46 protein-coding genes and 2 tRNA genes (1 of these 48 running past the window's edge) are annotated in these 57,671 nt (G+C 72.4%); 28 read left to right on the top strand and 20 right to left on the bottom strand.

Features of this window, described 5'->3' with window-relative positions; translation table 11 throughout:
• Positions 1-369: 369 nt before the first annotated feature.
• Positions 370-693: a hypothetical protein gene (locus ABZY20_RS16220; protein ID WP_356442062.1), complete on the bottom strand. Its 324-nt coding sequence runs from the start codon at positions 691-693 to the stop codon at positions 370-372.
• 367 nt (positions 694-1,060) lie between these two features.
• Between ABZY20_RS16220 and ABZY20_RS16215 the strand changes: the two genes are divergently transcribed.
• From ABZY20_RS16215 to ABZY20_RS16200, 4 genes are all read left to right on the top strand, one after another.
• Complete coding sequence (locus ABZY20_RS16215) at positions 1,061-1,936, top strand: bifunctional DNA primase/polymerase (protein WP_356442060.1); 876 nt, start codon at positions 1,061-1,063, stop codon at positions 1,934-1,936.
• A gap of 224 nt (positions 1,937-2,160) precedes the next feature.
• Positions 2,161-2,625, top strand: a complete 465-nt coding sequence (locus ABZY20_RS16210) for a hypothetical protein (RefSeq protein WP_356442058.1) — start codon at positions 2,161-2,163, stop codon at positions 2,623-2,625.
• A 9-nt stretch (positions 2,626-2,634) separates the two neighbouring features.
• The gene (locus ABZY20_RS16205; RefSeq protein WP_356442056.1) at positions 2,635-3,159 is read left to right on the top strand and encodes a DinB family protein; all 525 of its coding nucleotides are present in this window, start codon (positions 2,635-2,637) and stop codon (positions 3,157-3,159) included.
• Between the two features lie 58 nt (positions 3,160-3,217).
• Positions 3,218-3,790 carry a GNAT family N-acetyltransferase gene (locus tag ABZY20_RS16200; protein WP_356442054.1) on the top strand — a complete coding sequence of 191 codons (573 nt, stop codon included), beginning with the start codon at positions 3,218-3,220 and terminating at the stop codon, positions 3,788-3,790.
• A 181-nt stretch (positions 3,791-3,971) separates the two neighbouring features.
• On the opposite strand, the gene ABZY20_RS16195 is transcribed toward ABZY20_RS16200, so the two are convergent.
• Positions 3,972-8,471 carry a hypothetical protein gene (locus ABZY20_RS16195; RefSeq protein ID WP_356442052.1) on the bottom strand — a complete coding sequence of 1,500 codons (4,500 nt, stop codon included), beginning with the start codon at positions 8,469-8,471 and terminating at the stop codon, positions 3,972-3,974.
• A 429-nt stretch (positions 8,472-8,900) separates the two neighbouring features.
• On the opposite strand from ABZY20_RS16195, the gene ABZY20_RS16190 reads away from it, so the two are divergent.
• Positions 8,901-9,110, top strand: a complete 210-nt coding sequence (locus tag ABZY20_RS16190) for a ferredoxin (RefSeq protein WP_356442050.1) — start codon at positions 8,901-8,903, stop codon at positions 9,108-9,110.
• Positions 9,111-9,123: 13 nt separating this feature from the next.
• Entirely contained in the window at positions 9,124-9,885 is a 762-nt protein-coding gene (locus tag ABZY20_RS16185) for a PIG-L deacetylase family protein (protein ID WP_356442048.1), read from the top strand.
• A gap of 15 nt (positions 9,886-9,900) precedes the next feature.
• On the opposite strand, the gene ABZY20_RS16180 is transcribed toward ABZY20_RS16185, so the two are convergent.
• From ABZY20_RS16180 to ABZY20_RS16170, 3 genes are all read right to left on the bottom strand, one after another.
• Positions 9,901-10,659, bottom strand: a complete 759-nt coding sequence (locus ABZY20_RS16180; RefSeq protein ID WP_356442047.1) for a glycosyltransferase — start codon at positions 10,657-10,659, stop codon at positions 9,901-9,903.
• A 120-nt stretch (positions 10,660-10,779) separates the two neighbouring features.
• A tRNA-Ser gene (locus ABZY20_RS16175) sits at positions 10,780-10,866 on the bottom strand.
• Positions 10,867-10,929: 63 nt separating this feature from the next.
• Positions 10,930-12,366, bottom strand: a complete 1,437-nt coding sequence (locus tag ABZY20_RS16170) for a trypsin-like peptidase domain-containing protein (protein WP_356442045.1) — start codon at positions 12,364-12,366, stop codon at positions 10,930-10,932.
• 306 nt (positions 12,367-12,672) lie between these two features.
• Between ABZY20_RS16170 and ABZY20_RS16165 the strand changes: the two genes are divergently transcribed.
• From ABZY20_RS16165 to ABZY20_RS16155, 3 genes are all read left to right on the top strand, one after another.
• On the top strand, positions 12,673-13,500 hold the full coding sequence (locus ABZY20_RS16165) for a glycerophosphodiester phosphodiesterase (protein WP_356442043.1): 828 nt from the start codon (positions 12,673-12,675) through the stop codon (positions 13,498-13,500).
• Positions 13,501-13,753: 253 nt separating this feature from the next.
• Entirely contained in the window at positions 13,754-14,305 is a 552-nt protein-coding gene (locus ABZY20_RS16160) for an ATP-binding protein (protein WP_356442041.1), read from the top strand.
• A 110-nt stretch (positions 14,306-14,415) separates the two neighbouring features.
• Positions 14,416-15,405 (top strand): DUF5926 family protein, encoded by a 990-nt coding sequence (locus ABZY20_RS16155; protein WP_356442039.1) that lies wholly within the window; start codon positions 14,416-14,418, stop codon positions 15,403-15,405.
• Between the two features lie 255 nt (positions 15,406-15,660).
• Here the strand turns inward: ABZY20_RS16155 and ABZY20_RS16150 are convergent, their stop codons facing one another.
• Both ABZY20_RS16150 and ABZY20_RS16145 read right to left on the bottom strand, forming a co-directional pair.
• Entirely contained in the window at positions 15,661-16,197 is a 537-nt protein-coding gene (locus tag ABZY20_RS16150; RefSeq protein WP_356442037.1) for a hypothetical protein, read from the bottom strand.
• A gap of 202 nt (positions 16,198-16,399) precedes the next feature.
• Positions 16,400-17,065 carry a bifunctional DNA primase/polymerase gene (locus ABZY20_RS16145; protein ID WP_356442035.1) on the bottom strand — a complete coding sequence of 222 codons (666 nt, stop codon included), beginning with the start codon at positions 17,063-17,065 and terminating at the stop codon, positions 16,400-16,402.
• Between the two features lie 500 nt (positions 17,066-17,565).
• Between ABZY20_RS16145 and ABZY20_RS16140 the strand changes: the two genes are divergently transcribed.
• From ABZY20_RS16140 to ABZY20_RS16130, 3 genes are all read left to right on the top strand, one after another.
• The gene (locus ABZY20_RS16140) at positions 17,566-19,077 is read left to right on the top strand and encodes a PP2C family protein-serine/threonine phosphatase (RefSeq protein ID WP_356442033.1); all 1,512 of its coding nucleotides are present in this window, start codon (positions 17,566-17,568) and stop codon (positions 19,075-19,077) included.
• Between the two features lie 85 nt (positions 19,078-19,162).
• The gene (locus ABZY20_RS16135; RefSeq protein ID WP_356442031.1) at positions 19,163-20,626 is read left to right on the top strand and encodes an aminopeptidase P family protein; all 1,464 of its coding nucleotides are present in this window, start codon (positions 19,163-19,165) and stop codon (positions 20,624-20,626) included.
• Between the two features lie 474 nt (positions 20,627-21,100).
• A complete protein-coding gene (locus tag ABZY20_RS16130) occupies positions 21,101-24,097 on the top strand; it encodes a glycine--tRNA ligase (RefSeq protein ID WP_356442030.1) in 2,997 nt (998 codons plus the stop codon).
• A gap of 117 nt (positions 24,098-24,214) precedes the next feature.
• Here ABZY20_RS16130 and ABZY20_RS16125 read toward each other — a convergent pair whose 3' ends face one another.
• Positions 24,215-24,673: an ATP-binding protein gene (locus ABZY20_RS16125; protein WP_356442028.1), complete on the bottom strand. Its 459-nt coding sequence runs from the start codon at positions 24,671-24,673 to the stop codon at positions 24,215-24,217.
• A gap of 299 nt (positions 24,674-24,972) precedes the next feature.
• Between ABZY20_RS16125 and ABZY20_RS16120 the strand changes: the two genes are divergently transcribed.
• From ABZY20_RS16120 to ABZY20_RS16080, 9 genes are all read left to right on the top strand, one after another.
• Positions 24,973-25,788, top strand: coding sequence for a hypothetical protein (locus tag ABZY20_RS16120; protein WP_356442026.1), 816 nt, complete (start codon positions 24,973-24,975; stop codon positions 25,786-25,788).
• 128 nt (positions 25,789-25,916) lie between these two features.
• A complete protein-coding gene (locus ABZY20_RS16115) occupies positions 25,917-26,651 on the top strand; it encodes a YcnI family protein (RefSeq protein ID WP_356442025.1) in 735 nt (244 codons plus the stop codon).
• A 92-nt stretch (positions 26,652-26,743) separates the two neighbouring features.
• On the top strand, positions 26,744-27,397 hold the full coding sequence (locus ABZY20_RS16110; protein WP_356442024.1) for an SCO family protein: 654 nt from the start codon (positions 26,744-26,746) through the stop codon (positions 27,395-27,397).
• Entirely contained in the window at positions 27,394-27,876 is a 483-nt protein-coding gene (locus ABZY20_RS16105) for a copper chaperone PCu(A)C (RefSeq protein ID WP_356442022.1), read from the top strand. Before ABZY20_RS16110 ends, ABZY20_RS16105 begins: the two co-directional genes overlap by 4 nt.
• Before the next feature lie 13 nt (positions 27,877-27,889).
• The gene (locus ABZY20_RS16100) at positions 27,890-29,929 is read left to right on the top strand and encodes a copper resistance protein CopC (protein WP_356442020.1); all 2,040 of its coding nucleotides are present in this window, start codon (positions 27,890-27,892) and stop codon (positions 29,927-29,929) included.
• Positions 29,930-29,935: 6 nt separating this feature from the next.
• Entirely contained in the window at positions 29,936-31,225 is a 1,290-nt protein-coding gene (efeB, locus tag ABZY20_RS16095) for an iron uptake transporter deferrochelatase/peroxidase subunit (RefSeq protein ID WP_356442018.1), read from the top strand.
• Between the two features lie 62 nt (positions 31,226-31,287).
• Positions 31,288-32,220: a prephenate dehydratase gene (pheA, locus tag ABZY20_RS16090; RefSeq protein WP_356442016.1), complete on the top strand. Its 933-nt coding sequence runs from the start codon at positions 31,288-31,290 to the stop codon at positions 32,218-32,220.
• Positions 32,221-32,741: 521 nt separating this feature from the next.
• Entirely contained in the window at positions 32,742-34,019 is a 1,278-nt protein-coding gene (gene serS / locus ABZY20_RS16085) for a serine--tRNA ligase (protein WP_356442015.1), read from the top strand.
• On the top strand, positions 34,016-34,834 hold the full coding sequence (locus tag ABZY20_RS16080; RefSeq protein WP_356442014.1) for an HAD family hydrolase: 819 nt from the start codon (positions 34,016-34,018) through the stop codon (positions 34,832-34,834). Before serS ends, ABZY20_RS16080 begins: the two co-directional genes overlap by 4 nt.
• 191 nt (positions 34,835-35,025) lie before the next feature.
• Here ABZY20_RS16080 and ABZY20_RS16075 read toward each other — a convergent pair.
• The 6 genes from ABZY20_RS16075 to ABZY20_RS16050 form a co-directional block, all read right to left on the bottom strand.
• Positions 35,026-35,115: transfer RNA gene (locus tag ABZY20_RS16075), tRNA-Ser, on the bottom strand.
• Between the two features lie 292 nt (positions 35,116-35,407).
• The gene (locus tag ABZY20_RS16070; protein ID WP_356442013.1) at positions 35,408-35,671 is read right to left on the bottom strand and encodes a hypothetical protein; all 264 of its coding nucleotides are present in this window, start codon (positions 35,669-35,671) and stop codon (positions 35,408-35,410) included.
• 101 nt (positions 35,672-35,772) lie between these two features.
• The gene (locus ABZY20_RS16065; protein ID WP_356442012.1) at positions 35,773-36,492 is read right to left on the bottom strand and encodes an ABC transporter permease; all 720 of its coding nucleotides are present in this window, start codon (positions 36,490-36,492) and stop codon (positions 35,773-35,775) included.
• A gap of 9 nt (positions 36,493-36,501) precedes the next feature.
• Positions 36,502-37,413, bottom strand: a complete 912-nt coding sequence (locus tag ABZY20_RS16060; RefSeq protein WP_356442011.1) for an ABC transporter ATP-binding protein — start codon at positions 37,411-37,413, stop codon at positions 36,502-36,504.
• Positions 37,410-38,327: an ABC transporter permease gene (locus ABZY20_RS16055; protein ID WP_356442009.1), complete on the bottom strand. Its 918-nt coding sequence runs from the start codon at positions 38,325-38,327 to the stop codon at positions 37,410-37,412. The genes ABZY20_RS16060 and ABZY20_RS16055 overlap by 4 nt, the downstream gene beginning before the upstream one ends.
• A complete protein-coding gene (locus tag ABZY20_RS16050) occupies positions 38,317-39,285 on the bottom strand; it encodes an ABC transporter ATP-binding protein (RefSeq protein ID WP_356442260.1) in 969 nt (322 codons plus the stop codon). Before ABZY20_RS16050 ends, ABZY20_RS16055 begins: the two co-directional genes overlap by 11 nt.
• Before the next feature lie 168 nt (positions 39,286-39,453).
• On the opposite strand from ABZY20_RS16050, the gene ABZY20_RS16045 reads away from it, so the two are divergent.
• From ABZY20_RS16045 to ABZY20_RS16030, 4 genes are all read left to right on the top strand, one after another.
• Positions 39,454-41,214: an SDR family oxidoreductase gene (locus tag ABZY20_RS16045; RefSeq protein WP_356442007.1), complete on the top strand. Its 1,761-nt coding sequence runs from the start codon at positions 39,454-39,456 to the stop codon at positions 41,212-41,214.
• 143 nt (positions 41,215-41,357) lie between these two features.
• Positions 41,358-41,906 carry an RNA 2'-phosphotransferase gene (locus ABZY20_RS16040; RefSeq protein WP_356442005.1) on the top strand — a complete coding sequence of 183 codons (549 nt, stop codon included), beginning with the start codon at positions 41,358-41,360 and terminating at the stop codon, positions 41,904-41,906.
• Positions 41,907-41,998: 92 nt separating this feature from the next.
• Positions 41,999-42,901, top strand: a complete 903-nt coding sequence (locus ABZY20_RS16035) for an LLM class flavin-dependent oxidoreductase (RefSeq protein WP_356442004.1) — start codon at positions 41,999-42,001, stop codon at positions 42,899-42,901.
• A 102-nt stretch (positions 42,902-43,003) separates the two neighbouring features.
• A complete protein-coding gene (locus tag ABZY20_RS16030; RefSeq protein WP_356442003.1) occupies positions 43,004-43,891 on the top strand; it encodes a Cof-type HAD-IIB family hydrolase in 888 nt (295 codons plus the stop codon).
• Positions 43,892-43,998: 107 nt separating this feature from the next.
• On the opposite strand, the gene ABZY20_RS16025 is transcribed toward ABZY20_RS16030, so the two are convergent.
• The 5 genes from ABZY20_RS16025 to hisC form a co-directional block, all read right to left on the bottom strand.
• A complete protein-coding gene (locus ABZY20_RS16025; protein WP_356442001.1) occupies positions 43,999-45,075 on the bottom strand; it encodes a M23 family metallopeptidase in 1,077 nt (358 codons plus the stop codon).
• 102 nt (positions 45,076-45,177) lie between these two features.
• Complete coding sequence (gene cydD, locus ABZY20_RS16020; RefSeq protein ID WP_356442000.1) at positions 45,178-48,666, bottom strand: thiol reductant ABC exporter subunit CydD; 3,489 nt, start codon at positions 48,664-48,666, stop codon at positions 45,178-45,180.
• A 12-nt stretch (positions 48,667-48,678) separates the two neighbouring features.
• Positions 48,679-49,683 (bottom strand): cytochrome d ubiquinol oxidase subunit II, encoded by a 1,005-nt coding sequence (gene cydB, locus ABZY20_RS16015; protein WP_356441999.1) that lies wholly within the window; start codon positions 49,681-49,683, stop codon positions 48,679-48,681.
• Between the two features lie 20 nt (positions 49,684-49,703).
• Positions 49,704-51,209, bottom strand: a complete 1,506-nt coding sequence (locus tag ABZY20_RS16010; protein WP_356441998.1) for a cytochrome ubiquinol oxidase subunit I — start codon at positions 51,207-51,209, stop codon at positions 49,704-49,706.
• A 256-nt stretch (positions 51,210-51,465) separates the two neighbouring features.
• The gene (gene hisC, locus ABZY20_RS16005; protein WP_356441996.1) at positions 51,466-52,545 is read right to left on the bottom strand and encodes a histidinol-phosphate transaminase; all 1,080 of its coding nucleotides are present in this window, start codon (positions 52,543-52,545) and stop codon (positions 51,466-51,468) included.
• A 431-nt stretch (positions 52,546-52,976) separates the two neighbouring features.
• Between hisC and ABZY20_RS16000 the strand changes: the two genes are divergently transcribed.
• From ABZY20_RS16000 to ABZY20_RS15990, 3 genes are all read left to right on the top strand, one after another.
• Positions 52,977-54,089, top strand: coding sequence for a LacI family DNA-binding transcriptional regulator (locus ABZY20_RS16000; protein ID WP_356441994.1), 1,113 nt, complete (start codon positions 52,977-52,979; stop codon positions 54,087-54,089).
• Between the two features lie 278 nt (positions 54,090-54,367).
• On the top strand, positions 54,368-55,459 hold the full coding sequence (locus tag ABZY20_RS15995) for a metallophosphoesterase (RefSeq protein ID WP_356441992.1): 1,092 nt from the start codon (positions 54,368-54,370) through the stop codon (positions 55,457-55,459).
• Between the two features lie 183 nt (positions 55,460-55,642).
• Positions 55,643-56,512 (top strand): hypothetical protein, encoded by an 870-nt coding sequence (locus ABZY20_RS15990; protein ID WP_356441990.1) that lies wholly within the window; start codon positions 55,643-55,645, stop codon positions 56,510-56,512.
• Positions 56,513-56,715: 203 nt separating this feature from the next.
• Here the strand turns inward: ABZY20_RS15990 and ABZY20_RS15985 are convergent, their stop codons facing one another.
• Positions 56,716-57,671 carry the 3' portion of a hypothetical protein gene (locus ABZY20_RS15985; RefSeq protein ID WP_356441988.1) on the bottom strand. The gene runs 148 nt beyond the window's last position, so only the last 956 of its 1,104 coding nucleotides appear in the window; its start codon lies beyond the right edge, outside the window; it ends in the stop codon at positions 56,716-56,718.

Here is a 57,671-nt window from a genome sequence, read left to right as displayed (position 1 = left end):
AGGTGCCGAAGCGGCGTCCCCCTCAGGTTGTAGGGGTGGGGCCCGCTGCACCTCCTGTAGGTGGAGCGGAGGGGCCGGGAGCGTGCGGGTTCACCCCTGCGGGACGCCTCATCCGCCGGCGGCGAGAACGAGCCCGGACGCCGGCACGCCCGCGCCCTCCCTTGATCTGCCGGACGGCGACCCCGCCTTTTCCCCGTGCAGGTACGCCTCCCTCTCCCCCCAACTGCCCGCCGTGCGTACAAGGGCCGCGGACGCGGTCGAGCGCCTGTGCGGCGGTACCGGAGAAGCACCGCCGCCCAGACGCTCGTCACCCCACGAAGCACACCCCCACGGACGGCGGGCCGGTGCCGGTGCACCGGCCCGCACGGCTCACCACAGCGGGGAGAAGCTGATCGCGGTGTTGTCGTTGCCCTGGTTGAGGGCCGTGAACGCCGAGCCGTTGACCTGGGCGGTGTTGCTCTGGTTCGAGGCGCCCGCGCCGACGGCCTGCTGCTGGGTGGTCGCGGCGTTGCCGAAGTTGTCCCCGCCGACCCCGCTGCCGAGGACGCCCTGCTCCGCCTCCGTGACGGCGGCGATGGATCCGTTGTCCGCGAAGGCGCCGTTGTCCGCCGTCGCGACACCGGTGAAGAGGGCGGCTGCGAGCGGAAGGGCGGAGACGGCGGCGATGACGCGGGCGGTACGGATGCTTGCCATGTTGTTGTCCCTCCAGGACTTCGGAACCTTGGACGCACCGGCTCGCGGCCGTCGAGTGCGCGAAGTGCTGCTGTCACCAGGGAAGTCGGCCGGCGGCCCTGGCTTCGTGCTCGACGTCGCGAGTCCAGAGTTGCCCACGCGATCCCGGTGAACCACCTCGGAAGCCACTCTTCGCACGCAAGCGTGAGGACACGTCGATAAACCCCTTCGCGCCCTTCCGTCCCGGAACGGGACGGAAGGGTCCGCCCACATCCAGGCACCACAAGGGACGAAGCGTTCCGGCACTTTTCGGGCACGGCACCACGCCCCCGGCGCGTCGCGACCGCTCCCTCTTTCCTTTTTCGAACGCACGTACGAAAATAGAGTCATGGCCACCACCGACCGGCAGGCCACGACGCTGGCCCTCGCACACGCCCTGTCAGCCGCCGAACGCGGACTGGCCGTCATCCCCCTGTCCCGCACCAAGCTCCCGGCGCTGCGCTCCCCGCACCGCGACGACCCCGACCCCGCCCCCTGCCACGGCGAGTGCGGCCGCCTCGGACACGGCGTCCACGACGCCTCCAGCGACCCCGCCCGCATCCGCGAACTGTTCGCCGCCGCCCCCTGGGCGACCGGCTACGGCATCGCCTGCGGCCTGCCCCCGCACCACCTCATCGGCGTCGACCTGGACGTGAAGACCGGCACCGACTCCTCGGCCGCCCTGCGCGAGCTGGCCCTGCGGCACCTGTTCACGATCCCGCCGACGGTGGTGATCCTGACCCCGTCCGGCGGGCGCCACCTGTGGCTGACCGGCCCGCCCGACCAGGTCGTGCCCAACTCCGCGGGCCGCCTGGCCCCCGGCATCGACATCCGGGGCGCCGGCGGCTACCTCGTCGGCCCCGGCTCCCGCACGGACCGGGGCGTGTACACCGCCGCCCCGGGCACGGCCCACCTGCCGCCCGCGCCGTGCCCGCGCTCCCTGCTGCGCCTGCTGATCCCGCCGCCCCGGCCCCACCACCCCGGCCACCCCACGGCCCCGGCGGGCGGCGGACACGGCCAGGGCCTGGTCCAGTTCGTCCTGTCCGCGCACGAGGGCCAGCGCAACACCCGTCTGTTCTGGGCGGCCTGCCGGGCCTACGAGGAGGGCGTCGGACCCGCGCTCGTGGACGCCCTGGTCGACGCGGCCCTGAACACCGGCCTGTCCGAGCGGGAGGCGCGGGCGACCGTCGCGTCGGCGGCCCGGATGACCGGGCACCGGCCGTGAGCGCGGCGCGTGCGGCCCCGCGGCCGCCGGGCCGCGCGCGTGCCTCCGACCGCGCCACCGGCGCCCGCGCCACGGGCGACCGTGCCACGGGCGACCGCGCCACGGGCGCCCGTGCCACGGGCGACCGCGCCGCCGCAGACCGCGCCACCGCGGGCCGGACGCCGTCCCCGCCGCCGTGCCGTGCCGTGAGCAGGGCCCCCTCCCCGGACCAGCGAAAGACCCCCATGCACCAGCACGCCAAAGCGCCGGCCATGGCGCTGGCCCGTCTCGTCCTGGCCTCCGGACGCCCGGTGGACCTCGCCGATCTGCGGCTGTCGTCGACGTACGGCCACATGCGGGAGGGCTATCCCTGCAAGCCGGTGAACGACCTGCGGATCCGCGCTCTGGTGCGCGCGGCCGAGCGGGCCCATCCCGGCGCGCCGGTCCATCTGGTCCCGCCGCCGCGCGAGTACCCCGACCAGTACGCGGGCGGCCTCGGCCCCGTCGAGGTGCTGCCCGCCGTGGCCTGCCTCGGCACGTTCCAGTCCGCGGCCCTCGACCCGGCCCGCGACCCGGTCGCCTACCGCTCGCGCCTGGTCGTCGTCTGGTTCCAGTCCTCGCCCCGCCTGCCCTCGGGCTGCGACGCGGAGCCGGCGCTGCGGGACCTCGACTGGTCGGGACTGGCCCGGGACGGGCGGGCGCTTGCGTAGGGTCGTCCGATGAGCGTCTCCCGTACGGAACTGCCGCGCTGGCAGTTCGAGTTGACCTGGTCCCTGTTCGAGTACCACCTGGAGCGGCTGGAGCCGGAGGACTTCCTCTGGGAGCCCGCGGAGCTCTGCTGGACCATGCGCCGGGCGGCCGACGGCACCTGGGTCCCGGGCTGGGCGGACACCGAACCCGACCCGGTGCCGGTCCCGACCATCGCCTGGGTGAGCTGGCACATCGGCTGGTGGTGGAGCGTCGCCCTGGACCACGCGCGGGGCCGCACGCCCCGCGACCGCACGGACGTGGTGTGGCCCGGTGAGGGCGCCCCGGCCGTGGACTGGCTGCGCGGCCTGCGCACGCAGTGGCTGGCTGTCCTGGACGGCCTCACGGACGAGGACCTGGACGCCACGGCCCCGTTCCCCTGGCCGGACGACCCCCGGTACACGGTCGCCCACATGGTGAGCTGGGTGAACACCGAGCTGACGAAGAACGCGTCCGAGATCGGCCAACTGCGCCTGCTGCGGGCGGCTTCGGCCTGACCGCGCCCGCGTCGCCGCTCCCCGGGCACCGCCGGACGCCGCGTGGCATCGTGGGGGCATGAGCATCGAGGTGCGTCCGGCCACGGACTTCGCGGACGTGCGTGCCGTGCTCGGCCCGAAGTCGCCGGATGCGAACGTCTGCTGGTGCCTGAGCCACCGCATCCCGTCGAAGCTCAACCGGGACCTGCGCGGCCCGGCGCGCGGCGAGTACGTCGCCGGGCTGTGCCGCGCCGACCCTCCCCCGGGCGTGCTCGCCTACGACGGCGACGAACCCGTCGGCTGGGCCGCCGTCGCCCCGCGCGCGGACACCTCCTTCGCCCGCAACCGCACGATCCCGCACGTCGACGACCTGCCGGTCTGGTCGCTGTGGTGCGTCCGGGTGCGCCCGGGCCACCGGAAGCGGGGGATCTCGCACGCCCTCATCGCCGGTGCCGTCGCCTTCGCCCGGGACCACGGCGCTCCGGCGATCGAGGCGTACCCCCTGGACAACGGGGACGCGCGAGTCGACCTGACCATGGCCTACGCCGGGCTGCGGAAGAACTTCGAGCGGGCCGGCTTCACCTGCGCCTCGGCGACCGCCTCGGTCCTGGCCGGTCATCCCCGCGTTCTCATGCGGCTGGACCTGCGCTGAACGGGGCCGGCTGGACCTGCGACCTGCGCCTAAAAAAGGCCCGACCGCTGGCGACGGGGGATGCACCAGCGGTCGAGCTATGGCCAAGGGTAACAAGCGCTTGCCCGCCGTGAGCCGACTGACCGTCACGAAGCCGCTGTTGTGACTCGTATCACTGGCGCCCGCCCGCGGACGGGTCCGTTCACGTGCCGCACGGCGGGTCGTACGACAGGCGCGGCAGGTACTCGCGCCAGGTGTCCGGCGTCAGCACGCCCCGGGTCTGCGCGCAGACCCGGCGCACGGCCCGGTCGACGTCCAGGTCCCAGATCCGGATGGTGTCGGCGCCACTGGACACCCCAAGCATGTGGCTGCTGGGGCTGAAGGCGAGGAAGTTGCCGGTCTTGGCGCCCGGGCTCATCGACGGGCCGATCGCGGTGGCGCGCGCGGGGTCGGAGACGTTCCACAGCCGGACCGTGCTGTCGTTGCCGCCGCTCGCCAGGGTGCGGCCGTCCCGGCTGAACGTCAGCGAGACGACCGCCTCGGTGTGCCCGGTCAGCCGCGCCCGCTCGGACGCCTCGGCGGGATCGGCGATGTCCCACAGGCGGACGGAGGTGTCGTCGCCGGCGCTGGCCAGCGTGCGGCCGTCGGAGCGGAAGGCGAGGGAGTTGACCGCCCCGAGATGGCCCCGCAGCGGCTCGCCGATCAGGGTGACCCGCCCGGGGGCGGTGACGTTCCACAGCCGGATCGTGCCGTCCGCGCTGCCGCTGGCGAGCGTGCGGCCGTCGGGGCTGAAGACCAGGTGGTTGACGTATCCCTTGTGCCCGGTGAGGGGCGTGCCGAGGCGGCGCGGGCCGGACGGGTCGGCGATGTCCCACAGTTGGACGGTGCGGTCGTCGTGGGCGGTGGCCAGGACGCGGCCGTCCGGGCTGAACGCCAGCGGGTCGGCGTAGCGGATGCCCAGCGGCACGGGCGATCCGTGCGGGACGGGGCGGCGCGGGTCGGTGAGCTTCCACAGCTGCACGGCCCGGTCGCCGGTCACCACCGCGAGGGTGTTGCCGTCCGGGGAGAACTCCAGGGACCGCACGTCGGCCTCGCCCGGCCGGAACGGCTCGCCGACCCGCACGGGCCGCGTGGGCGTGCGGACGTCCCACAGCCGGATCCTGCCGTCCCGCCCGGCCGTCGCGAGCAGGCGCCCGTCGCGGCGGAACGCTCCGGTCCGGCCGGTCATGTCCGAGGTCGGCATCGCCCACAGGCGGACCTTGTTGTCGCCGGTCCCGGTGGCGAGGGTGCGCCCGTCCGGGCTGAAGCCGAGCGCGTACATCTCGCCGCTGCTGCCCGCGAGGGGCGCGCCGACCTGCGACGGGTAGGCCGGGTCGCCGACCTTCCACAGGCTCGCGGTGCTGTCCGCGCTGGCGGCGGCGAGCATGGCCCCGTCGGGGCTGAACGCCACGGACCAGATCGGGCCGGTGTGGCCGGTGAGCGGCGCCCCGATCTGCGCCGGGCGGCGGGGATCGGCCATGTTCCACAGCCGCACGGCGTTGTCCTCGCCGCCGCTGGCGAGCGTCCTGCCGTCGGGGCTGAAGGCCACCGAGTGCACGACGGCCCCGTGCCCGGTCAGCGGCCGGCCGACCGGCTCGGGACGCCCGGGCTCGCTCACGTCCCACAGCCGGACCGTGCCGTCGTCGCCGCCCGCCGCCAGGGTCCGGCCGTCCGGGCTGAACGCCACCGAGCGCGCGGCCGCCGTGTGCCCGGTCAGGGGATCGCCGAGGGCCCGCGGCCGGCGCGGATCGGCCACGTCCCACAGCCGGACGGTCCGGTCGTCGCCCACGGAGGCCAGCGTGCGGCCGTCGGGGCTGAAGGCGATCAGGTAGATCGTGCCCCCGTGGCCGGTCAGGGGCTTGGCCAACGGCTGCGGGCGGTCCGGCCGCGTCACGTCCCAGAGCCGGATCGTGCCGTCGTCGGAGGCACTGGCCAGGGTCCGCCCGCCGGGGCTGAAGACCGCGCTGCTCACCCAGCTGGTGTGGCCGGTGAGCGGCTCGCCCAGGGGCTCGGGCCGCTTCGGGTCGGCGACGTTCCACAGCCGTACGGTCCGGTCGTAGCTGGCGGTGGCCAGGGTCCTGCCGTCCGGGCTGAACGTCGTGAGGTACACCGCGCCCGTGTGGCCGGTGAGGGGAGTGGCCAGCGGGGCGTTCACGACGGAGATGAGCCGGCTGTCGGCGCCCTCGTCGTCCGGCCGGAGCCGGTGGGCGACCAGGTCGAGCTGCGCGGACAGCGACGGGTCGGTGTCCTGGACGCGGTCGGCCTGGGCCAGCACCTGCTCGAACACGGCGTCGTCCCGCTGCTTCCAGGCGATGACCGCCGCGCCGACGGCCAGCACCGCCAGCACCACCAGGGCCGCCACCGCGCTGCGGCTGAGCCAGATGAAGCGGCGGCGCAGCCGGACCGAGGCGGCCAGGAACTCCACCGCGGTCCGCGTCAGGAACGTGTTCCCGGCCGACTTCGCCCAGGTGTGCGCCTGTTCCAGCCGGGAGCCCCGGTAGAGCAGGGACGTGTCGCGGTCCGACTCCTCCCAGGCGCGGCCGTCCTCCTCCAGGCGCTGGCGCAGCAGGTTGCCCTGCCGATCCCCGTCGATCCAGTCGCGCAGCCGCGGCCAGGCGTGCAGCAGCGCCTCGTGGGTGATCTCGACCGTCTCCGCGTCGAGCGTCACCAGCCGGGCGCGGACCAGGGCCTCCAGGGACTCCTCGGTCTTGCCGGGGTCGGCCGACTCCTGCGCCAGCTGGCGCCGGGTCCCCCTGCGGCGCGTGGCCTGGGTGTCCTCGCCGAGCCGGACGAGACGGAGCAGGAGCAGCCGGGCCGCCGTGCGGGCCGCCGGGTCCAGGCCGGACCAGGCCCGTTCGGCGGTCGCCGCGACCGCGCCCTGGATCCCGCCGGCCGCGCGGTATCCGGCCAGCGTCAGCCGGCCCGCCTTCCTGCGCTGCCAGGTGGCGAGCAGGGCGTGCGACAGCAGCGGCAGCACGCCCGCGCCGTGCGCCCCGCGCGGCCGGTCGGCACTGACCTCCCGGACGATCAGCTCGGCCAGCCCCGGCTCCAGCTCCAGCCCGACGGCCTTGGCCGGACCGGTCACCGCCTCGCGCAGCTCCGCGGTGGTGAGCGGCCCGAGCACCATGTGCCGGTGCTGGAGCGCGTCGGCCAGTTCCGGGTAGCGCAGGCACTGGTCGTAGAAGTCGGCCCGTATGCCGAGGACCACGACGGCCGCGGGCGGCTCGCCGGGGGCGGCCGGTGAACAGGCGGCGTGCAGGGCCTGGACGAAGGTGCGGCGGTCCGCCTCGTCCGGGCAGAGGGTGAAGGTCTCCTCGAACTGGTCGACGATGACGACCGGCCGGGCACCGGAGGGAGCGGTCCGCCGGACCCAGGCGTCGACCGCGGCGCGGACGGCGTCGGGGAAGGGGAGGGCGGGCAGGGCGGGGGCGGTTGCGGTGAGGGCGGTTGACGTGGGGGCCGCTGTGGTGGGGGCCGCTGTGGTGGGGGCGAGGGCTGTCGCGGGGGTCGGTTCGGGGGCCGTCGCGGGGCCCTCCGGGAGGGAGCTGGGGGGAGTGCGTGTGGGGGGTTCCCCTGCGGGGGATTCAGACGCCTCGGATGCCTCGGACGCCTCGGATGCCGTCGAAGCGGGGGCGAGGAGGGGTGCCAGCTCGGGGATGCTCCGCCCGAGTTCCGCCAGCGGGTCACTGCCCGGGACGAGTTGCACGACCTCCCGCGCCGGACCACCGCCCCCGCCACCGCGGTCTCCGGCCTGCTCTTCTGCGGCACGGCTCCGGCCACCCTGGCCGGGACCGCCGGGACCGCCGGGACCGCCGGGACCAGAGTGACCGGGGTCGCCGTGACCGGGACCGTCGCGACCGGGGCCGGAATGACCGGAGCCGGAATGACCGGGGCCGGGATAACCGGGACCGCCGTAACCGGGACGGCCATGACCGGGCCCCGGATGACCAGGACGGTCAGAACCGTCGGCGGCACGGCCCCGGCCACCCGCGTCGCCGGAGTCCCCGGTTCCCTGGTCACCGCCGCCGGACCGGTGCCCGCCCAGCGCCCCGGCCCGCAGCGCGGGGACCAGCCCGGCGTTCAGCAGGGAGGACTTCCCCGCGCCCGACGCGCCAACGAGCATGACCAGACCGCCCGTGTCCGCCACCGCCTCGAGCTGGGCGACCAGCGAGTCCGTGCTGCGCTCCCGGCCGAAGAACCACCGGGCGTCCTCCCGGCGGTAGGAGGCCAGTCCCCGGTACGGGCACACCCCGCCGGGCGCGCCCTCGGCGCCGGGCCGTTCCTCCGCGGCGGGCGTGGCGGACCCGGCGGAACGCTCGCCGACCGGGTCGGCCACCGCGGCCTCCCACAGCCGCTGCCACTGCCCGAGGTCGTACAGCCCCGGTGACACCGGCGAGGGCCGCGCGCGGCGCGCCTCCGGGATGAGTACGTGGAGCACCGCCGCGAGCGCGGTGAACTGGGCGGGCACGTTGCGGGCCCGCCGCCAGTCGCTGATGCGCTGGGCGGACACCCGTACGGGCCGCCCGCGTTCGTCGACGCGCTGCAGCCGCACGACCGATTCGGACACGCGTTTGAGTGGAGGGTTGCCGGCTTCCTTGTACAGCAGTGCGAGGCGTTCCGCGAAGGCGGTGCGTGGCCCCGAGTCGGAACTCAAGGTCTCCACTCCTCACTTGTGACACCTGGGCGTCCGGACCGGAAAACTCACTCTATACATCTGACCTGCGGTAATGCCCTCGGCGCAGCCCCGGAACCTCCTCGTCCACGGCCGGAAATGGCAGGATCCAGACCCAGCAACGCACCCATCCGGTCAGCTTTCATCCGCGTCGGACGACCACAGTTCCACCGTCCGGCACCGGTCCCCACGAGGGGAGGGACCGGTGCCGGACGACGTGGTGATCCCTTCCGGCGGCCCGTGCGCTCCGACCCTGCGGACCCGCCTTCACCGGTGGTTGTCAGCCGTTTCCGGGTGACCCGCCCGACACCGCTCCCCGAGCACTCGACCGTCGCCCACGGCCGGTTCAGCCGGTGGCGCGCTGGGCAGTGAACCCCTGATGCCCACGGCTCACGACGCCCACCGGAGGGGAAGAGGGACATGAAGGTCTCGGTCGACCGCGATCTCTGCTACGGCTCCGCCGAGTGCGTGCACCGGGTCCCGGCGGTCTTCGAGTTCGTCGACGGGTTCGGCCTCGTCCGCCCGGGACGGGAGCAGGCGGGCGACGACCCGGAGGTCCTGGAGGCGGCGGAGAAGTGCCCGAGCCAGGCGATCCGCCTCACCGGGACGCCGTCGCACGGCCGGCCGTAGCGGGGCCGGACGGATGAGCGTCCCCAGCCTGCTCGCGGTCTTCGCCCATCCCGACGACGAGTCCCTCATGGCGGGCGGTGTCCTCGCGCGGCACGCGGCGGCGGGCGCCCGCACGGCGGTCGTCACGGCGACCTGGGCGCCGGACAGCCCGCGCGCGGCGGAACTGGCCGAGGCGCTCCGCCTCCTCGGCGCCGGCGCACCGCGGCTGCTCGGCCACGCCGACTCCCGCGTCCCGCACTCGGCACCGGGCCGGGCGCGCCTGTGTGACGTGCCGCTCGACGAGACGGTGGGCGAACTGGTCGCGCACCTGCGGGAGTTCCGCCCGGAGATCGTGGTCACCCATGACGCGTACGGCGGCCTCACCGGGCACGAGGACCACGTCCGCACCCACCGCGCGACCCTGCTCGCGGTGCACGCGGCCGGGCTCGAACGACTCCACCCGGACGCCGGCTCCCCTTGGCAGCCGAGCGCCCTGTACCTGGCCACGCATCCGCACACGGCGGTCCGCGCGTGGGGCGGGCACCTGGCCCTCACCGGCAAGGCGCTGCGCACGGTCCCCGACGAGCGGATCACCGCCACGGTCGACGTCACGCCCTGGCTGGACCGGAAGACCGCCGCGATCCTGGCCCACCGCACGGAGGTGGCACGGGGAGCGGCCCCGGGCCTGATCGCCGCGCTCCCGGCCGCCGAACGGCGGCGCCTGCTCGGCACGGAGTGGTACACCCGCCTCGACCCGCTGACCACGCGCCCACCACAGACGGCACTCCTGCCGTAACCCGGCCGCCCACGCTCAGCTCCCCTCGGCCACACCCCACCGCAGCCCGGCCAGCGCACGCGCCCTGGCCTCCACCACGGCCATCCGGGCCTCCCGCTCCCGCCGCTCCCGATGAGCGGCCTGCCCGGTGACCTGCCCCTCCCACTTCCGGTAGAGCAGCCCCACGTCCGACGAGAACCACCCGCGGCTCACGGCGTTCAGGGCGAGCAGCAGCCCGGTGTCCTCGGACGCGGGCAGCGCCATCCACCCGCCGAGGGCGAGCAGTAACTCACGCCGCACGCACAGCGAGGCGGGATGCACCGGGAGCAGGTAGCCGTCGGCCTTCCAGCGATCGAGCACGGCCCCCCGCTCGATCACCCCTTCCTCGGGATCCCCCGGAAACCCGGCGGTCGACCCGTCGGGCATCAGATCCAGCACCCGGGACGTCACCCACCCGAGGCCGGGGTCCCTTTCCAGCACGGCCAGGTCCCGGGCCAGCACCCCCGGCGCGAGCTGGTCGTCCGCGTCGAGGCACTTCACGTACGCCCCCTCGGCGTGGGCGAGCGCCAGGGTCCGGACGACCCCGGGCCCTCCGCCCCGCCCCTGCCGGAACGTCACCCGGGGATCGTCGGGCACATACGGCCGGACGTCCCCGCCCTCCCCGTCCTCGCGTATCACCCAGTGCCACTCCCACCCCTGGGGTAACCACTGCGCCCCCAGGGACGCGTAGGCGTCCTTCAGGAAGGGGGCATGGGGACCGTGGACGGCCGTGACGACGACGATGCGCCGCTTCACGACGGGGACTCACCACCTCTCCGGACACGGCCTGCCCGGCTCACCGGGACCGGACACGGCAACGACCCCCGACCGATGTCCGGTCAGGGGCCGTTCTCACTGCTCACACCGCTCGTCAAGCGGAGGCGGTGGGATTTGAACCCACGGTGACATCGCTGCCACGACGGTTTTCAAGACCGTTCCCTTCGGCCGCTCGGGCACGCCTCCCCGCGCCGGCCGTGATCGGCGGCGCGGGGACAAGGGTAACGGGTCGGTGCGCGCCGGTGGGGGTCAGTTGTCGCCGACGCGGGAGCCGAGCGTGACGTCGACCGTCCGCTGCTTGCCGTCCCGCTCGTAGGTGATCGTGACCTTGTCGCCGGGCTTGTGGGTCCAGATCTCGCCGATCAGCGTGGGACCGGAGTCGATCACGCGGTCGTCGAGCTTGGTGATGACGTCGCCGGGCTTGAGGCCGGCCTTGGCGGCGGGGCCGCCCGGCTCGACCGGTGCCGCGCCACCCGCGCCCTGGTCGGTGATCTGCGCGCCGTCGGAGCTGTCGTCCAGGGAGACGGACGCGCCGATCTTGGCGTACACCGGCTTGCCGGTCTTGATCAGCTCCTGGGCGACGTACTCGGCCTGGTTGATCGGGATGGCGAAGCCCAGGCCGATCGAGCCGGACTGGCCCGTGCCGAAGCCGCCGTTGCCGGTGGACTGGATCGCGGAGTTGATGCCGATGACGTTGCCCTGCCCGTCCAGCAGCGGACCGCCGGAGTTGCCCGGGTTGATCGAGGCGTCGGTCTGCAGCGCGGACATGTACGACGCCTGGCTGCCGCTGCCGTCGCTGGAGGCGACCGGGCGGTTCTTGGCGCTGATGATGCCCGTCGTCACCGTGTCGGACAGGCCGAAGGGCGCGCCGATCGCGATGGTCGCGTCGCCGACGGCCACCTTGTCCGAGTCGCCCAGGGTGAGGGGCTTCAGGTCCGCCGGGGCGTCCTTGAGCTTGATGACCGCCACGTCGTAGCCCTGGGCGTTTCCGATCACCTCGGCGTCGTACTTCTTGCCGTTGGGGAACGTCGCCGTGAGCTTGCCGCCGTCGACCGCGTCCGCCACCACGTGGTTGTTGGTCACGATGTGGCCCTGCTTGTCGAAGACGAAGCCCGTGCCCGTGCCGCCCTCGCCGCTGCTGCCCTCGGCCTGGATGGTGACCGTGCTCGGCAGCGCCTTGGCGGCCACGCCGGCGACCGTGCCCGGGTCGCGCTTGACGTCGCCGCCGCTGGTGGAGGCGGAGACCGTCGTCGAGCCGGTGTTCTCGTCGTTGTTCTTGGCCAGCGTGTAGCCGAGGCCGCCGCCCAGACCGCCCGCGACCAGCGCGGCCACCAGGATCGCGGCGGCCACCCCACCGCGCCCGCGACCGGACTTCGGCGCCGGCTGCTGGTACGAGGAGCCCCAGCCGCCCGCGCCGGAACCGGAACCGCCGTCGCCGTAGGGGGCGGTGGGCGGCGGGGGCGGGGGCCAGGAGGGGTCCGGGGCGGAGGAGGAGACGCCGCCCTGCTGACCGGCGTCGCCGGGGGTGCCCTGCCCGTGGGGGGTCTGCCCCTGGGCGCGGGGGTCCTGCCCTTGCGCGTCCTGTCCGTACGGCCCCTGGGGCGCCGGAGCAGCGGGAGCGTCCACCGGCACGGGGGGTGCGGACGGGGCCTGGGGTACCGCGGTGCCCTCGTTCTCGGTGCTCACAGCTTCACTCCTCGATCCACGGCTGTCTTTCCTGGGTCGCACTCGGTCACGCCGGTCACGCTGGTCGACCTCTCGCGCCGGCCGACAGGACCGGCGCGATACGGCTGTGCTTGTCCCTTTGTATGCCGTCAAGCTTTTCCCACGGGCCGTCAGAGCACCATAAGCGGTGGCTGTGGGTCCGGGGCCATTCTTTATATAGGTCATTACCAGAGAAAAGGGCGCAATTCCTACGCCCCCGTCCGGAGCCGCGCGACCGCCGGTCCGTCCCACCGGACGCGTACCCGCACTCGGTGGCACCATGACGCGGTGACCCACGCACGGCAGCATGTGATTCAAGTCGTCGCCCACCGAGGAGCCTCCGAGGAGGCCCCGGAGCACACCCTGGCCGCGTACACCAAGGCGATCGAGGACGGCGCGGACGCCCTCGAGTGCGATGTGCGCCTGACCGCCGACGGCCACCTGGTGTGCGTGCACGACCGCCGCGTCAACCGTACGTCCAACGGCCGCGGCGCGGTCTCCGCCCTGGAGCTGGCCGATCTCGCCGCCCTGGACTTCGGCTCCTGGAAGACGGGCGAGGCCTACCGCAAGCGCGACGAGGACCCCGACTGGGAGCACCGCCCGGAGGACCGCGAGGCGACCTCGGTGCTGACCCTGGAGAAGCTGCTCGAGCTCGTCTCCGACGCCGGACGCCGGGTGGAGCTGGCCGTCGAGACCAAGCACCCCACCCGCTGGGCCGGGCAGGTCGAGGAACGGCTGCTGGCCCTGCTGAAGCGGTTCGGGCTCGACGCCCCGGCCGCCCCCGAGGAGTCACAGGTCCGGGTCATGAGCTTCTCGGCCCGTTCGCTGCACCGCGTGCGTGCCGCCTCGCCGACCCTGCCGACGGTCTACCTCACGCAGTTCGTCTCACCGCGGCTGCGGGACGGGCGGCTGCCCCTGGGCGTGCGGATCGCGGGCCCTTCCGTCCGCATCGTGCGCAACCACCCCGCGTACATCACGCGCCTGAAGGACGCGGGCCACCAGGTGCACGTGTGGACCGTGAACGAGCCGAAGGACGTGGAGCTCTGCGTCGCCCTGGGGGTCGACGCCATCATCACCAACCGCCCGCGCGCGGTGCTGGACCAGCTGGGCCGATGACCGGGATGCCCACCATGATCAACCACACAAGTCACACCAGACCCACGCACACCTCTTGACCCCGCACCGCCCCGGACGGGATCCTCACGTCTCGGCCACACCGTAGAAATTCAGCCACACGATCACAGAGGTGCTCCGGGCGTGCGGTCCGTGTCCGGTCGTGGTGACGCGCCACCGGACCGGGATTGGCCGGTTTCCGGTACAGGCCAATGGGGCATCCACACCGTGGCGTGGGGCGAAGGAGGTCTCGGGGGTGGCGTTGGTGGTGGCACAGGAAGTGCCCACGTCGTCGAGCATGGCCGTACCCCATGGCCCTGCGGGCGTGGGGGAGGCGCGGCACCGTATGCGCACGCAGCTGCGCACGGGCGGGGTGGCGGAATCGGTCATCGACGACGCCGTACTGATCCTTTCCGAACTGCTGAGCAACGCGTGCAAGCACGGCAGACCACTGGACGGAGCCCTCTCCGGTGACGGTGCCGTCCGGGCCGCCTGGCGCGTGGACCCGGCCGGACGGCTCATCGTCGAGGTCACGGACGGCGGCGGCCCGACCCGCCCCGCCCCCGCGACCCCGTCCGTCACGGCGCACGGCGGCCGCGGGCTGAACATCATCACCGCGCTCGCCGACGACTGGGGCGTGCGGGACGACATCTGCGGCGAGGTCACGGTGTGGGTCGTCGTCCACGACGACGTGCACGACCCGGACGCGGGCCACCGCCGCGACGACTTCGCCACGCGCGTCACCGCACCGGCCGTGTCGCAGATACCCGGGCTCGACTTCGCGGACGCCTTCGACGACATGGACTGAGCGCCGTACGCCGCGCTGGTACGGGCGTTGTCCACAGGACCCCGTCGCCCGGGGCCCGAACGGCTAGGCTCGCGACCGTACGAGCCGAGCCGTAACCGGGAGACCCACCGATGGCCAAGAAGCGACCCCAGACGAAGGCCAAGCGCCCGCAGACCACCGGCGGGGCCAGCGCCGCAGGCGCCAAGGGAGAGGTTCCGGTCGTCGGCGCCCGCGAGCCCTGCCCCTGCGGCAGCGGCCGCCGCTACAAGGCCTGTCACGGCCGGGCCGCCGCCCACGCTGTCACCGAGCTGGTGCACCGCCCCTTCGAGGGCCTGCCCGGCGAGTGCGACTGGGTGGCCCTGCGCGAGCTGGTCCCCGCGGCCACGGTCGCGCTGCCCCTCAAGGACGGCCTCCCCGAAGGCGTCCCCGCGGTCACGCTGGCCACGGTGCTCCCGATGGCCTGGCCCGCCCTGCGCCGCGACGACGGCTCGGTCCTGCTCGGCCTGCAGAACGACACCTCCTCCGGCGACATCAGCCGCGACCTGGCCGACACCCTGCTGCGCGCCCTCGAAGCAGCGCCCGGCTCGCCCGTCCAGGGCCGCCGCGCCCCGGCCGACGGCCCGCGACTGCAGGATCTGCTCGACCCGAAGGGCGCCTTCGAGCCAGAAGTGCACAGCGGTTTCGAGTTCTGGGTCCCGGACCCGGAGAACGCCACGCCGGAGGTGACCGCCTCCCTGGAGCGGGCCAACGCCGCGGCCATCCCGACCGTCAAGCTCCAGGGCGTGGACGCCGCGTACTGGTGCGAGACGCCGGAGAAGAACCACCTGCGCTGGGTCATGCCCCACCCGGAGGAGCAGCTTCTGGACGCTCTCGCGCGGCTGCACGCGGCGGGCCGTTCGAGCCTCGGCGAGGGCACGCGCCTGGTCGGTTCCTTCCGCGCCCACGGGCTCACGGTGCCGGTCTGGGACCTGCCGAGCGGGATGTCGGCGCAGGACGTGGAGAAGCCGGCGGCGGAGTTCGCCGAGCGCCTCGCGACCGCGCTGGCCACAGACGCGCCGCTCACGGTCGACGAGCGCCGGGCGCGCGGCGGCCTCACCAACCGGCAGGTCACGCTGAGCTGACGCGCGCCCCGGGACCCGGCCGGACGGCGCCCCGCCCGGCCGGTCCCCCGCGCCCTGAGACGTCACAACTCCCGTTGCAGACAAGCCAGTCGGTGACTGAAAGGGCGAGTTCGAATTTGCGAACCGCCGATCTCTTGTTACCGTTCCTGTAGCCCGGTTGCTGGTGCATCCCCCGTCGCCAGCAACCGGGTCTTCTCATGCGCCGGCCACCGGGACATCTCCCGGGCACGACCGTTGACGGAACGCGGCTTCGGTTCAACTTCCCTTTGATGCACGGGAGTTGCTCCCCGAGCGCAACAGCAGCGGTCCCTGACCGGCCCGCCGGGCGAACTCCGCCACCGCCGAGTACGCCGCCGGTCCGCCCCGCGCGGGCTCCCGGGGCGTCTCGCAGATCCCCGGCTCGTCCTGCGCGCTAACCGCACACGTCATCCGGACAGTCCGCTCGTGCGGTCCCATCGAGGTGAGCACGGCGTCCAGCGCCTCGCCGGTCGCGTTGCGGAAGTAGGTGCGCGCCCAGGTCTGCGCACCCTGTGTCACGACGCAGGTCTGCGCCTCGATGCCGTCGGGGGAGGAGAGTTCCGGACCGCAGCGCACGGCGGTCGACAGGCCCTCGCCGAGCACCGTGAGGCCGGGCAGGGGCGAGGGCGGCTTCCCGTCGTCGGCGGGCGCGGAGGGAGGCGGGCCGGCGGACCCCGGCGAGCCGTCCGGCGCCGGCATCCCGTCCCGCCCCGGACGGTCCGCGCGTTGCGGCGGGCCCCCTCGCTCCGCGCCGGCGACCGAGGTTCCGCTCATCGCGTCCACGACACCTCCGGGTCCCGCGGACCCGGCGGCCGTCACCGCCCAGGGCAGCGCGACCGCGCAGGCCGTCACCACACCCGCGAGGACGAGAAGTCGGGCCTTTCGGGGGTCCCGGGAGCGCCCCCGGGCATGTCGCGGCATGGCCCCGGAACATAACGCGCCGCGGTGGGCGGGGCGCTCGGCGCGCCCGACGGCCCTAGAACTCGGGCGCGCTCACACCCGTACGAGTGAGGACGTCGACCACCGCGTCCACCACGGCCTCGACATCCGGCACCCACGGAGAGGCGGAGCCGGGCAGCGGCGCACGCTCCCAGCGGATCTCGCCCCGGCCCGTCTCGGACGGCGGCAGGGCGAGGTAGCCGCCCTCGCCGTGGAACCGGAGGGAGCCGGGCACGAAGTCCTTGGCGTAGAGCAGCTCACCGAGCTGCTCCATCGAGTACGGCTTCACGAGGATCGCCCACCGCGCGGGGGAGGCGACGACCGGGCCGAGCCGCATGCCGAGACGGTCGAGCGCCTCCAGGGCGCGGGCGGCCGGCTGCGCGGGCAGCGAGACCGCGCAGGGCGCCTTGCCGCCGGTGGCCAGGACGATCGGGGCCGTGGGCCGATTGCCCCACCACCAGCGGATCATGCGGTCGTCGGTCGTGGCCGCGAGGAGGCCTGGGTCGAAGGGGTGCGCACCGGGCACCGTGCACTCGGGGTCGGGGCACGAGCACCGGCTCAGCCCCTGCGGGTCCGCCGCCACGCCCGGGAGTACGGGCCACTGCCATTGAGTCGCGTAGGTCAGGGCCGCGCCGATCAGCTCAGGCCTCCCGTCACTGCGCCGGGACAGGAGCCTGCGTCGCCTTCCGAGGATCTCGCGCATGAGCGCTCGTTCCTTTCCGTTGCACGCCTGGCAACACCGTGGTCCACATCACAACATGTGTCGATCACTTCACTGTGCGTACCTGTTGGCGCATCACACCCCTGCCCCAGGCAAGGGGAACCCCTATGGGTCGAGCATGGGCTGCCTCCGCGGCCGTCCCGTTCGTACTGCGTATCAAAATCACGGGCTGGCGTAGGGGTGGCGAAGTGTGGCGTTTGCCGTCGCGCGTATTTCTCTCCGCCTCCGCCGCGGGAGGATGGGGCACGGTCGTCGGTGGATAGGACGCCCGGTTCCGTCACCAGGTTCCGGGTGCTTCCCAACCACCCCTGGCCTTCACCGAGTACGTACCCATCACGACCGTTGTGACGCTCCGTCGAGCAAGCCCAGTCGACCGCAATAAGCCCTCCCCTGCGGCAGTTTTCAGCCAACTTGGCTTTTCCGCAAGAGGAAGGAGAACAGTTCCTTCGAACCTCACGGACACCAGGAATACCGACAGGACAATGCTGGACATCTCCTCACGAGTGCGTGTACATGTGGAGACACTGCTGGCGGCGCAGAATGACATGGGGGTTTGCGATGCTTTTGGGCAGTACGCGCCGGTCGGAAGGCCGGACGCCATGAACGCTCCGCACCCTCCGAAAGTGGCTGGAATCGATTCAACGGTTCCCGCACCCGCACACACTGTCGCGCCAGTCGCGGGTACCTCACCGGCCACCCCCGCAAACCCTCCCGCCCCACCCGGCGCGGTGCTGCAGGACCGTCTCGCCGGCTGGGTCTCCGACCTCACCACCCTCCACGAGCTGACCGAACGCCTGGCCCGCACGGCCGGGCTCGACGAGGCGCTCCAGGAGATGCTGCGGGCCGGTGCCGCCCTCGTGGGCGCCCAGCGCGGCCTCGTCGTCCTGGAACCGGGCGACGGCCTCGGCCCGGACACCACCATCGGACTGGGCCTGGCCCGCGCCGACCTCGGCCACATCGAGACGGTGCCGCGCAGCGCCCTGTCCCACGGCCGCATCCTCGACGGACTGCCCGGCGCCGAGGACGGCATCGCCGAGCCCGACCTGTTCGCCGGGGACGCGCTCGACCCCCGCCACCGCGAGGTCGCCGCCCGCCTGCGCTACGCCGCCAGCTACGCCCTGCCCCTGTCCACCGAGTCCGCCGGCCGCCTCGGCGCCGCCGTGTGGCTCTACGACGAGCCCGCCGAGCCGACCGAGCGCCGGCGCCACCTCGCCGGTCTGTACACGCGCTACGCCGCCGAGCACCTCGGTCGGCTCCTGGAACTGGAGCGCACGCGCACGGCCATGGCGACCATGTCGGACGAACTGCTGCCCGCGCGGCTGCCCCGGGTGGCCGGCGTCCAGCTCGCCGCCCGGCACCGCACCGGACCGCACGGCGGCGGCGACTGGTACGACGCGCTGCCGCTGCCCGACGCCGCCCTCGGTCTCGCCGTCGGCTCCGTCACCGGGTCGGGGCCCAGCGCGGTCGCCGCGATGGGCCGGCTCCGGGCGTCGCTGCGGGCGTACGCCGTCATGGAGGGGGAGGACCCGGTCGCCGTCCTGTCCGACCTGGAGCTGCTGATGCGGCTGACCGAGCCGGCCCGCTCGGCCACCGCCCTGTTCGGCTACTGCGAACCGTCCGCCCGCAAGATCACGCTGGCCGGTGCCGGGCACAGCCCGCCGCTGCTCATCGGCCAGCGCCGCACGGAGTACCTGGAGACGTCCGTCTCCGCCCCGCTGGGCATGCTCGCCTGCTGGGAGGCGCCGAGCGTGGAGATCCTGGCCGAACCGGGAGAGACGGTTCTGCTGTACACCGACGGACTGCTGCACCGCACCGGCGAGGCCACCGACCGGGCCTTCGCCCGGCTGCACGCCGCGGCGGCCGGAGTGCCCCGGGCGCTGCGCGGCGACCCGGGCGCGATCGCCGACCACGTCCTGCGCAACGTGCTGCCGGACGGGCTGGACGCGGCCGGCGGCACCGAGGACGTGGTGCTGCTCGCGGCGCGCTTCGAATAACGCTCCCTCGCTCCTCGTCATCGGCCCGGACCCCCTCCCCGCGCCGCCGTACAGTGGACGGTGGTCCAGTGCCGTAACGAGGAGGATGACCGTGGCGGAGGATCTCTCGGAGACCCCGGAGACTGCCGAAGAAGAGCCGATCAAGCAGCGGAAGAACGGACTGTACCCCGGCGTGTCCGACGAGCTGGCCGAGAACATGAAGAGCGGCTGGGCCGACACCGAGCTGCGCGATCTCGCTCCCGTCCCCCAGGCCGCCGAGACGGCCGCGCGGCGCTCCGCGCTGTCGGCGCGCTTCCCGGGCGAGCGTCTGGTGATCCCCGCGGGCAACCTGAAGACCCGCTCCAACGACACCGAGTACCCCTTCCGCGCCTCCGTCGAGTACGCCTACCTCACCGGCAACCAGACCGAGGACGGCGTCCTGGTCATGGAGCCGAAGGACGGCGGCCACCAGGCGACGATCTACCTCCTGCCGCGGTCCGACCGGGAGAACGGCGAGTTCTGGCTGGACGGCCAGGGCGAGCTGTGGGTCGGCCGCCGGCACTCCCTCACCGAGGCGGAGAAGCTGTACGGCATCCTCGCGTCCGACGTGCGCGAGCTGCCCGCCGCGCTGCGCGAGGCCACCGGCCCGGTCCGGGTCGTGCGCGGGTACGACGCCGGCATCGAGGCCGCGCTGACCGACAAGGTCACCGCCGAGCGCGACGAGGAGCTGCGGGTCTTCCTCTCCGAGGCGCGGCTGGTCAAGGACGCGTTCGAGGTCGGCGAGCTGCAGAAGGCCGTCGACTCGACCGTGCGCGGCTTCGAGGACGTGGTGAAGGTCCTCGACAAGGCGCAGGCCACCTCCGAGCGGTACATCGAGGGCACGTTCTTCCTGCGCGCACGCGTGGAGGGCAACGACGTCGGCTACGGCACGATCGCCGCGGCCGGACCGCACGCCTGCACGCTGCACTGGGTGCGCAACGACGGGCCGGTGCGCTCCGGCGACCTGCTGCTGCTCGACGCGGGCGTGGAGACGCACACGTACTACACGGCCGACGTGACACGCACGCTGCCGGTCAACGGACGCTTCAGCGAGATCCAGAAGAAGATCTACGACGCCGTGTACGAGGCCCAGGAGGCCGGGATCGCGGCGGTGAAGCCGGGCGCGAAGTACCGCGACTTCCACGACGCGGCGCAGCGGGTGCTGGCCGAGCGGCTCGTGGAGTGGGGGCTCGTCGAGGGCCCGGTGGAGCGGGTGCTGGAGCTGGGGCTGCAGCGGCGCTGGACGCTGCACGGCACCGGGCACATGCTCGGCATGGACGTCCACGACTGCGCGGCGGCGCGGGTCGAGACGTACGTCGACGGCGTGCTCGAGCCGGGGATGTGCCTGACCGTGGAGCCCGGTCTGTACTTCCAGGCCGACGATCTGACGGTGCCGGAGGAGTACCGGGGCATCGGGGTGCGGATCGAGGACGACATTTTGGTGACCGAGGACGGGAACCGGAACCTGAGCGCGGCGCTGCCGCGGCGGTCCGACGAGGTCGAGGCCTGGATGGCCGCCCTCACGGGCTGAGCGGGGTCCGCGGGTGCGCGGGGGCCGGCCGTACGGCCTCCCGCGCGCCCGGACGCGCGAGGGCGTCCGGGAACAGGGCGCCGGTGAGCAGCGGCCCGCTGCCCTGGTGGACATCACCGTGAGCAGGGCGTCCAGGCGCGCCTCGGGCTCGCCGAAGCCCCGGGACCGGGACGCGGTGAGGGCGGTCAGGGCACCGGCGGGCGGGCGGGAATCCGTCCTTGGCCTCCCCTCGCGCACCGGCCGCCCCGGTCCGTGCGAGTGCCTCGTCCTCGGGCCCGGTCCAGCGGTGGTTGTCCCTCATGGGACCGCGATCGCAGGGGAGTTGGCGCCAGGCGTGTGAGGCCGGGGTGGGAGAGCCCTGTGAATCGTCCGGGGCCTTCCGTCCGTTGGTCAAAAAACACCAGGTCAGCGCCAGTTGACGTATGAGATCATGGCCGACCTTGCCGGGCCGAACCGAGGACGGGCGCGATCACCATGAAGAACGTTCAGACGGCGCTGACCATGCAGGACGCCATCCTCACCCTCCAGAAGTACTGGAGTGACAACGGCTGCATGATCACGCAGCCGCTGAACACCGAGGTCGGAGCCGGTACGGCCAACCCGGCCACCGCGCTGCGGGTGCTGGGGCCGGAGCCGTGGAGCGTCGCCTACGTCGAGCCGAGCGTGCGGCCGGACGACTCGCGCTACGGCGAGAACCCCAACCGGCTCCAGACCCACACCCAGTTCCAGGTGATCCTCAAGCCCGACCCGGGCAACCCGCAGGAGCTCTACCTGGGCAGCCTCCGCGCGCTCGGCGTCGACCTGAACGCGCACGACGTGCGGTTCGTCGAGGACAACTGGGCCTCGCCCGCGCTCGGTGCCTGGGGGCTGGGCTGGGAGGTCTGGCTGGACGGCATGGAGATCACCCAGTTCACCTACTTCCAGCAGGTCGGCGGTGTCGCCCTGGACCCGGTGTCGGTGGAGATCACCTACGGCCTCGAACGCATCCTGATGAACCTTCAGGGAGTGGCCCACTTCAAGGACATCGTCTACGCCCCGGGGATCACCTACGGGGAGGTGTTCGGGCAGAACGAGTACGAGATGAGCCGCTACTACCTCGACGACGCCGACCTCGACACCAACCAGGGGCTGTTCGAGGCGTACGCGGCCGAGGCCCGGCGCCTGCTCGACCTGGAGCTGCCCGTACCGGCGTACCTGTACGTGCTCAAGTGCAGCCACACCTTCAACGTGCTGGACGCGCGCGGGGCGATCAGCACCACCGAGCGGGCCAAGGCGTTCGCGCTGATGCGAGGGCTGACGCACGAGTCGGCCAAGCTGTGGGAGCGCCGGCGGGCCGCGCTGGAGCATCCGCTCGGGGTGGCGCCCGCACCGGCCCCGGCCGAACGGGCCCCGCTGCCCAAGGTGCCCGGCGTCGAGACGCTGCTGTTCGAGATCGGTGTGGAGGAACTCCCGTACGCGGACGTCCCCGCGACGACCGAGGCGGTACGCGCGTCGGTCACCGCCAAGCTGGCCGAGACGCGGCTCGGGCACGGCGCGATCACCGTGATGGCCACGCCGCGCCGGATCGTGATCACGGTCGACGGTGTGCAGCCGCGCGAGCGTGACACCGTGCGGACCGTACGCGGACCCAAGGCAGCCGCCGCCTACAAGGACGGCGCTCCCACGCCCGCCCTGCTGGGCTTCGCGCGCAGCCAGGGCGCCGAACCGGGCGACGTGCGCATCGTCGAGGTCAAGGGGACCGAGTACGTGGCGGTGACCCGTCACGAGGCGGGGCGCCCGGCCGTGGAGGTCCTCAGCGACCTGCTGGCCGAGGTGGTCGCCGGGCTGCGCGCCGGGCGCAACATGCGCTGGAGCGACCCCGGGCTGTCCTTCTCGCGTCCGGTGCGCTGGCTGCTCGCGCTGCTGGGCCGCACTCCCCTGCCCGTGGTAGTCTCCTCCCTCTCCGCGGGCGACACCACGCGCGTGCAGCGGCAGGCCCCGTATCCGGAGGTCCGGGTGACCTCCGCCGAGGGCTACCCGCACTTCCTGCACATGCACGGCATCCTGCTCGACCGGGACGCCCGGCGCGGGGCGGTGGTGCGCGGGGCCCTGGAGGCCGCGGCCGAGGTCGGCGGACGGATCGACATCGAGGCGCAGGCCGGGCTGATCGACGAGATCACCGACATCCTGGAGTTCCCCTACGCCGTGCGCGGGTCGTTCGACGAGCGGTATCTGGAGCTGCCCGCGAGCGTCCTGACCACCGTGATGCGCAAGCACCAGCGCTATCTGCCCGTGCTGGACGGCGAGCGCCTCATGCCGCACTTCGTCACCTTCGCCAACGCCCTGTGCGACGACGACGTGGTGCGGGCGGGCAACGAGGCGGTGCTGCGGGCGCGGTACGAGGACGCCGCGTTCTTCTGGCGGGCGGATCTGAAGGTGGCGCCGGAGGAGTTCCGGCGCCGGCTGGACAAGCTGACCTTCGAGGACCGGCTCGGGACGGTCGCCGACCGTGCCGGGCGCATCGCCTTCCTCGCTCTGGACCTGGCCGGACGGGCCGGGCTCCCTCAGGAGGCGGTGGAGGTCGTCCGGCGGGCGGGTGCGCTGGCGAAGTTCGACCTGGCGTCGCAGATGGTGATCGAGTTCTCGGGGCTGGCCGGGGTGATGGCCGAGGAGTACGCCCGCCGGGCCGGGGAGTCCGAGGAGATCGCCCGGGCGCTGGCCGAGATGGAGCTGCCCCGTTCCGCCGGTGGCGCCCTGCCGACCGGGGACGCGGGTGCCGTGCTGTCCCTCGCCGACCGGTTCGACCTGGTGACCGGCATGTTCCTGATCGGCGCCGCGCCGACCGGGAGCTCCGATCCGTACGGGGTGCGCCGGGCGGCGATCGGGCTGCTCAACGTGTTGCGCAGCGTGCCCGCGGTCGCCGATGTCCGGGTGAGTGACGGGCTGCGCGCGGCGGCCGTACGGTACGCCGCGCAGGGCGTCCAGGTGCCCGCCCAGCGGGTCGCCGAGGCTCTGGAGCTGATCACCCGGCGCTACGAGCAGCAGCTGACGGACGCCGGGCACGAGCACCGGCTCGTGCAGGCCGTGCTGGGCTGGGCCGACCGCCCCGCCCAGGGCGATCGCACGCTGGCCGCGCTGGAGCGGCACGTCGGCAGCGAGGCGTTCGAGGCGCTCGCCGCGGCGCTGCAGCGCGTGGTGCGGATCCTGCCCGAGGAGGGGCCGGCGGCCGGTGCGGATCCGTCCCTGCTGACGGCACCCGCGGAGCTGCGTCTCGCCGAGGTCGCGGAGGCCGTACGGCAGGCGCTGCAGGGCCGGGAACACGACCTGGACGCGCTGGTCGAGGTCTCCGGCCCGCTGGTCGAGGCGATCGGCGTCTTCTTCGACGAGGTGCTGGTGATGGACCCGGATCCGGCGATCCGGGCGGCACGGCTGGCACTCCTCGCGGAGGTGGCGGCGCCGGCGCGGGCCACGCTGGACTGGAACGCGCTGTAGGCGGGGGGCGGCAGTCCCGGAGGGGCGCTCAAAGACGGCGTTGGGTGGTGTTTCACGTGAAACACCACCGATCCACGTGTTTCACGTGAAACACCCCACCGGTCCGCGGAGGTGGGGTCAGACCGCCATGAGCGGTGCGTCCTCGCGCCACTTGAGGACCTTGTCGAAACTCACCACGGCCCCGCCGCGCCCCGGCTTGTTGCCGATGTGGACGTGGTCCGCAAGCTCCTCGATGAGGCACAGCCCTCGGCCGTTCTCGGCGTCGGAGTGGGCGGGCCGGATCTGCGGGCGCGCCGGGGCGGGCGCGGGGAACCCCGGGCCCGCGTCGGCCACCTCGATCCGGCACTTCTCACCGTCGAGGTAGGCGGTGACCCGGTACGCCTCCGAGCCCGGGCCGCGCCCCAGCTCGCCGCCGTGCTCCACGGCGTTCGCGCAGGCCTCGCTGAGCGCGACGGACAGGTCGTAGGAGATGTCGGGATCCACGCCCGCGGTCTCCATCGTGCCGATCAGCAGGCGGCGGGCGAGCGGCACGCTCGCAGCTTCGCGCCGCAGATGGAGTGACCACCAGATGCTCATGCTCCAGCCTCCTGGCTGCGGCTCGACATACCGTTACGTATTGCCCTGAGTCCCCGTGTGTAAGCGTGAAGTTGACGTGACGCCGCCCATACGGCGGATGCGCACTGGTCCTGATCGGTGTATGTGCGGGTGCGAACCGGTACCGATGAGGCAGAACGCCGGTCCTCTCAACTCCTCGTGAGAACGAGCCGGCGGTGCATTCGGGTGCGGGCGGGGCCAGAGAGGGACGTTCCGGTCGTAGGGCATCTTGCGGACCTGCCGCACGAGACCCACGGGGCCAGTGCGATGATTGGCCCGCCATGACTGCCCCCCACACGCCCACGACGCGCTCCGGACTCACGCTCCGGATCCTGCGGGCCGCGGTGTTCGCCGCGGTCTGCGTCGTGCTGGCCGGGGCAGGTCACGCACTCGCCTCCTGCGAGAGCATCCCGCTCTGGACGCTGGGCGCCGGGTTCCTCGGTGTGGCCGCGGTGGCCGCTCCGCTCACCGGGCGCGCACGCTCCCTGCCGGGGATCACGGCACTGCTCGCGCTCGGCCAGACGGTGCTGCACACCCTGTTCGGCCTGGGCCAGCACGGCACGGCCGCCGCCACGTCCTCGACATCGGCGGGCCTGAGCGACGCCGCCCTGGTCCAGCAGGCCGCGCGGCTGGTGTGCGGTACGACGGCGGCGGCGATCAGCCCGGCGCAGGCCCACAAGATCCTCACCGACGCCCGGCTCCAGCCGGTCCCGGACGCGCACGTGACGCATCTGGAGGCCGCTTCGGGCTCCTCGGCCTCCCTGTGGCCGTCCCTGCCGATGATGCTCGGCCACGTCCTCGCGGCCCTCGCCGCGGGCTGGCTGCTGCGCCGCGGCGACCTCGCGGTGCTGCGGCTCGCCGAACTGTCGGCCCAGGGCGCCGAAGGAGCGCTCGTGCGCTCCCTGCGGGCCGCCCTGGCGCTGGTGCGCGCTCTGCGTGCCGGGCTCCCGGGAGCGCCGGACGCGTGCCCCCGCCCCGTGCGGGCCGTGCGGCCCGAGCCCTCGATGCCGCGGACCGTCGCGCTCCAGCACTCGGTGATCCGGCGTGGCCCGCCGGCCGCCCCGGCTTCCGCAGCCGCACTCGCCCTGGCCGCCTGACGCGACGCGACCGCTGCTCCCCCTCCCTGTCTGTCCGGAGGGCCCGGAGGAGAGGGCCGCCGTCGTGCGGCACGCGCGTGTGCGCATCCCTCTTCCTCATCCCGACACACAGCGGAGTGCCCCTTTCCATGAAGGCTTCCCGTATCGCCGCGGCCTGCGCCGCCGCCGGTCTGACCGTGCTGACCCTGTCCGCTCCCGCCTTCGCGCACGTCTCCGTGCAGCCCGAGGGCCCGGCCGAGAAGGGCGGCTACGCCGTCGTCGACTTCAAGGTGCCCAACGAGCGCGACAACGCCTCGACCACCAAGCTCGAGGTCACCTTCCCCACCGACCACCCGCTGGCCTCCGTCATGCCGGAGCCGGTTCCGGGCTGGAAGGTGGAGGTCACCACGTCCAAGCTGGACAAGCCGCTGGAGATGCACGGCGAGAAGATCTCCGAGGCCGTCTCCAAGGTCACCTGGACCGCCGACGGTGACGGCATCAAGCCGGGCTTCTTCCAGAAGTTCCCGGTCTCCGTCGGCCAGCTGCCCGAGGACGCCGACCAGCTCGTCTTCAAGGCCCTCCAGACGTACGACAACAAGGAGGTCGTGCGCTGGATCGAGGTGCCGCAGGAGGGGCAGGAGGAGCCCGACAACCCGGCTCCCGTGCTGAGGCTGTCCGCCGCATCCGAGGACGGGCACCACGGCTCCCCGGCCGATGACGCCGAGTCGGCCGAGAAGGCCTCCACCGACACCGCCGCCGCGGACACCGGCTCCTCCGACGACACCGACACCACCGCCCGCGTCCTGGGCGTCGTCGGCATCGTGGTCGGCGCGGCGGGTGTCGCCTACGGCGTACTCGCCGGCCGTCGGCGCGGCACCGCCTGACGCTGATCCGTCGCTCGGCGCGCGCCGGGTTCCCGCCTGCGGGCGGAACACCCCGGTGCGCGCCGGGTCACCGACATCTGGGACATTTTTCTATGCGCACCAAGACCTTCGCCGCGGCCGCCCTGCTCGCCGCCGCCTCCCTGACCCTCACCGCCTGCGGCAGCGGCGACGACGGCGACAAGCCCGTCTCCGTGGTGTCGGAGGAGGCCGGCGCCGACAAGGCCGCGACGGTCCTCGACAAGCCGTTCGAGAAGCCCGACCTGGTCCTCACCGACACCGAGGGCGAGAAGTACGACCTCCGCGAGGAGACCGCGGGCAAGCCCACGCTGATCTACTTCGGCTACACGCACTGCCCCGACGTCTGCCCCCTGACGATGAACAACATCGCCGTCGCCAAGAAGCAGCTGCCCAAGGCCGAACAGGACGAGCTGCGCGTGGTGTTCGTCACCACCGATCCGCAGCGCGACACCTCGGCCGAACTCGGCAAGTGGCTCAAGGGCATCGACTCCGAGTTCGTCGGTCTCACCGGCGACTTCGCGACCATCCAGGCCGGCGCCCGCACCCTCGGCATCTCCATCGAGCCGACGACAAAGGACAAGAACGGCAAGCTCGTCTCCGAACACGGCACCCAGGTCATCGCGTTCTCGCCGAAGACCGACGGCGGCTATGTGCTCTACGGCGAGGACGCCTCCGTCGAGGAGTACACCAAGGACCTCCCCAAGATCGTCAAGGGGGAGAACCCGTGACGCGGCGACTCCTCCCGGCGGCGCTCGTCATGGCCGGAGCGCTGGCCCTGGCCGGCTGCGGCGGCTCGGACGCGGGTTCCGGGTCCCACTCCGGCAGCGGCTCCGGGAAGGCGGAACTCTCCGTCGGCTCCGCGTACATGCCGCAACCGGTCTCCGACGACATGGCCGCCGGCTTCTTCACCGTCAGCAACAAGGGCGGTGCCGCCGACGAGCTGACCTCGGTGACCAGCGACATCGGGCAGGTCACCGTGCACGAGACCGTCGACGGGGCCATGCGGGAGGTCAAGAGCCTCACCATCCCCGCGGGCGGCCGGCTGGAGCTGCGGAGCGGCGGCGACCACCTCATGTTCGAGCAGCTCAAGCGCAAGCCGAAGGAAGGCCAGACCGTCTCCGTCGAGCTGCACTTCGCGCACTCGGACCCCGTGAAGGTCGAGATGCCGGTGAAGCCCGCGACCTACACCCCGAAGACCGGGCACTGAGGGAGGAACCTCTGTGACGCCGACCCACGCCCCCCGCGTCCGGGCCCTGGTACTGCTGCTCCTGGCCGTGGCCTGCGCACTCCTCGCCGGAGCCGGTCCGGCCTCCGCGCACGCCGCGGTGACCGGCAGCGACCCCGGGCAGGGGGCGGTGGTCGACGAGGCCCCGGCCCGGATCACGCTCACCTTCTCCGAGCAGGTCGCGGTGTCCGGCGACTCGCTGCGTGTGCTCGATCCCGACGGCGAGCGTGCCGACACGGGCGAGCCGTCCGGCGTCAGCGGCACGACCTACGCCGTACGGCTCAAGCCGGGCCTGCCCGACGGCACCTACACGGTCGCCTACCAGGTCGTCTCCGCCGACAGCCACCCCGTCTCCGGCGCCTACACCTTCTCCATCGGCGCCCCCTCCAAGACGACCGTGACGGTCTCCGGGCAGAGGACGGACGACGGGGTGGTCGGCTGGCTGTACGGCTTCGGGCGGTACGTGTCGTACGCCGGGTTCATCGTGCTGGCCGGCGGCGCCGCCTTCGTGCTCGCCTGCTGGCCACGCGGTGCCGGGGTGCGGCCGGTGCAGCGGTTCGTCGTCTCCGGATGGCTCGCGCTCACCGCGGCGACCCTCGCGCTGCTGCTCCTGCGCGGCTCGTTCACCGGCTCCGGGAAGGTCGCCGACGTCTTCGACCTGAGCCTGCTCGGGCAGGTGATGCAGACCAAGACCGGCGCGGCCCTCGTCTCCCGGCTGCTGCTGCTCGCCGCGGCGGCGCTGTTCATCGCCGTGCTGTTCGGGGCCTACGACAAGCGCGAGGACCCCGAGGAGAAGCGCGACCTGAGCTTCGGGCTGGCGATCGGCGGCGGTGTCGTCGCGGCCGGGCTCGCCGCGAGCTGGGCCATGTCCGAGCACGCCTCGGTCGGACTCCAGGCGGGCATCGCCATGCCGGTCGACGTGCTCCACCTGCTGGCCGTCGCCGCCTGGCTCGGCGGGCTCGGCGCCCTGCTGGTCGCCCTGTACCGGGCCCCCGCAGGCACCCCCGTCGACAGCTCCGCCGTACGCCGCTTCTCCCGGCTGGCCTTCGGCAGCGTCCTCGCGCTGATCGTGACCGGGACGTACCAGTCCTGGCGGCAGCTCGGCTCCTGGTCGGCCTTCACCGACACCCGCTACGGCCGGCTGCTGCTCGCCAAGATCGCCCTCGTGGCCGTCCTGGTCGGTGTGGCGTGGCTGTCGCGGCGGTGGACGGGGCGCCTGACGGAGACGGTTCCCGAGGAGCGGGAGAAGGAGCCGGTCGGCGCGGGGACCGAGGCCCGCGTCGGTGCGGGGAACGCCACGACGGGCGGCACCGCGGAGGCCGCGGCCGGCGACGACCGGGCCGACACGGGCACGGACGCGCCCGCGTCCGCGGCCACGGACACCGGGACCGGCACCGCGGCCCGGCCTGACGGCCCCGGGGCGCAGCCGGACCCCGGCAAGCCCGCCGACGCCGAACGCGCCGCCCAGCTCGCCCGGCAGCAGGCCGCTCGGGGCGCCGCCCGCCAGAAGCGGCTGCGGGACGCCGACCCCCACCGCTTCGGTCTGCGCCGCTCCGTGCTGGCCGAGGCCGGTATCGCGGTCGTGCTGCTCGCCGTCACCACCGTGCTGACCCAGACCGAGCCGGGACGTACGGAACAGGAGGCCAAGGCGGCCACCTCGTCCGCTGCCTCCCCCACCGGCCCGGGCGCCTCCGGGGCGCTGACGCTGAACATGCCCTTCGACACCGGCGGCCGGGACGGCAAGGGCGTCGTCACCGTCGACCTCGACCCGGCTCGCGTGGGCGGCAACGACCTGCACGTCTACGTGGAGCGCCCCGACGGCCGCGCCTTCGACATCCCCGAGGTGAAGATCGAGTTCACCCTGGAGGCCAAGGCCCTCGGGCCCCTGCCCGTCGTCCCCGACCACATCGCTACCGGACACTGGTCGGCGAGCGGAGTGCAGATCCCCATGGCCGGCGACTGGCAGGTCGCCGTGTCCGTGCGGACCTCCGACATCGACGAGGTGACCGTCACCAAGAACGCGCAGATCGGCTGAACCACCATGGCTGACCAGTCCATCCCGGAGGCCCGGACCCCCGAGACCACCGAGGCGGAGGCCCCCGCGGCCGCCGTCCGGGAAGGCATCTCGCGGCGGCGTCTCCTCGGCACCGCCGGCGCCACCGGCCTCGTCCTGGGCACGGCGGGCGCCGCGGTCGGATACGCCGCCGCCCCCTCCGAGGCGGCCGCGCCGCTCACCTCGCTGGGCACCGACCGGGCGATGTTTCACGGGAAACATCAGCCCGGCATCACCGACGGCCTCCAGGCCCGTGGCCACCTCGTCGCCTTCGACCTGGCGGCGGGCGCGGGCCGCAAGGAAGCCGCCGCCCTGCTCCGCCGCTGGTCGGAGACGGCCCGGCGGCTGATGGCGGGCGAACCCAGCGCCCACGACGACACCGGTGTCGCCCGTGACGCCGGGCCCTCGTCGCTGACCCTCACCTTCGGCTTCGGCCACAGCTTCTTCGCCCGGACCGGCCTGGAGAAGCAGCGCCCCACCGCGCTGGACCCCCTGCCCGAGTTCTCCTCCGACCGCATCGACAAGAACCGCAGCAACGGCGACCTGTGGGTGCAGATCGGCGCCAACGACGCCCTCGTGGCCTTCCACGCCCTGCGCGCGATCCAGAAGGACGCGGGACGGGCGGCCAGGGTGCGGTGGCAGATGAACGGTTTCAACCGCTCGCCCGGCGCCACCGCCCGCCCCATGACGGCCCGCAACCTGATGGGCCAGATCGACGGCACCCGCAACCCGAAGCCGGAGGAAGCCGACTTCGACCAGCGGATCTTCGTCCCCGACAAGGGTGAACCGGCCTGGATGGCGAACGGCTCCTACGCCGTCGTCCGCCGCATCCGCATGCTGCTCGACGACTGGGAGAAGCTCTCCGTCAAGGCGCAGGAGGACGTCATCGGGCGCCGCAAGTCCGACGGGGCCGCCCTGTCCGGCGGCACCGAGACGACCGCGATGGACCTGGAGAAGACGGACGCCGAGGGCAATCCGGTCGTTCCGATCAACGCCCACGCCCGTATCACCCGGCCCGACCAGAACGGGGGCGCCGCGATGCTCCGCCGGCCGTTCTCCTTCCACGACGGGATCGACGCCGACGGGGTGCCTGACGCTGGCCTGCTGTTCATCTGCTGGCAGGCCGATCCGCTGCGCGGCTTCGTGCCGGTGCAGCGCAAGCTCGACCGCGGCGACGCCCTGTCGCCGTTCATCCGGCACGAGTCCAGCGGCCTGTTCGCGGTCCCGGGAGGTGCGGCCGAGGGCGAGTACGTGGGGCAGAAGTTGCTGGAGGGGTGAGAGGCATTCCCCGCACCGGCTTGTGGGGGATGGCGCTTCCCCCAGGCCATTAGGGTGAGGTCATGCCAGCGAGCTATGCGTATCTCGGTCCCGAGGGCACCTTCACCGAAGTCGCCCTGCGCAGGCTTCCCGAGGCCGCCACCCGGGAGCTCATCCCGTACGTGTCCGTCCAGTCCGCGCTCGACGCGGTACGCGCCGGCGAGGCCGAGGCCGCGTTCGTGCCGATCGAGAACTCCGTCGAGGGCGGCATCACCACCACCCTCGACGAGCTGGTCGCCGGCACCCCGCTGATGATCTACCGCGAGGTGCTGCTGTCGATCACCTTCGCGCTGCTGGTCAGGCCCGGTACGAAGCTCTCGGGGATCAAGACCGTCTCCGCCCACCCGGCCGCCCAGCCCCAGGTGCGCAACTGGCTGAAGAAGCACCTGCCGGACGCGCACTGGGAGTCGGCCGCCTCGAACGCGGACGCCGCCCGGCTGGTCCAGGAGGGCCGGTACGACGCCGCCTTCGCGGGTGAGTTCGCGGCCGCCCGCTACGGCCTCGAGGCCCTGGAGACCGGGATCCACGACGCCGAGAACGCCCAGACGCGGTTCGTCCTGGTCGGCCGCCCCGCCCGGCCGGCCGCACCCACCGGCGCGGACAAGACCTCCGTCGTGCTCTGGCAGCGCGACGACCACCCCGGCGGCCTGCGCGACCTGCTCGGCGAGTTCGCCACCCGCGGCATCAACCTGATGCTGCTGCAGTCCCGCCCCACCGGCGCCGGCATCGGCAACTACTGCTTCTGCATCGACGCCGAGGGCCACATCAACGACCGGCGGGTGGCCGAGGCCCTGATGGGCCTGAAGCGGATCTGCCTCCAGGTGCGCTACCTCGGCTCGTACCCACGCGCGGACCTGCAGCCGATGGACGTCCAGCCGCCGCGGCTCGGGACCTCGGACGAGGAGTTCGTGGCGGCGGCGGACTGGGTCGCCCGGTGCCAGGACGGCCGGTTCTAGAGGGCCGGCCCTGCCTGCCGGCGGCCGTTATCCACAGAAGTTGTCCACAGGTCAGCTTCTCGACCTGGGGACAAGTCGACAACCAAGCGTGATTCAGTCGACAAATCGCCCTACAGGCCTCGGATGCACCCATCCATGGGCAGGTCACCCTTCGTCCACCGCTTCACCTTGCATCACTCTTCGGAGTGACCTCATTCCACTCGAAAGTGAGGGCAAAGCCGGTTTGCATCGGGAATTCCGAGGGGTGGCCGAGCCTTCCGGAGTGATCAATTCCGACGTCCACAGATCTTCCACACAGCCTGTGGATAACTATTCGGCAGATGTGGATCCCTGTGGACAACCAATCCCCAAGTCGCCGCAACCGCAAGGGATTCGAGTCAAGGCGGGACCTTGGGGATGCCCCTTTCCAGGGAAAGGCCCCATCCCCTTGACACGGCGCGCAATTCCCCCATAACGGTACGTAAGGCGCCATCCGAATAGGCAGTCGTGAGCGGTCAGCCCTCACCGGTAGCCTTGGGCGTGTGATTGACCTTCGCCTGCTCCGTGAGGACCCCGACCGTGTGCGCGCCTCCCAGCGTGCCCGTGGAGAGGACGTCGCGCTCGTCGACTCCCTCCTGTCTGCCGACGAGCGGCGCAGGTCGTCCGGCGTCCGCTTCGACGAGCTGCGCGCCGAGCAGAAGGCGCTCGGCAAGCTCATCCCCAAGGCCGCCGGGGACGAGAAGGCGGAGCTGCTGAAGAAGGCGAGCCAGCTCGCCGCCGACGTCAAGGCGGCCGACGCGGAGCGCGACGCCGCGGCGGCCGAGACCCAGGAACTGCTGCTCCGGCTCGGCAACCTGGTCCACCCGGACGTCCCCGTGGGCGGCGAGGAGGACTTCGTCACGCTGGAGAAGCACGGCACGATCCGCGACTTCGCCGCCGAGGGCTTCGAGCCCAAGGACCACCTGGAGCTCGGCCAGATCCTCGGCGCCATCGACGTCGAGCGCGGCGCGAAGGTCTCCGGCTCCCGCTTCTACTTCCTCACCGGCGTCGGCGCCCTCCTGGAGCTCGCCCTGGTGAACGCGGCGATCGCCCAGGCCACCGCGGCCGGCTTCACCCCGATGCTGACCCCGGCCCTGGTCCGCCCCCAGTCCATGGCGGGCACCGGCTTCCTCGGCCAGGCCGCCCAGGACGTCTACCACCTCGCCGACGACGACCTCTACCTGGTCGGCACGTCCGAGGTGCCGCTCGCGGCGTACCACATGGACGAGATCATCGACGCCGACCGCCTCCCCCTGCGCTACGCGGGCTTCTCGCCCTGCTTCCGCCGCGAGGCCGGCTCGCACGGCAAGGACACCCGGGGCATCTTCCGCGTGCACCAGTTCGACAAGGTCGAGATGTTCTCCTACGTCGCACCGGAGGACTCCCAGGCCGAGCACCAGCGGCTGCTGGAATGGGAGAAGCAGTGGCTGACCTCGCTGGAGCTGCCGTACCGCGTGATCGACGTGGCGAGCGCCGACCTGGGCGCCTCGGCCGCGCGCAAGTTCGACTGCGAGGCGTGGATCCCGACGCAGGGCAAGTACCGCGAGCTGACCTCGACCTCCGACTGCACGGAGTTCCAGTCCCGCCGCCTGTCGATCCGTGTGCGTGACGGCAAGCAGGTCAAGCCCCTCGCGACGCTCAACGGCACGCTGTGCGCCGTACCGCGCACGATCGTGGCGATCCTGGAGAACCACCAGCAGGCCGACGGCTCGGTGCGCGTGCCCGAGGTGCTGCGCCCGTACCTGGGCGGCCGGGAGGTCCTGGAGCCGGTGGCCAAGTGAGCGACACGGCCCCCTCGGGCGGCTTCCCGTACAAGCTGGTCGCCACCGACCTCGACGGGACGCTGCTGCGGTCCGACGAGTCGGTGTCGCCCCGCACCCGTGACGCGCTCGCCGCCGCGACGGCGGCGGGCGCCGCACACATCGTCGTCACCGGCCGCGCGGTCCCCTGGACCCGGCACATCCTCGACGAGCTCGGCTACCAGGGCCTCGCCGTCTGCGGGCAGGGGGCACAGGTCTACGACGCCGGCGCGCACCGGCTGCTGACGTCGGTCACGCTGGACCGGCAGCTCGCCGGGGTCGCTCTCGCCAAGATCGAGGCGGAGGTCGGCCCGCTCCACCTGGCGGCGAGCCGCGACGGCCTGGACGGCGAGGTGCTGGTCGGCCCGGGCTACGCGGTCCAGGGCGCCCTGCCCGCGACGCCCTTCACGGACGCGTCGGACCTGTGGAGCGCGCCGCTGAACAAGCTGTACATCCAGCACCCGACGCTGTCGGACGACGAGCTGTGCGAGGTGGCCACGCGCACCGCGGGCGGTTTCGTCTCCGTCGTCATGGCGGGCGCGGGCATCGTCGAGCTGCTCCCCCTGGGGCTGTCCAAGGCGACGGGCCTGTCCCTGGCGGCGCGGCGGCTCGGGGCGAAGGCGGCCGACACGATCGCCTTCGGCGACATGCCCAACGACATACCGATGTTCGCCTGGTCCTCCTACGGCGTCGCCATGGCCGACGCCCACACGGAGCTGAAGGCCGTCGCCGACGAGGTGACGTCCTCCAACGAGGAGGACGGCATCGCGGTGGTGCTGGAGCGGTTGCTGGGCTGACGCGGTGGCCGGGCGCGGCGTCGGGCTGCGCGGGCAGTCGCTGACCCGGGCGTCGGACTGCGCGGGCGGTCGCCGAGCCGGGTGCCTGGCCGGCACCCGGCGTTCAGGGCGGACGCGCTGCTGCGGTGCTCGGCGTTCTGAGCGAAAGCGCTGGTGCGGTGCTCAGTACTGGGTGCTCGGTGCTCGCTGTCTGGCGGAGGATGCACGGATCGAACGTGCGCGGGCTTGTCGGCCCGACCATGGCTTAGCAAGCCAGTGCCTTACCACTCGGCCAATCCTCCGGGTGGGCGGCCCACGCGAGGTGCGAGTCGCGTGCTCGAAGCGGCCGCCCCGGGCAGCTCCCCGTGTGGGGCAAGGCTCTACGGAGAGGTAGGGACTACTCCGGAGCCCGCCGTGGGCTGCCCTGAAGGGAGCTGGACGTACTGCCGTGCATGGACATCGTCCGGCTCCTCTCCCAGAACGTGACGCCGGGTCATCGCCCGGCAGGAACGACAACCACTCTGCCCGCCCGACGAATTGGGCGCCACCGATTAAATCGCCGGGCTCGGCCGACCGGTCGGCGCCCTGACCGGCTCACTGCCGCTTGCGCCACCTGCGTCTGCGCGCCTTGCTGAAGAACCAGCCCGCGGGGGGCTCGTCGGAGCGCCAGGGCTGGGGCTCGGGCTCCTCCCGGCGCCAGCGCGCGGCCAGCATCCGGGCACGGGCGGACGGCTCGGAGGTCCCGGCGGAGCGTATGAAGTCGTCGTCCAAAACGAGACCTTCGAGGTCGTCGGCGGCGGCTCCGTCTCCGGATCCCGGCTGCCCGCCGTCGTCGTTCTGAGCCCTCTCGCCCGCCATCTGCGTCCTCCCCAGCCGTCCAACTCCCGTGTGCTTCTCCTCCGTCCCGTGTGCCCAGTGTGCCGTGGCGGAGATGAAGCCTCAGTCAAGGCCGGGGCACGTCACTCCTCTCCGGCGAGGGTGAGCGAGCGCAGCTTCTGGCCGGCGTACCAGGTGGCCAGCACCGTGACGGCCACCAGCAGGACCGTCGCCGTCGTCAGGCCCACGTCGGAGGAGACCAGGTCCCCGCCGGACACCTTCTGGGCGACGGCCAGCGACCACTGCTGGACGCTCAGCGTGCGGGCGCCCGGCACCAGGGAGCCGAACAGGGCCTCCCAGACCAGGGCGTAGACGAGGCCGAACACCACGGCGTGCCGCGAGACCGTGCCGAGCAGCAGGAACAGGGCCGCGTAGGCGATGGACGCGACCAGGGCCGCCACCGTGTAGGCCACGGCGACCTGCTGGCCGTTGCCGTTCAGGATGAAGCCCGCGACGAGCGTGGGCACCGCGGAGAACACCATGGTCACCGCGATGGCGACGATCAGCTTGGTGAAGATGATGGTCGGCCGCTTGATCGGCTTGGACAGCAGGTACACCACCGAGCCGTCGTCGATCTCCGGGCCGATCGCGCCGGTACCGGCGATCACGCCGATGATCGGCACCATCGTGGCGAGTGCGAGTCCGCCCAGCAGGTCGGACGCCGTCTGGTCGTCCGCTCCGGCCAGGGCGCGGACCGCCACGGCGATCACGATGAGCAGCAGCGGCAGCGCGCCGAGGATGAGGGCCCGGCGCCGGCCGAGCAGGGCCCGGTAGGTGAGCCGGGCGACTGTGGGGTCGTACATCAGGGCCTCCTACGCCGCGACCAGATACGAGAAGACGGACTCGAGGGACTCGTCGGACGGCGAGACCGTGAGCAGGCGGATGCCGTGGTCCCGGGCCACCCGCGGCAGCAGCGCCGTGAAGCGGCCGAAGTCGACGGCCTGGATGCGCAGCGCGCCCTCGGTGAGGTCGACCTCGATTCCGGACGTCGACGGGTCGGCGATGAGCGCGGCCGCGAGGGCGCGGTCGTCGCTGGAGCGCACCAGGTAGCGGTGCGGCCGGTCGGTCATCAGACGGCGGATCTTGCGGAAGTCGCCGCTCGCGGCGTGCCGGCCGGCGACCACGACCTCGATGTGCCAGGCGAGCTGCTCGACCTCTTCGAGGATGTGCGAGGAGAACAGCACCGTGCGGCCCTCGTCGCCCATGCGCCGCAGCAGGTCCATGAGCTGCATGCGCTGGCGCGGGTCCATGCCGTTGAACGGCTCGTCGAGCAGCAGCAGCGAGGGGTCGTGGACGAGGGCGCTCGCCATCTTCACGCGCTGGCGCATGCCCTTGGAGTACGTCTGGATCTTGCGGTCCTGCGCGTACTCCATCTCGACGGTGGCCAGGGCCTTCTGGGCCGCCTTGGCGCCCAGTCCGTGCAGCTCGGCGTTGGCGAGCACGAACTCCTTGCCGGTGAGGAAGTCGTACATCGCCTCCCGCTCGGGGACGACGCCGATGTGCCGGTAGATCTTCTCGTTGCGCCACACCGGCTGCCCGTCGAGGGTGACCGTGCCGGTGGAGGGGGCCAGGAAACCGCCCATCATGTTGATGAGGGTGGACTTCCCGGCGCCGTTGGGGCCGAGCAGGCCCGTGACGCCGGGGCCGATGGTCATGGTGATGTCGTTGACGGCGACCACGTTGCCGAACCAGCGGGAGACGTGGTCGATGGAGAGCGTGGTCACAGTCCCACCTTCTTGTAGCGGCGCATCAGCAGGCCGTAGCTCGCCGCGATCAGGCCGAGGGCGGCGAGGACGAAGACGACGCCCTCGGCGGTGCCCGGGCCGATCCCGCCCGGGAAGGCGGAGGTCGCGCCGAGGAACGCGGACTGCACACCGTCGATGATCGTGATGGGCGAGAAGAGCCCGATCCACGGCACGGCGTCGCTGCTGCCCTGTGCGTCGGCGATGGCCTGGAGGGTGGAGACCGCTCCGTAGGTGATCGTCAGCACGGCGATCACGGCGGCGATGCCGAAGCCGCGGCGCGGGGTGAAGGACGCGATGACCAGGCCGATGCCGGCGAAGAGCAGCGAGAGCAGTGCCACGGAGACCAGTCCCTGTGCGAATCCCTTGGTCTGGTCGGCGAAGTCGAGCTTGGCCAGCAGCGCGCCCACGTAGAGCACGAGCAGGGGAGCGGCCGTGAGGACGAACAGCGCCGAGGCCAGGGCCGCGAACTTGGCGCGGACGTAGTCGGCGGTCTCGATGGGCCGGGAGAAGTACAGCGGTACGGTCTTGAAGCGCAGGTCCCGCGAGACGGACTGCGGCGCCTGGGAGGCGACGTAGAGGCTGAGGACCGCCTGCATGACGATCGCGTAGCGCGTGTAGTCCAGGGGCAGTTCCTTGGCCTTGGTGGCGACCGCGACGGCGACCATGATCGCCGCGGGCACGCACATCACCACGAACAGCAGCATCGGCAGCACTTTGGACTTCACCGAGCGGCCGAGGCCGTAGGAGCCGCGCAGGGACTGCGAGTACAGGGAGCGGCGGGCGTAGGCGCGGCCGAGGCGGGGGCCGTCGTAGCCGCGGTAGCCGATGTTGTGGATGCGGGTCTGGTCGCCCGGGGCCGGGGCGGGGGTCCCCGTGGAGTGCTCAACCGCCATGGCCGACCGCCTCCTTCCGCTGCTCGCGCTCGTCGCTGGTCGTGAAGACCTCGGAGATGTGGTGCCTGCGCTGCTCCATGCGCACCAGGCCGAGGCCGAGGTCGGCGATCACGTCCCGGACCAGGTCGTAGGTCTCCTCGCCCTGCGCGGTCAGGTGCAGGACGTGGCCCGCGCCGGGCAGGCCGCTGCCGTCCTCGACGGTCACCCCGCGCGCGTGCAGCGCCTCGCGGACCGCGCGTGTGCCGTCCGGGTGCTCGTCGGTGTCGGTGACCTCGATGGCGAGGGTGGTCGTGATCTGGGTGAAGTCCGTGGTGGAGCTGGAGCGCAGCAGCTTGCCGCCGTCGATGACGACGACGTGGTCGCAGGTGCGCTCCAGTTCGCCCAGCAGGTGGGAAGTGACCAGGACCGAGATGCCGAAGTCGGTGTGGATGCGGCGGATGAGGCCGAGCATCTCGTCGCGGCCGACCGGGTCGAGGCCGTTGGTGGGCTCGTCCAGGAAGACCAGCTGGGGGTCGTGCACGAGGGCCTGGGCGAGCTTGACGCGCTGCTTCATGCCGGTGGAGTAGCCGCCGATGGGGCGGTAGCGCTCCTCGTAGAGGCCGACGTGGCGCAGGGTGTCGGCCGTGCGCTCGCGCGCCGCGGTGGGCGGCAGGCCGGACATGCGCGCCATGTGGACGACGAACTCGGTGGCCGAGACGTCCGGCGGCAGGCAGTCGTGCTCGGGCATGTAGCCGACGCGCTCGCGGATGGCGGCGCCCTCGGTGGCGACGTCGAGGCCGAGCACGTCGGCGCGGCCCTCCGTGGCGGGGGACAGACCCAGCAGGATCTTGATCAGTGTGGACTTGCCGGCCCCGTTGGCTCCGACGAGTCCGGTCACACCGGGCCCGACGTCCACGGAGAGCCGGTCAAGCGCGGTCACCCGGGGGAACCGCTTGCTCAGGCTTTCGGTCGCGATCACAGTCACGCTTCGACGGTAGGGGCCGTGTGCGTGGCGGTCGTCACTCCGCAGAGCTGTCTTGGGATCAGCCTCGAGTATTACGGGCCCTTAGGGGGCCTGGTCCCTCAGGGTTACCACCACCGGGAACCTTCTATTGACGAACTCTCTAACAACTGCCAGATTCGCCGGATGACGTTGCGGACGGGCGTGCGGGAGCGCTGGGTACGGACCGGCGAGGTCGAGCTGTGCGTGGCCGAGAGGGGCGATCCGGGGCGGCCCACGGTCGTCCTGGTGCACGGCTACCCGGACAGCAAGGAGGTGTGGTCCGAGGTCGCCGAGCGGCTCGCCGGGCACTTCCACGTGGTGACGTACGACGTCCGCGGCCACGGCCGGTCCACGGCGCCGCGCCCGCTGCGCGGCGGGTTCACGCTGGAGAAGCTCACGGACGACTTCCTGGCCGTCGCGGACGCGGTCAGCCCGGACCGGCCGGTGCATCTGGTCGGGCACGACTGGGGCTCGGTGCAGGCCTGGGAGTTCACGACCGTCAAGCGCACCGAGGGCCGCATCGCCTCCCTCACCTCGATGTCGGGGCCGTCCCTCGACCACTTCGGCCACTGGATCAACCGGCGCATGCGGCGCCCCACCCCGCGCCGGGTCGGCCAGCTGCTCGGCCAGGGCGCCCGGTCCTGGTACGTCTACCTGCTGCACACGCCCGTGCTGCCGGAGCTGGCCTGGCGCGGCCCGCTCGGCAAGCGCTGGCCAGGGGTACTGGAGCGCGTCGAGAAGGTGCCCCGGGGCGACGGCTACCCCACCTCCTCCCTGCCGTCGGACGCGGCCCGCGGGGCCTGGCTGTACCGCGACAACGTCCGGCCCCGGTTGCGCGAGCCGCGCCCGGACGCGCACGCCCACGCGCCCGTGCAGCTCATCACGCCGCTGGGGGACCGGTTCCTGTCGGAGCGGCTGTACGACGACCTGGAGCAGTGGGTTGCGCAGCTGACCCGCAGGACGGTGGCGGCGGGGCACTGGATCCCGCGGACGCGTCCCGACCAGCTGGCCGCGTGGATCGAGGAGTTCGTCCGGTCCGTCGAGAACGGGCGGTCCCCGGTGGCGGCGGGCGGCCGGCACGCCGAGCGGTTCGGCGGGCAGCTGGTGCTGGTCACCGGGGCGGGCAGCGGCATCGGGCGGGCGACCGCGCTCGCCTTCGCCGAGGCCGGTGCGCGCGTGGTGGCCGTCGACCGGGACGGTCAGGCGGCGGCCCGCACCGCCGAGTCGGCCCTCCGGCGGGGCGCGCGGCAGGCGTGGGCGGAGACGACCGACGTCTCCGACCAGCGGGCCATGGAGGCGCTGGCCGACAAGGTCGCCACCGAGTACGGCGTGGTGGACGTCCTGGTGAACAACGCCGGGATCGGGCTGTCCGGCTCGTTCTTCGACACCACGCCGGAGGACTGGAAGAAGGTCCTCGACGTCAACCTGTGGGGCGTGATCCACGGCTGCCGGCTCTTCGGCCGCCGGATGGCCGAGCGGGGCCAGGGCGGCCACATCGTCAACGTGGCGTCGGCGGCGGCGTACCAGCCGACCCGGGCCCTGCCCGCGTACAGCACCTCCAAGGCGGCCGTGCTGATGCTCAGCGAGTGCCTGCGGGCGGAACTGGCCGGGCAGGGGATCGGCGTGAGCGCGGTCTGCCCCGGCTTCGTCAACACCGCCATCACCTCGACCGCGCACTTCGCGGGGGTGGACGCGCAGGAGGAGAAGCGGCTCCAATGGCGTGCCGCCCGGCTCTACGGGCTGCGCAACTACCCTCCGGAGAAGGTCGCCCGGGCGATCCTCCGCGCGGTCGTCCGTGACGAGGCGGTCGTGCCGGTGACGCCGGAGGCGCGCGCTGCGCGGATGCTTTCGCGGTTCGCTCCCGGGGCGCTGCGAAGGATCGCGCGAGTACGGCCCCCGGTGTGACGGAGTACCAAAAGCCCTGTCACTGAGGGCAGTTGTCCACAGGATCGCGCACTCTTCCTGTGGATAACGCCGCTTGGTTGTGGATCAAACCTGCGGGACGAAACTCAATCGCGTGATTCGCGTCTCTCCCGCACTCTGGAGGGATGGATGAAAGACGCACCGTGAAGGTGTCGAAGTACCTCTCCAGGCATCTGCGCCACCAGCCCGAACGGATCGGGCTGACGCTCGACGAGGCCGGGTGGGTGGAGATCGACACGCTCATCGCCGCGGCCGCGGAGCACGGCTTCCGGTTCACGCGTGACGAACTGGACCATGTCGTCGCCACCAACGACAAGCGGCGCTTCGCCGTGGAGGGCACCCGGATCCGCGCCAGCCAGGGCCACAGCGTCAAGATCGACCTCGGGCTGGCGCCGGCGACTCCTCCGGCGCACCTCTACCACGGCACCGTCGCCCGCCACCTGGACGCGATCCGGGCCGAAGGGCTCCGGCCCATGAACCGGCACGCCGTGCATCTGTCACCGGACCGTGAGACGGCGACCCGGGTCGGGGCCCGGCGCGGCCGGCCGGTGGTGCTCGGCGTGGACGCGGCCGCGATGCACCGGGACGGCCACGTCTTCCACGTGAGCGAGAACGGTGTGTGGCTGACCGACTCCGTACCGCCGGGTTACCTGCGCTTTCCCGGGCCGCACTGACCTGCCGGGCGGGGACGGCGGCTCCGATGTCCTCAGGGCGACGTTTCACGTGAAACACCGGGAAGCGGCTGGGCTCCTTTAGGCTCGGTCCCATGAGTCTGCGTCTGAGCACCGTGATTCTCCCGTACCGCCGCTGGCACGAAGGCGGCCGTACGGCCTGGACCCGTGCCGAGCAGCTCGGCTTCCACACGGCGTACACATACGACCACCTCTCGTGGCGCACCTTCCGGGACGGCCCGTGGTTCGGCGCCGTGCCGACCCTCACCGCCGCCGCGTCCGTCACCGAACGGTTGCGACTGGGCACGCTGGTCACCTCGCCGAACTTCCGGCATCCCGTCACCCTCGCCAAGGAACTGATCTCCCTCGACGACATTTCCGGTGGGCGGTTCACCCTGGGCATCGGCGCGGGCGGTTCCGGCTTCGACGCCACCGCGCTCGGCCAGGAACCGTGGAGTCCGCGGGAGCGCGCCGACCGCTTCGCCGAGTTCGTCCCGCTGCTCGACCGGCTGCTCAGCGAGGACGCGGTGTCGTACGAGGGCGACTTCTACTCGGCTCATGAGGCCCGCACCATCCCCGGCTGTGTGCAGCGTCCCCGGCTGCCCTTCGCGATCGCCGCGACCGGGCCGCGCGGCATGCGGCTCGTCGCCCGGCACGGGCAGGCGTGGGTGACCACCGGCGACCCCAAGCTGTACGAGAACGGCACGCCCGAGCAGTCGATTCAGGCCATTCGCGGGCAGGCCGAGAAGCTGGCCGACATCTGCGCGGAGACCGGCCGGGACATGACCGGCCTCGACAAGGTCCTGCTCACCGGGTTCACCCCGGACCGCAGTCGGCCGCTGCAGTCCCTGGACGCCTTCGTGGACTTCGCCGGCCGGCACGTGGAGCTGGGATTCACCGAGTTCGTGATCCACTGGCCGATCCCCGACACGCAGTTCGCGGCGGACGAGAAGGTCTTCGAGCGCATCGCGATGGAGGCACTGGCGCAGCTGCGCTGAGCGCGGGCCGGGACCGGTCAGGTGTCCGGGAAGGGCCGCCCAGGCCCCGACAGGGACGGTATTCACTCACCTGTGCGGAGTCCCGCACGGGCGAGCGGGCATATGCGGGACAATGGCCGGGTGACCTCAGCGACCCGACAGCCCGAGACCGTGGCCGAGACCCTCCCGCCACGACTGATCGCCACCGACCTCGACGGCACCCTGCTGCGCGACGACAAGTCGGTCTCCCCGCGCACCGTCGAAGCGCTGGCCGCCGCCGAGGAGGCGGGCATCGAGGTCTTCTTCGTCACGGGCCGCCCGGCCCGCTGGATGGACGTCGTCAGCGACCACGTGCACGGCCACGGTCTGGCGATCTGCGGCAACGGCGCGGCCGTGGTCGACCTGCACGGCGGCCCCGGCGCCCACCGGTTCGTGAAGGTGCGCGAGCTGGCCCGCGAGAACGCGCTGGACGCCGTCCGGCTGCTGCGCGAGGCCGCGCCGGGCACCGTCTACGCCGTGGAGCAGACGTACGGCTTCTACCAGGAGCCCGCGTACCCCAAGCTGCACATGGAGATTCCCGACAGCCTCGCCCCGGCCGAGGAGTTGCTGTCCCCCGATCATCGCGCGGCCGCCGAGCCGGTGCTGAAGATCCTCTCCTACCACCCCGAACTCGACCCGGACGCCTTCCTGACCCTGGCCCGGCTCGCCATCGGCGACCGCGCCAACGTGACCCGCTCCAGCCCCAGCGCGCTGCTGGAGATCAGCGGTCCCGACGTGTCCAAGGCCAGCACGCTCGCCCTGTGCTGCGCCGAGCGCGGCATCTCGCACGAGGAGGTCGTCGCGTTCGGGGACATGCCGAACGACGTCGAGATGCTGACCTGGGCAGGACGCTCGTACGCCATGGGCAACGCCCACCCGGACGTGGTCGCCGCGGCCTCCGGGCGGACGGTCGCGAACAACGAGGACGGGGTGGCCATCGTGATCGAGCAGCTGCTGGCCGAGCGGCGGTAGCAACGCGCCGCTCCGGCGGACCGAGCGGGCCGGTGGCCCGAGCGGGCCGGTGGCCGAGCGAGCCGGTGGCCGAGCGAGCCGCTCAACTCCGCGCGGGGTGGCTTGCTTCAGAGCGTCACCCCGCGTTCCGCCAGCCAGGATGCCGGGTTCACCGCCGAACCCATCTCCGGCGTCACCCGGGTCTCGAAGTGCAGATGCGGACCGGTGGAGTTGCCGGTGCTGCCCGACTGGCCGATCCACTGGCCGGGAGCGACATGCTCCCCCTCGTCGACCGCCACGGACGCGAGATGGGCGTACTGCGTGTAGTAGCCGCCCGGGTGCTTGAGCACGATCTCGATGCCGAAGGCACCGCCGCAGGACACCCGCACCACCCGGCCCTCGCCGACGGCACGCACCGGCGTGCCGATCGGCACCGCGAAGTCCTGACCGGTGTGCCGGTTCGCCCACCGGGAACCACCGCTGCCGTACGACGAGGACAGCTCGTACGTCTCCACCGGGGTGACCCACGCGCTGGCGAACCCCGTATCCGGCTGGTCGAGCCGGACGGCACCGCGGCAGGAGCCTGCGGCGACCGCGGCCTCCGCGCGTCCCTGGAGCTCCGAGCGGGCGGCCTCGAGTTTCTGCTCGATGCCGGTCTTCAGGGCCTCGAGCTGGGTGTTCCGCTTGTCCAGCGCCTGCCACTCGGCCGCGGCCGCGGCCTCGTCGGCGGCCAGGCGTGCCTCCGCCCGGCGGTTCTTGGCGATCGCGTTGTTCAGGGCCAGATCCGCCTGTGAGAAGGCGTGCTGACCGCGCATCAGGTCGTCGGGGCTGTCGGCGAGGATCATCTGCGCGGCCACGGGCAGGCCGCCGCTGCCGCGGTACTGCGCCCGGGCGATCCGGCCCAGGTCCTCGTGGAGCGCGGCGACGTGCTGCCGCGTCCTGTCCAGCAGTTCCTCGGCCCGCTCGGCCTTGGCCCGTTGCTCGTCGGCCTCCTTGCGGCCGGCCTCGTACTGCTGGGTCGCGACCGCGGCCTCCTCGTACAACCGCAGCACGTCGGCGCTGAGGCCACCGGCAGGCAGGTCCGCACCGCCGGCATCGGTGCCGCCGCCGGGTTCCTCGTCGGCCGAGTGGGGACCGGCCGCGAGGGCGGCCAGCGCGCACAGCAGGACCGGAACCAGCAGGCGATAACGGCGATATGAACGCATGTCAGCGATCGTCACCCGGCCCGCCGGTCCGGTCCTGTTCTCGTCGTACGGGCGGGGGACGGGCTGCTCCGAACGGATCAGCCCGGGCCCCGCCGCGGCGCGTCAGAGGGCTCCCACGAGGGCCTCCGACGCCGCCTCCCGCTGCGCCATTCCCCGCAACGGCCCGTCCACCGCCACCAGCTCCGCGTACGGGCCGCGCTGCACGACCCGTCCCCGGTCCAGCACGATCACCTCGTCCACCGCCTCGAGACCGGCCAGCCGGTGCGTGATGAGCAGGGTCGTGCGGCCTTCGGTGGCGGCCAGCAGGTCGGCCGTGAGGGCGTCTGCGGTGGGCAGGTCGAGATGCTCGGCGGGCTCGTCGAGCACCAGGACGGGGAAGTCCGCGAGCAGCGCCCGGGCCAGGGCCAGCCGCTGCCGCTGACCGCCCGACAGCCGGGCCCCGTGCTCGCCGACGAGCGTGTCGAGCCCGTCCGGCAGGCCGTCGGCCCAGTCCAGCAGCCGGGCGCGGCCGAGCGCGGCGCGCAGATCGTCCTCGGTGGCGTCCTTCCGGGCGAGCAGCAGGTTCTCGCGCAGCGAGCTGTCGAAGAGGTGCGCGTCCTGTGCGCACAGCCCGACGAGCTTCCGTACGTCGTCACTGTGCAGCGCGTACGCGTCCACACCGGCCAGCGTGTACGTGCCCGCCTCCGCGTCGAGGAACCGCAGCAGCGTCTGCGCCAGGGTCGTCTTGCCGGCGCCCGAGGGTCCGACGACGGCGACCCGGCGGCCCTCGTCGAGGGTCAGGCCGAACCCGGCGAGGGCCTCCCGGTCCTGCCCGGCGTGCCGGGCGGTCAGGTCCTTCAGGACCACCGGGAACGGGGCGGCGGGTGCCTGCCGGGGCCGCTCCGGCTCCGCCACGGGCTCCGGGGCGTCCAGCACCTCGTGCACCCGCTCCGCGCTCCGGCGCACCCGCTGCCGGTACTGCACGGCCAGCGGCAGCCCCAGCACGGCCTCGAAGGCGGCCAGCGGAGTGAGGACGACGACGGCCATGGCCACGCCGTCCAGCCGCCCGGCGGCGACCGCCTGCGCACCGGCCAGCGCGGCGGCCGTGACGGTGAGGCCGGAGATCAGGGCGGTGAGTCCGTCGCCGAGGGCGGTGGCGGTGGCGGCACGCGCGGCGATCCGGGTGAGCACCCCGTCCGCCTCCCGCGCCTGGGCGGTCCGCGCGGGCAGGGCACCGGCCACGGTCAGTTCCGCGGTGCCGGTGAGCAGGTCGGCCACCCGCGTCGCCAGCACGCCGCGGGCGGGGGCCAGCCGGTGCTCGGCCCGGCGGGCGACGGCGCCGGTGACCAGCGGCACGCCGACACCGGCGGCCAGCAGTCCGGCCGCGAGCACCGCTCCGGCCTCGGGCAGCAGCCACGCCGTGAATCCGACGGAGGCGGCCGACACCACGACCGCCGCCCCGGCCGGCAGCAGCCAGCGCAGCCAGTAGTCCTGCAGCGCGTCGACGTCCGCCACCAGGCGGGAGAGCAGGTCGCCACGGCGGGCGTTGCGCAGCCCGGCCGGCGCCAGCCGCTCCAGCCTGCGGAACACCGCCACCCTGGTGTCCGCGAGCATCCGCAGCACGGCGTCGTGCGACACCAGCCGCTCGGCGTACCGGAACACGGCCCGTCCGATGCCGAAGGCCCGCGTCGCCGTCACGGCCATCATCAGGTAGAGCACGGGCGGCTGCTGCGAGGCCCGGGAGATCAGCCATCCCGAGGTGGCCATCAGTCCCACGGCACTGCCCAGCGCGAGGCTGCCGAGCAGCAGCGCGAGTCCGAACCGGCCGCGCCGGGCACCGGACATGGCGCGGACGCGTGCGAGAACACCGCCGGAAACGGGCTGCTGCCGGGCGACCGTCGCCCGAGCGGGCAGCTCGGCCTCCACCGGGCGCGGTGTGCGCTTGCGGGCGGCGGGACGCACCACGGTCGCGGCGGCCGTCCCGGGTTCCTCCAGCCGGACCACCCGGTCGGCCACCTCCAGCAGCGCCGGCCGGTGCACGACGAGCAGCACCGTCCGCCCTGCCGCCAGGCGCCGCACGGCTGTCACGACCTCGGCCTCGGTGGCCCCGTCCAGCGCCGCCGTCGGCTCGTCGAGCAGCAGCACGGGCCGGTCCGCGAGGAACGCCCGGGCCAGGGCGAGCCGCTGCCGCTGCCCGGCGGACAGCCCGGCACCGTCCTCACCGAGCAGAGTGCCGGCGCCCTCGGGCAGGGCGTCCACGAACTCCAGCGCCCCGGCGTCGCACAGCGCCCGCCTGACCGCCTCGTCGTCCGCGCCGGGCCGCGCCAGCCGTACGTTCTCGGCGATCGTCCCGGCGTACAGATGCGGCCGCTGCGGCACCCACGCGATCCGGGACCGCCACTGCTCCAGGTCGGCGTCGGTGAGGTCGACTCCCCCGACACCGATCCGTCCTTCGGCCGGCCGCACGAAGCCGAGCAGGGCGTGCAGCAGCGTCGACTTGCCGGCGCCGCTCGGGCCGACCAGGGCGACCGTCTCGCCGGGTTCGACGGTGAAGGACACGTCACTGACGGCGTCCGCCGACCGCCCCGGGTACCGGACGGTCACCCCCTCGAAGGCCAGCGCACCCTCGGGCACGGGCTCGCAGCCGGACTCCGGGACGGGGGTCTCCAGGACCTCGAAGATCTCCTCTGCCGCGGCCAGGCCCTCCGCCGCCGCGTGGTACTGCGCCCCGACCTGCCGCAACGGCAGATACGCCTCCGGAGCCAGGATCAGGATGACCAGGCCGATGTACAGGTCCATCTCGCCGTGCACCAGCCGCATGCCGATGGTCACGGCGACCAGGGCCACCGAGATCGTCGCGAGCAGTTCCAGCGCGAAGGAGGACAGGAAGGCGATCCGGAGCGTCCGCATGGTCGCCCGCCGGTACTCGCCGGTGATCCGCCGGATCGACTCGGCCTGCGCCTTGGCCCGGCCGAACACCTTCAGCGTCGGCAAGCCCGCGACGACGTCCAGGAAGTGCCCGGACAGCCGCGACAGCAGCCGCCACTGACGGTCCATCCGGGACTGGGTGGCCCAGCCGATCAGCATCATGAAGACCGGGATGAGCGGAAGCGTCCCCACGATGATGGCCGCGGAGACCCAGTCCTCGGTGACGATCCGCGCCAGCACCGCCACGGGCACGACCACCGCGAGACCCAACTGCGGCAGATACCGCGAGAAGTAGTCGTCGAGGGCGTCGACGCCCCGGGTGGCCAGGGCGACCAGCGAACCGGTCCGCTGCCCGCTGAGCCAGCCCGGCCCCAGCCGGGCGGCACGCTCCAGCAGCCGCCCCCGCAGTTCCGACTTGACCGCCGCGCTCGCCCGGTGCGCGGCGAGCTCGGTGAGCCAGCCCACCACCGCCCGTCCGGCCGCGACAGCGACCAACAGCAGCAGGGGAGTGGTGAGTTCGGACGCCGGCATACGGTGCTGGAAGGCGCCGACCACGACCTCGGCGATGAGCATGGCCTGCGCGATGACCAGCCCCGCACCCACGGCGCCCAGGGCGACGACCGCCACCAGGAAGCCGCGGGTGGCACGGGTGTACCGGAGGAGACGCGGATCGATTGGTTTCACGTGAAACACACCTCAGTGCGCGGGCTCGGCGATGTGCTGCGTACCGATCCGCTTGCGGAAGACCCAGTACGTCCAGCCCTGGTAGAGCATCACGATGGGGGTCGCCACCACGGCACACCAGGTCATGATCTTCAGCGTGTACGGGCTGGACGAGGCGTTGGTGACCGTCAGGCTCCAGTCCGGGTTCAGCGTCGAGGGCATGACGTTCGGGAACAGCGTCAGGAACAGCATCGCCACCGTGGCCACGATGGTGAGTCCCGACAGGGCGAACGCCCAGCCCTCACGCCCGGCCCGCGCCGCGGCCAGCGCCACGAGGAGCGAGGCCACGGCCGCGACCGCCGCGACGAACGAGGCCCCGTCGCCCCGCTCCACCTGCGTCCACAGCAGGAAGACGAGTGCGAGCAGCGCGGTCAGCAGCCCGACGCGCAGCGCCAGCGTCCGCGCCCGCTCCCGGATCTCCCCCACGGTCTTCAGCCCGACGAACACCGCCCCGTGGAAGGTGAACAGCGTCAGGGTGACCAGCCCGCCCAGCAGCGCGTACGGGTTGAGCAGGTCCAGGACGGAGCCGGCGTAGTTGAAGTCCTGGTCGATCTTCACGCCGCGCACGATGTTGCCGAAGGCCACGCCCCACAGGAACGCGGGGAGCAGCGAGGTCCAGAAGATCGCCGTCTCCCAGTTGCGCTGCCAGTCCTCCTCGGGCCGCTTCGCACGGTACTCGAAGGCCACGCCCCGGACGATGAGGCAGACCAGGATGAGCAGCAGCGGCAGGTAGAACCCGGAGAAGAGCGTGGCGTACCACTCGGGGAACGCGGCGAAGGTCGCGCCGCCCGCCGTGAGCAGCCACACCTCGTTGCCGTCCCAGACGGGCCCGATCGTGTTGATCAGCACGCGCTTCTCGGGCCGGTTGCGGGCGAGCAGCTTCGTGAGCACCCCGACCCCGAAGTCGAAGCCCTCCAGGAAGAAGTAGCCGGTCCACAGGACGGCGATCAGGACGAACCAGACGTCGTGCAGTTCCATGACTGTGCAGCTCCCTCGGCCTAGTACGAGAAGGCCATCGGCTTGTCGGCGTCACGGGGGTCGCCGCCGATCTTCGTGGGCGGGTTGAGGTCGGCCTCGGTGAGCTCCGGCGGTCCGGCCTTGACGTACTTGACCAGCAGCTTGACCTCGATCACGGCGAGGATCGCGTACAGCGCGGTGAAGATGATCATCGAGGTGAGGACCTCGGCCTGGGAGACACCGGGGGAGACCGCGTCACGCGTCTGGAACAGGCCGTAGACGACCCACGGCTGGCGGCCCATCTCGGTGAAGATCCAGCCCCAGGAGTTGGCGATCAGCGGGAAGGCCATCGTCCAGACCGCCGCGAGCCAGTACAGACGGGTGAGTCGCGGCCGGAGCGGCTCCCGGAACAGGACGAGATGCGGCACTTCGTCCTCCCCGGTCCGCCAGGCGGCCGGCAGCAGGAACTTCTTCCGCGTGAGCCACAGCCCCAGCAGGCCGATGGAGAACGACGCCATGCCGAAGCCGATCATCCAGCGGAAGCCCCAGTAGGCGACGGGGACGATGGGCTTGTAGTCACCGGGCCCGAACTTCTCCTGAAGGGCCTTGTTGGTGTCGTTGATGCCCGGCACGTAGGACTCGAAGTCGCTGTGCGCCAGGAAGGAGAGCAGGCCGGGGATCTCCAGGGCGACCTTGTTGTGGCCCTCGTCGACGTCCCCGTAGGCGAACACCGAGAAGGGCGCCGGCTTCTCGCCGTCCCACAGCGCCTCGGCAGCGGCCATCTTCATCGGCTGCTGCTCGTACATGACCTTGCCCAGGGTGTCGCCGCTGACCGCGGTGAGCAGGCCGCCGACCGCGACGGTGACCAGGCCGAGCCGGAGGGAGGTGCGCATCACCGGGATGTGCTTCTTGCGCAGCAGGTGGAAGGCGGCGATCCCGACCATGAAGGCGCCGCCCGTGAGGAAGGCCGCGGAGAAGCTGTGGAAGACCTGGTTGAGCGTGGTGTTCTGGGTCAGCACCAGCCAGAAGTCGGTGAGCTCGGCCCGCCCCTTCTGCTCGTTGATCCGGTAGCCGACCGGGTGCTGCATCCAGGAGTTCGCGGCGAGGATGAAGTACGCCGACAGCAGCGTGCCGATCGCGACCATCCAGATGCAGGCCAGGTGGATCTTCTTGGGCAGCTTGTCCCAGCCGAAGATCCACAGGCCGATGAAGGTGGACTCGAAGAAGAAGGCGATCAGTGCCTCGAAGGCGAGCGGCGCACCGAAGACGTCACCGACGAAGCGCGAGTAGTCGGACCAGTTCATGCCGAACTGGAACTCCTGCACGATGCCGGTGACCACCCCCATCGCGATGTTGATCAGGAAGAGCTTGCCCCAGAACTTCGTGGCCCGGAGGTACTTCTCCTTCTCCGTCCGCACCCAGGCGGTCTGCAGTCCGGCCGTGAGTGCGGCCAGCGAGATCGTCAGGGGGACGAACAGAAAGTGGTAGACGGTGGTGATGCCGAACTGCCATCGCGCCAGGGTCTCCGGCGCCAAAGCCAGGTCCACGTCGCCGCTCCTTACCTACGCTTGTGAAAGCGTTCACATTCACAAGCCATTATGCAGCACGCACTTTCGAGCCATGGCGGGGGTCCCCTGGTGACGGCCGATTCGCAGGGGTGCGCTTCGTCACAGAGGTTGCGGTTTCACGTGAAACAGGCGTCCGCCGGGCCTCGATGACCCGGTGCGACAGGGGCCCGGAACCCGCAGAGCCGGTCGGCGAGGGAACGCCGACCGGCTCTGCACACCGGGCTCTGCTCAGCCCTCAGACCTCTTTGCGGAAGCCTTCCGCCACCTTCAGGAAGATGTCGTTCGCCTCGGCCTCCCCGACGGTGACCCGCACACCCTCACCAGGGAACGGCCGGATCACCACGCCCGCCTGCTCACACACCTCCGCGAACGGCACCGTGCTCTCCCCCAGCCGCAGCCACACGAAGTTGGCCTGGGTCTCCGGCACCGTCCAGCCCTGGGCGCGCAGTCCGTCGACCACGCGAGTGCGCTCACACACCAGCGAGCCCACCCGGCCGAGCAACTCGTCCTCGGCCCGCAGCGAGGCGATCGCCGCCTCCTGCGCGATCTGGCTCACGCCGAACGGCACCGCCGTCTTGCGCAGCGCCGCGGCCACCGGGTCGTGCGCGATGGCGAACCCGACACGCAGCCCGGCCAGGCCGTACGCCTTGGAGAAGGTCCGCAGGACGCAGACGTTGGGCCGGTCGCGGTAGATCTCGACTCCGTCCGGCACCTCGGGGTCGCGGATGAACTCGCGGTAGGCCTCGTCGAGCACCACCAGCACGTCGGCGGGGACCCGGTCGAGGAAGCGCTCCAGCTCCGCCCGCCGCACCACCGTGCCGGTCGGGTTGTTGGGGTTGCAGACGAAGATCAGCCGGGTCCGGTCGGTGATCGCCTCGGCCATCGCGTCGAGGTCGTGCACATCACCGGAGGTCAGCGGCACCTTCACCGAGGTGGCGCCGCTGATCTGCGTGATGATCGGGTAGGCCTCGAAGGAGCGCCAGGCGTAGATCACCTCGTCACCGGGACCGGAGGTGGCCTGGATCAGCTGCTGGGCGACACCGACCGACCCGGTGCCGGTGGACAGGTGGGAGAGGGGCACGCCGAACCGATCGGACAGCTCGTTCATCAGCGCCGTGCAGGCCATGTCCGGGTAACGGTTGAAGGAGCAGGCCGCCGCCGTCACCCTCTCCATCACACCGGGCAGCGGCGGGTACGGGTTCTCGTTGGAGGACAGCTTGTAGGCCACGGGTCCGCCTGCCGCGGCCGGCTTGCCCGGCTTGTAGGTGGGGATCCCCTCCAGCTCGGCGCGCAGCTTCGGGCTCGTCTCGCTCACCGCAGTCCTCCTCGTGAAGACCGGCGGCCCATGACCGCCGCCGACATCCAATACTCCTCACCTTATGAGGATTCGGCGCCGCTGCGTATAGCCACGACGGAGCTGTGAGCGTCCGTCTCCCTCGCCCCACCGGCATCAGGGGCATCGCTGTACGAAGGCGTACTAATACGGGGGCGCGCCTCACATATATCTACGCGCCGGTGGTGCACGCCCTGGCGCGCATCACCCGTGCAGGTGAGTTGAGACCTCTTCGCAACATCGGCCACTCGCCAGGCCCGTGCGCGTCGGCACGCCACGTACTGCCATGGGAGCGCTCAACCCCCTTTGTTTCGCATGCAATTGAGCATTAATGATCATGCAGAAACGTGCCTGTCAACGCGTGCATATGCGTCCGCACTACCCCACCGCATGAGCCCTACTATCGGCTCGCCATGACAGCAGCAGGGAAGCACCAGGTGAGCCGCGCGGAAACCTCACGGCGAGGCAGCCGGCCGGGTCGGGCGGGAATCAGAGACGTGGCCGCCGCCGCCGGCGTCTCCATCACGACCGTCTCCGACGCCCTCAACGGCAAGGGCCGGCTCCCGGACGCCACCCGGCGCCACGTCCGTGAGGTGGCCGACCGGCTCGGCTACCGCCCGTCGGCCGCCGCCCGGACCCTCCGTACCGGGAAGTCGGGCCTCATCGGCCTGACCGTCACCACGTACGGGGATGAACCTTTCACCTTCACCGAGTTCGCGTACTTCGCCGAGATGGCCCGCGCCGCCACCTCCGCCGCACTCGCCCGCGGCTACGCGCTGGTCATCCTGCCCGCGACCTCCCGCCACGACGTGTGGTCGAACGTCGCCCTGGACGGCACGGTCGTCATCGACCCCTCCGACCAGGACCCGGTGGTCAGCGAACTCGTCCGGCAGGGCCTGCCGGTCGTCTCCGACGGACGCCCGGCCGGCGCACTGCCGGTCACGGCCTGGGTCGACAACGACCACGAGGCCGCCGTCCTCGGCATCCTCGACCACCTGGCCGACGCCGGCGCCCGCCGCATCGGCCTGCTGACCGGCACCAGCACGGACACGTACACACACCTGTCGACCACCGCGTACCTGCGCTGGTGCGAGCGGGTCGGCCAGGATCCGGTGTACGAGGCCTACCCGGCGCACGATCCGTGCGCGGGCGCCGTCGCCGCCGACCGGCTGCTCGCGCGCCCCGACCGGCCCGACGCGGTCTACGGCCTGTTCGACCCGAACGGCACCGACCTGCTCGCCGCCGCCCGCCGCTACGGCCTGCGCGTCCCCGACGACCTGCTGCTGGTGTGCTGCAGCGAGTCCACCGTGTACGCCAACACCGAGCCGCCGATCACCACGCTCTCCCTGAAGCCGCGGCGCATCGGCACGGCGGTGGTGCAACTGCTCATCGACGCCATCGAGGGCGTGGAGTCCGACCGCACGGTCGAGCAGGTGATACCGACGGAGCTGATCGTGCGCACGTCGTCCGAGCGACGGCCGCCGCGCACGACGGTCAGCCCGCCGCGGTCACCCGAGAAGACGTGAGGTCCCCCTCCGGAGCGAGGGAAGGTCGCCCTCCGGGGAGAAACGGGGCCGGTCCCCCGGAGAGACGGGGCCGTTCTCGCGCAGAGCACGCGAGCGAGGACGGTCACACGACGGTCGAAGCCCGACCCAATCGGGGCGAAAGCCGCAGTGAACCGGAGTCTTGCTCTGATTCACCACCCCTGGGTCATCACATGGCGCGATCCGCATTCCTATGATGGGCCCACGACACCGGCGGACCGCTACGACCAGGCAGTCCGATGCGGTGCAGATGCGGCGCGATGGTGGAGGGGTCGATGACTCAGGGGGCCGGTCAGGGACCCGAGGTGGAGCGTACGGCGACGTTGCGCGACTTCCGGGTGCCCGCGTACGTCCACGAGACCGGCCCGTACGTCCACAGCGCCCACCCCGGCGAGGTCGCCCCGCCGCCCGAGGAGACCTACCCCGAGGGCTACACGCCGACCCAGCGCGACCTTCCCGTCATCAACCGGGGTGACACTGTCCAGGTGACCGTCGATCCCGAGAACGCCGCGGCCCCACAGACCACCACCGGGCAGGGCCCGCTGTACGTCGTGGGCGACGTGCACGGCTACCTCGACCAGCTGGTGACCGCCCTCCAGGAGAAGGGCCTGCTCGACGCGGCGGGCAACTGGTGCGCCGGCACCGCACGCCTGTGGTTCCTCGGCGACTTCACCGACCGCGGACCGGACGGCATCGGCGTCATCGACCTGGTGATGCGGCTGTCCGCCGAGGCCGCGGCGGCCGGCGGCTACTGCAAGGCGCTCATGGGCAACCACGAACTGCTCCTGCTCGGCGCCAAGCGGTTCGGCGACACCCCCGTCAACTCCGGGGCCGGCACCGCCACCTTCCAGGCGGCCTGGCTGCTCAACGGCGGCCAGAAGACCGACATGGACCGCCTCCAGGACCACCACCTGCAGTGGATGGCCCGGCTTGACGCCGTCGAGGAGGTCGACGGCCATCTGCTCGTGCACTCCGACACCACCGCCTACCTCGACTACGGCCGCTCCATCGAAGAGGTCAACGACACCGTCCGCGAGACGCTCACGCGCAACGACGCGGACGAGGTCTGGGACCTGTTCCGCAAGTTCACCAAGCGGTTCTCCTTCCGCGACGAGGGCGGCGCGGACGCCGTGCGCTCCCTGCTCGATACGTACGGCGGCACCCGCGTCGTTCACGGCCACAGCCCGATTCCGTATCTGGTGGGCGAGGTCGGCTCCGAGGAGGACGAGGACAGGGGCGACCCCGTCGTCGAAGGACCGCACGTCTACGCCGACGGACTCGCCATCGCGATGGACGGCGGTGTGACCATGGCCGGAAAGCTGCTGGTCCAGCAACTGCCGCTGCCCTCGTGACCGTTCACAGGTCAGGCGCCGGCCGTCACAGGACCGGACCGGTGACGGGCCAATTTCGGTAAACCCCCTGTCACCGGCCACCGTCACCGCTCTACCATCGGCTTATCCGTAGCAGGCTCCCCTCCGTTTCTGCCCGACGGCTCGTCAGCATGCCGAGCCCCAAGCCCTACGGAGCATCGGGGGATGCACATGAACAGCGTTCCGCAGCACCTGCTGAGCGAGGACCGCCAGGACTACGAGCGGCTCCTCGATGAGGCGCTGCGCTCCGCACCACACCGTCCGGAACTGGCCGCTGTCGGACAGCGGCTCAACCCCGAGCAACTGCGCACCATGGCGCTCAGCGCCACCGCACTCATCACGGCCGCCGCGGCGACCGAGTACCAGCACTACGTCAAGGTCCGCGACGAACTGCGCCAGCCGGCGTCGACCGACCCGGCGTCCGTACGCGCGTCCGGCTCGTCCGAGCCGGGCACGGGCGCGGGAGGCATCGCCGCCACCATGGGAGAGGTCGCCGAGACCGCCGGCGCGGGCGCCGTCGCCGTCGTCGCCGTCCTGGCACCCGTCCTGGCCGGCACCGCGGCGGCGATCTTCCTGCTCGTCGGCTACGTCCTGCGGATGCTCGACCCGGGGCAGGCGTTCGCCCGGACCATGCTCACCACGGGCTGGGTCTTCGGCGCCGTCACCGCGGTCGCGATCCTCGTCGCCGCCGTGGGTCTGCTGCTCACCGCCCTGCGCAACAAGCCGTCGGCCGAAGGCGGTCCGTACGACGAGTTGCACAGGGAGGTGGCCCGGGCCAGGGAAGCCTGGCGCGCTGCCCTTCTGGAGCGGGGCGTCCTGCCCTTCCTGAGGGAAGCGCTCGCGGACCCGGGCGCGGCCGCTGCCCTGCACCACACGTCCCCGACGACGCCGGTCAGCCGCATACCGCACCTCGGCTACGACCGCCCGGGCTTCACCAGCCCGGACGACGGCCACCGCGGCGGCTCGCGGCCGAGCTTCAGCAGCCCGGACTACACCAGCCCGGACTTCGGAGGCCCGGAACACCAACCGGAGTAGCCGTCGGAGCCTTCAGAGCCATTGAAGCCGTCGGAGCCGTCGGCGCTCATGCCGGCGTCCGTCGGCTTGCGCTCCCCTTCGGGTACCGGTTCGGGTGCCGGCTTCAGGGAGCGCAAGCCGGGCCCCGGCCGGGTGTCGGATGTCGCGATGCAGGTGGAGAACGAGCCGCCCGCCGGTGCCCGCTTCGCCGAGCGCCCGCTTCCTCACAGACGGCGCAGGACCTGTGCCTCGACCCGCTCGACCGTGCGGCGGCTGAAGGCGTGCACCAGCGCGAGGTGGAAGAGCGCCGGTGCGGTCGGCGCCCACCGGTGGACACGGTCCTCGCGCACCAGGTACCGGACGACCGCCGCCGGGCGGAAGGGGACGAAGTCGATCGTCTGGTGCTCCCAGCGGTCGGCGACGCCTCTGCTCATCCGGGTCTGCAGATCCGTGCTCCGCAGTTCGTGCAGCCTGGCGTAGAAGTGCGCGCTCCAATGCCTCCGCTCCACGTCCAGTACGAAGGCCAGCAGGTCGAGCGGGTACTCGTGGGCTTCCAGGGAGAGTTCCTCCCGCATGCCGCGGCGGGCCACGGCATGCAGGTCCGGCGCGCTCCTGCCCGACGAGTCGATGTGCCGTGACAGGCCCTCGTTGACCGAGGAGTTCCAGACGCCCGGGGCCACCCGGACCCGGTCGCTGCGCCGGGTCACCACGAGCATGTCGTCGGCGGTGACCACCGCGACGTTGACCGCGAAGCTGCACTGCAGGAAGGCCGGGGCGTCGAGCGGCCTTTCCGGGTCCAGATAACGCGACCGGGGTGTCGTGCCGTCCGGCAGCCGGCGGTCGAGTTGCTGGGCGGCGAGGAAGGTGTAGTAGTCGGTCGGCCGCAGACGCAGATGGACCTCGGGCCGCTCCTCCAGCGCCGTGCGCGAGACGTCGAGCGACTCGACCGCGTACCGGGGGCCGTTCCACAGGGGACTCCGCCCGTCCGCCCGCAGTCGCTCGCTCTCCTCGGCGATCTCGTCCCGCCAGGCCGCCATGTCCGGGGGCAGCGTCACCTCCTCGTCGAGTACGTGCACATGGACGGTGTCGCTCGATATGGGGAGCTCTCCGTCGCCTTCGACGATCAGAGCGGACGTGTGGAGCGGGCCCAGGGAGAACGTCTGCCAGGCGGGCGCCGACT

The sequence above is a fragment of the Streptomyces sp. NPDC006624 genome (assembly GCF_040611555.1).
GTDB lineage: Bacteria > Actinomycetota > Actinomycetes > Streptomycetales > Streptomycetaceae > Streptomyces.
This window is presented reverse-complemented; position numbering and strand designations above follow the sequence as displayed.

Excerpts from the sequence above, each read along its gene's own strand:
- ABZY20_RS16215 (WP_356442060.1), top strand. The coding sequence starts at position 1,061 with ATGGCCACCACCGACCGGCAGGCCACGACGCTGGCCCTCGCACACGCC.
- ABZY20_RS16185 (WP_356442048.1), top strand. The coding sequence starts at position 9,124 with ATGAGCGTCCCCAGCCTGCTCGCGGTCTTCGCCCATCCCGACGACGAG.
- ABZY20_RS16115 (WP_356442025.1), top strand. The coding sequence starts at position 25,917 with ATGAAGGCTTCCCGTATCGCCGCGGCCTGCGCCGCCGCCGGTCTGACC.
- ABZY20_RS15995 (WP_356441992.1), top strand. The coding sequence starts at position 54,368 with ATGGTGGAGGGGTCGATGACTCAGGGGGCCGGTCAGGGACCCGAGGTG.
- ABZY20_RS16000 (WP_356441994.1), top strand. The coding sequence starts at position 52,977 with ATGACAGCAGCAGGGAAGCACCAGGTGAGCCGCGCGGAAACCTCACGG.
- cydB (WP_356441999.1), bottom strand. The coding sequence starts at position 49,683 with ATGGAACTGCACGACGTCTGGTTCGTCCTGATCGCCGTCCTGTGGACC.
- ABZY20_RS16110 (WP_356442024.1), top strand. The coding sequence starts at position 26,744 with ATGCGCACCAAGACCTTCGCCGCGGCCGCCCTGCTCGCCGCCGCCTCC.
- ABZY20_RS16125 (WP_356442028.1), bottom strand. The coding sequence starts at position 24,673 with ATGAGCATCTGGTGGTCACTCCATCTGCGGCGCGAAGCTGCGAGCGTG.
- ABZY20_RS15990 (WP_356441990.1), top strand. The coding sequence starts at position 55,643 with ATGCACATGAACAGCGTTCCGCAGCACCTGCTGAGCGAGGACCGCCAG.
- ABZY20_RS16065 (WP_356442012.1), bottom strand. The coding sequence starts at position 36,492 with ATGTACGACCCCACAGTCGCCCGGCTCACCTACCGGGCCCTGCTCGGC.
- ABZY20_RS16030 (WP_356442003.1), top strand. The coding sequence starts at position 43,004 with ATGCGGGACAATGGCCGGGTGACCTCAGCGACCCGACAGCCCGAGACC.
- ABZY20_RS16205 (WP_356442056.1), top strand. The coding sequence starts at position 2,635 with ATGAGCGTCTCCCGTACGGAACTGCCGCGCTGGCAGTTCGAGTTGACC.
- ABZY20_RS16210 (WP_356442058.1), top strand. The coding sequence starts at position 2,161 with ATGCACCAGCACGCCAAAGCGCCGGCCATGGCGCTGGCCCGTCTCGTC.
- efeB (WP_356442018.1), top strand. The coding sequence starts at position 29,936 with ATGGCTGACCAGTCCATCCCGGAGGCCCGGACCCCCGAGACCACCGAG.
- pheA (WP_356442016.1), top strand. The coding sequence starts at position 31,288 with ATGCCAGCGAGCTATGCGTATCTCGGTCCCGAGGGCACCTTCACCGAA.
- ABZY20_RS16135 (WP_356442031.1), top strand. The coding sequence starts at position 19,163 with ATGACCGTGGCGGAGGATCTCTCGGAGACCCCGGAGACTGCCGAAGAA.
- ABZY20_RS16220 (WP_356442062.1), bottom strand. The coding sequence starts at position 693 with ATGGCAAGCATCCGTACCGCCCGCGTCATCGCCGCCGTCTCCGCCCTT.
- ABZY20_RS16035 (WP_356442004.1), top strand. The coding sequence starts at position 41,999 with ATGAGTCTGCGTCTGAGCACCGTGATTCTCCCGTACCGCCGCTGGCAC.
- ABZY20_RS16045 (WP_356442007.1), top strand. The coding sequence starts at position 39,454 with ATGACGTTGCGGACGGGCGTGCGGGAGCGCTGGGTACGGACCGGCGAG.
- ABZY20_RS16040 (WP_356442005.1), top strand. The coding sequence starts at position 41,358 with ATGGATGAAAGACGCACCGTGAAGGTGTCGAAGTACCTCTCCAGGCAT.
- ABZY20_RS16070 (WP_356442013.1), bottom strand. The coding sequence starts at position 35,671 with ATGGCGGGCGAGAGGGCTCAGAACGACGACGGCGGGCAGCCGGGATCC.
- ABZY20_RS16055 (WP_356442009.1), bottom strand. The coding sequence starts at position 38,327 with ATGGCGGTTGAGCACTCCACGGGGACCCCCGCCCCGGCCCCGGGCGAC.
- ABZY20_RS16140 (WP_356442033.1), top strand. The coding sequence starts at position 17,566 with ATGCTGGACATCTCCTCACGAGTGCGTGTACATGTGGAGACACTGCTG.
- ABZY20_RS16025 (WP_356442001.1), bottom strand. The coding sequence starts at position 45,075 with ATGCGTTCATATCGCCGTTATCGCCTGCTGGTTCCGGTCCTGCTGTGC.
- ABZY20_RS16150 (WP_356442037.1), bottom strand. The coding sequence starts at position 16,197 with ATGAGCGGAACCTCGGTCGCCGGCGCGGAGCGAGGGGGCCCGCCGCAA.
- ABZY20_RS16130 (WP_356442030.1), top strand. The coding sequence starts at position 21,101 with ATGAAGAACGTTCAGACGGCGCTGACCATGCAGGACGCCATCCTCACC.
- ABZY20_RS16155 (WP_356442039.1), top strand. The coding sequence starts at position 14,416 with ATGGCCAAGAAGCGACCCCAGACGAAGGCCAAGCGCCCGCAGACCACC.
- ABZY20_RS16200 (WP_356442054.1), top strand. The coding sequence starts at position 3,218 with ATGAGCATCGAGGTGCGTCCGGCCACGGACTTCGCGGACGTGCGTGCC.
- ABZY20_RS16120 (WP_356442026.1), top strand. The coding sequence starts at position 24,973 with ATGACTGCCCCCCACACGCCCACGACGCGCTCCGGACTCACGCTCCGG.
- ABZY20_RS16190 (WP_356442050.1), top strand. The coding sequence starts at position 8,901 with ATGAAGGTCTCGGTCGACCGCGATCTCTGCTACGGCTCCGCCGAGTGC.
- ABZY20_RS16145 (WP_356442035.1), bottom strand. The coding sequence starts at position 17,065 with ATGCGCGAGATCCTCGGAAGGCGACGCAGGCTCCTGTCCCGGCGCAGT.